The organism is Candidatus Methanarcanum hacksteinii, assembly GCF_964305265.1.
In the GTDB taxonomy this organism is placed as follows: domain Archaea; phylum Thermoplasmatota; class Thermoplasmata; order Methanomassiliicoccales; family Methanomethylophilaceae; genus Methanarcanum; species Methanarcanum hacksteinii.
In genome coordinates this window covers 1-57,671 of record NZ_CAYATA010000003.1, presented here as the reverse complement: position 1 = coordinate 57,671, position 57,671 = coordinate 1, and the positions used below count along the sequence as shown (strand labels likewise).

Below are 57,671 nucleotides of genomic sequence, written 5' to 3'. Positions count from 1 at the left end.
ACGTTTATCAATCGGTGACCTCCCCTTCACACTTTATATATCATCAATGCGAACAATGTGTTGATAAGATGGGTGCACCTGGAGACATCTACGAAAGAGAACTGAAATTCCTCCTTTCCGGCGATAGCAAGATAATAAACAAGATGGTCAAAACATGCGATGAAACGGAAGAATCCGGATATCGTAGGATGGAGGACCAACCATTCGTTGTCATAAGAGCTGCAGGTTCACTTGGAGTCGATCTCGTAGCATTGAGATGGGATTTCTCATTCCCCATCGAGGTCAAGAGCTCATCCGACAGAACGATGCATTTCAGCAGGAACCAGAGACTCACCGAACAAGCGACCAATATGATGGAGAATTGCATGAAATCCCATGTCATACCTATCTATGCGATGCGTCTGAAGAACTATCGTGGCGATCCTTGGAGGCTGTTCGCATTGCCGATCGAAGAAGAATTGAGAGGCAGCATGGGATTGTTGCAGAGGAAAATCCCGAAGATCGATGTCAATTCCAATGGGAATTACATAATGAGATGGGATGACGGTATGAAACTCAGCGAATTCATGAGCTACGTCTCGATGAATATGTGAGGAGGTCGTCAGCACTCATAGGGCTCATCATCGAATCAGCCTTCAACATATCTTCATCCGACACATTCCTCACATCATGATTGATGGTGATAAATAATAATCATTCGCCGAGAACGTCATCCAGCAATGATTTTAACTTGTTCTGATTATTGTCCTGACATGAGTCAAAGAGAGATCGATGCAGCAAGTAAGTTCAATTGTTCCGTGAGAGAAAGAGCGATATTCGAATCTGGAATAAAACTAGCTACAATCTATCATCAATTCGTCGGCACGCCTGTCAATTCCGTTTCTGTGGAACCGCTTGAACTCGCGATCGAGGAATCGATCATCGCACAACCATACGTCTCGGATGCTGAAGTGTATATCGATCGCACCAGATTCGTATCTAATGGGGACAGATACAGCTACATCTCATTGACCGGCGATATGATCGATGCAAAGGTCACGATAAAGATCGATGACGTATTTGTTGTATCAGAAATGAGATACGACAATGAGCTGAAGTACCCATTGATGTTCGTATCAGAGATTGGTGAGGATTGAGGGGATATACCCTCAATCGGCTTAACACTCAAGACATTTCAGAGTGTTGTTGACGTAAGTTTTGATCTCCTCAGGAGACTTTCCCTCGGCGACCTGTTTGAGCACGCTGAGCATACCGTCTGCGTATGCTACCTCGCTGTTGCCCTTCTTCTTCATCTTCTCGACGATCTCTATTTCCTCAGCTATGTTCATCATTTGTTCACCAGAGTGACCTATGCGCATAGACTACATAACGTTATCCGGTGATTGTACGATTTACAATCGTGAATGCAATCTAGATTCGAAGGACTTCAGTTTTTGATAGGACGATTTAAGATGGATGTATTGAATTCTGTTTGAACTGCTGAATCGCCCCAAAAGAACGCAAAATGAAGATACCCTTTTAATACGCGTAACCCTATAGCCTCTCGCTATAACTGGGATGTATCATGATTTCAGACATCAAAATCGGAATTACAGGCCTACCAGGTGCTGGTAAGACCACTGCCTTACTCAGCGTCATCGATATGCTGAAAAGAGATGATCTGAAGATCGGTGGTATGCTTAACGAACCCATCATGGATGGGAGATATCGCGTAGGTTTCACCACTAAGAACTTCATGACCGGTGATACCGAGACCTTCGCACTCAACACCATCGAGAGCAAGATAATGGTCGGGAAGATCGGTGTCGACATCTCAAAATTGGAATCCGTAGGTGTCAGTGCAATCAAGCAAGCCTGCGAGGAATGCGACATCATTATCATCGACGAGGTCGGGAAGATCGAGGTCGAGAGTGAACTTTTCTGTCAGGTCGTGAAGGATGCTTTGGATGTTGACAAACCCATGATTCTCACACTCCACAAGAAATCAAGAAACCCACTTCTTCAGGACATCAGAAGAAGGGATGACGTCAGGATCCTTGAGGTCACACCCACCAACCGTGCACTCCTTCCGCATAAGATTGTACGTCTTATGAATGGGGAGAACATCTGATGAATTACGTTGAGATCCAAGAAGGCCCAACAAGATTGATTGTTCCCGAGGATCACTCCTCCGGAGGGCCTGGTAAGATCAATGGTTCCGTTTTCTTCAATGAACAGATGGCATTCAACAGGGACATCAGCGTGATGTTCCTACGTGCGTTCGATAAGGAATTGAAGGTATTGGATGCCATGACAGCGACCGGTTCGAGGGCTGTGAGGATAGCGAATGAGGCCCCGAAGACGAATGTCACTGCCAATGATATCAGCGCCTACGCCATACCTTTCATCGAGAAGAACATCGAGATCAATGGTGTCACCAACTGCACTCCATCCAATAGGAATCTGCATTCTATCCTTGCTGAGAACATATACGACTACATCGATATTGATCCCTTCGGCTCGCCTATGCCATTCCTGCATTCAGCGATACAGGGTGCTAGAAGACACGGCTATCTTGCGATCACAGCTACGGATGCGGCACCGCTTGCAGGTGCGCATCGTGCGAAATGCGAGAGAAGATACCAAGTACGCCCTCTGAGAGGGATCATGTGTCATGAAGCCGGATTGAGGATACTGATCGGTACGATGGCTAGGGAGATGGCCAAATTCGACAAGGGCCTTAGACCGATGCTCTCATTCTCTGCAGACCATTACTTCAGAACGTATCTGCAGGTGATGGATGGAGCCAATAACGCTGATGAGGCATTGAAGAATCTCATCTATATCGCATTCGATCCCGTAACATTGGAGAGATCGTACTCATACGAACCTGATAAGGAACATATCTATGGTCCATTCTGGGGCGGAAGATTGTTCGATAAGGAGCATCTTGCGAAGATGGATGCGCATGATACATGCGTAGAAAGGAAATGCAACAAATATCTCGATCTATGGAAAGAGGAGATAGATGATATCCCCTTACTCTACGATATGAGCGAGATATCCTCATTCCTCAAGGTCACCACACCTCGCATGGATACATTCATCGAGAGGATGAATGAGTATGGCAGGACGTCGAAAACACATATCTCTCCGACAGCTTTCAAAACCGAATTATCATTGAAGGAGATCTGCGACGTGTACACAGAGGTCTCGAAGGAGACGGTATGAACTTCGAGTTGATCATCTTCGATATGGACGGTACCATCTGCGATTCGTGGCCATCCATGCTCTATTGTTACAAAGAGACGTTGAAGAAATTCGGTAACGCCGATATGCCTGATGACGAGTTCTGGTCATATTTCGTAGGCTATCTCCCTGAGAATCTCAAACTGATGTTACATACGAATGACGAATCCACTATCAACGAGGCTGTGAGATACTTCAGACAGAAATATGAAGAAAAAGGACATGCGATGAGCGGTCCGTTCGAACCTGTTGTAGAGACCATAAAAACGTTACATGAACGCGGCTACAAGATCGGATTGGCAACGATGACCCTTGAGAGGTATGCAATCAACACCATGAAGGAGATCGGTATCGATCAATGCTTCGATGTCATGCACGGTTCATCCGAAACAGAGAGTCGCACAAAATCCGACATGATAGAGATGTGCATGAACGAGACCGGAACATCGCGTGAAAGAACATTGATGATCGGCGATGGATTCAATGATCTGGAGGCTGCTAAGAAATCCAAGGTGAGATTCCTTGCGGCAGCATACGGATTCGGCATAACGAAGGAGAATTGCATCGAATACGGATACAGATATGCGGATAAGCCTGAGAACCTCTTGAACGCCATTGAAAATTATCAATGAGCAACCCATTTATACCGCATTATCTTACGTTTTTAACATGCCGACGCTTGCTATTATCGGGGCCCAATGGGGCGATGAAGGCAAAGGGAAAATCACAGATTATCTTGCAGAGGATTCGGATGCAGTCGTCCGTTTCCAAGGCGGGAACAACGCAGGTCACACGATAGTCATCGGTGACAACGTCTTCAAATTGCACCTTCTTCCATCTGGAGTCCTTAGAGAAGGCAAATTGGCGATCATCGGCAACGGCGTCGTTGTCAACATGGATGACATGGCCGAGGAGATCAAACAGATCACTGATGCCGGCCTTTCCATCGATGGACTCAGGATATCCGACAGAGCACATCTCATTCAGAACTACCACAAGAAATTGGATGGTGCCGAGGAGATCTACAGAGGCAAGAATTCGGTCGGAACCACCAAAAAAGGTATCGGACCGACATATCAGGACAAGATCGCAAGATATGGATTCAGAGCGGGAGACATCCTTGAACCTGAACTCGTTAGGGAGAAAGCAGAGTTCATCCTGCCTATGAAGAAGGATCTTCTCAAGATGATGCATGCTGAGGAGTGTCAATGCACCGTTGAGAAGTTCGAAGATAAATTCAAGAGATGGGGCGAGACATTCGGCAAATACGTCTGCGATACATCCGTTCTCATAAACGATATGATCGACGAGGGAAAGAACATCCTCTTCGAAGGTGCACAGGGTGCGATGTTAGACATCGACCATGGTACGTATCCATACGTGACATCATCATCAACGGTCGGCGGAGGCATATGCTCCGGTTCCGGCGTAGCGCCGAACAGGATAGACAACGTTGTCGGTTGTCTGAAAGCATACACAACACGTGTAGGCGAAGGTCCGTTCGTCACCGAGTTGGAAGGCGAAGCCGAGGAAGAACTTCAGAAGAAGGGCGGAGAATTCGGTGTCACCACCGGAAGAGGAAGGAGATGCGGCTGGTTGGACCTCGTTGTCGCAGAACATGCCGCAAGACTCTGCGGATTCACGCACTGGGCGATAACGAAACTCGATGTCCTCAACGATTACGATAAGATCTATGTCTGCACAGGATATGATGTGGATGGAAAAGTACTCAAACACTTCCCTGCATCATTGTCGAAACTCGAGAAGGCGAAACCCATCTACAAGGAGTTCGATGGATGGGATTCATGGGATGATTCTGAGAAGATCATCAAGGACGGATATGATGCATTGCCCAAGAACATGAGGACTTACATCGAATTCATCGAGGAATACACCAAAATCCCCGCATCGATCATCTCAATCGGTCCTAAGAGATCAGAAACGATCGATAGATTCGGTAAATGGTTCTGAATCTCAAAGGGAAGTCATCTTCCCTTTATATTTTACCTATCGACATGATAGGTTGTATGCAGGATATGCGTAATTAATAGTCCTGCATACACACTAATCATGGGAGCGAAAGGAAAAGGATGTTCCTGTAACGTTCAGAAATCCAAGACAGCTGCCAGAGATGACATGCCTATCGAGGAAGAAGATCGTTCGAAACATTGGACTCAGCATCTTCAGATCTGAATAAGGTCTGTCAAACTTCAAACTGTGAGGTGGGCTTTGGCCCATCCCGCAGCTATCAAGGCAATTGTGCCTTGAGATATGCTTTTCTATCTCTGTCAAGAGGTATCGTTGCATCGATCCCGACCTTGCATGTGATGCTATCGTCGGCACTTGGATCGAGTGATGAACCCTTCGAATTCGGTATCGTGATGAGCCTTGTCGCTTGGAATCTCGTAGCGACAGCCCATTCAACTTCCTTATCATCGAAGATATCGACATCATCATCGACAACGATCACATTCTTCATCGATTTGTGACCATCCAATGCTGCTAAGGCTGCTACCCTTCCGTCGTCCTCATTGACTTTCTTGATCGAAACGACACCGTTCAACCAACAGCAACCGCCTTCTGTCAGACGGACCGCTTTCACGCCAGGAACCTTCTCTCTCACGGAGATGTACATCATCGGCTCCCTTGGGAGTCCCATGAACAGATAATGCTCATTACCGCCTGGTAACAGGAAGTGGAAGTAAGGGTCCTTGTTGGCCCATATCTTCTCGACCTTGATCACAGGCTGCATCCTGATATAATCGTATGTGCCCGTGATATCGACGAACGGACCTTCCTCGGTCTCATCGAATGTTATCCTTGCCTCGAACACATAATCGCACTCCGAAGGTACGATCAATCCGTTATCTGTCCTTCCGACCTGCAACGGCTTTCCTGTGCTCATCTTGCATAATGATGATGCTATGGTCATCTCGTCCGTCTCATAGGCTGTGGATGTAGCAGCCGCAAGGAGCATCTCAGGCCTTGCTCCGATACAGATGGAGATCTTCAGCTCCTCTCCCTTCTCCTTGGCCTCATTGTACATCCTGTAGAGATGTCTAGGAACGAGCCTCACGGCAATCCTGTCGCGATCCATTATCATCATCCTGTGGAAGGAAACATTCCTCTTGCCGTTGTATTCTGATACGATTATCCCTGACGATATGTAACGTCCACCGTCCTCAGGGAAGTACTTGCATATCGGCAATGCCATAAGATCGACAGGTAACGATTGGTATCTGAACTCGGGTTCATCGGTGAATTCCGTATCGCAGGGATTGTCCGATGCGTGTATGAGGGATGTGACGATCTCATCCTGTCCGATATTCAATGCCTCAGCGACCTTCTGCCTTGTGGAGAATAGATTGCCTACAGCCTTCCCGCCATTGACATTCTCGAAAATGATGGTCCTGTCCTGATCCTCCAACATCAATTTGGTTGATTGAGTTGAATCTGCATCGATCTTATCCTTGACCCTGAATTCCGTACCTTTCAGATACTTTCCTACGGACATGATTACATGATAGCGAAGACCGTATTTTACATTTTATGGGATTCACTCGTTCGTCCTGGACCTTATCGACGCTGAGAGCAATACCGCACAGAATGCCAATATGGATGCGACTATCATCGTGAACCTGAATCCTTCCATGAATATGTCCGATGGAAGATCGGATATGGATATACCTGAACTGTTCGAACCTATGTTGAAGAACGCAGAGAACATCGCAGTCCCCAATGCAGAACCGAAGTAAACGAAGAATGACAGCAATGATGATGCTGAACCCTTCTTCTCCGACGGTACATTCTCCACAAGACGCGTACCCACAGAACTTCCCGAGAATCCCCATACGCTACCGAGGAGTATCAATCCGAATATCAAGGAGATGAGGCCGGTCGATGAATCGAGGAACGTGAATATGATGCATGTCAACATCATCAACGAACATCCGATTATGGCGAATGTCCTCGTACCGCGGCTTGAACATGCTTTGGCTACAGGAAGACATAACACCAATGTTACTAGTGCCTGTGTGAGCATGATCAATCCGCATTCCATCGTATCATAGCCCATCTCTATACTGAGCATGAATGGGATGAGATACAGACATCCCATGTATGATGCGTTCAGTATCATGAACGCCAATATCGCCCTGTCGAATCTCGATATCTTGAACAATCTGAGATCGAGAACGGGATCCTCCTTCTTCAGATCATATGTGACGAATATCGCGAATATGATCACGAATGCTACAAGAGCCGAGATGTTCGTTACACCGATACCGTGGGATGGAATGGATTCCACTGCGTACAATCCGCATATCAATGAGAGGAACAGTAACAATGAACCGAGATAATCGAATCTCATGTCATCCATCTTATCATCTGACGGAACGTATCTGTGTGCGAACACGGCGCATATCACGCCTATGGGGACGTTGATGATGAATATCCAATGCCATGACAGCGCATTCGTCAATATGCCGCCCAATGTCGGACCGAATGCTGCCCCTACCGATGATCCCAAGACAGAAAGCGTCATCGCAAAGATCATCATCTTCGGCGGGAAGAACTTCACAGCGAGCATGATTCCTGTAGAAGCGAGCATCGCTGAGCCGATACCCTGTATCGCCCTCGAGATCAAGAGGAATGTGGAATTGTATGACAATGCACACAGCAATGATCCCAATGCGAATATGATGAATCCGCCAACAAGCACCTTTTTTATCGCACCTTTATCAGCTATCTTACCGAAGACGAGTATCAATCCCGCCATCATCATGAAATACACCGTAACGACCCATGATGAATCGCTTGTGCTCATTGCGAATGATTTACCTATCTCTGGCAATGCGACAGTGACTATGGTGCCATCCAACCCGTCGAGGAAGAATGCCATGGCCATAACTACGTAGAGTACGAGCTGATCCTTCCTATCAGTCACCATATTCGTCATACGACAATCACCATCGATACGATCGATATTCAACGGTGTGCGAACACTGCTGTGTATGATTTTGGATCCTTGTTCTCGATCCTTGCGAATCCGATCCTCTCGAACTGTACCATGTCGTTCTTCTCAGATAACACGGCATTCTCGACGAGACCGTTCAGGACGGTTCCGTCAGGCATCAATATCTTCGCCTCGGTGGAATCGTTGCCTACCCACTGCACAGCCTTGAATCCCTTCTTGAGAATGGATACATCCGTTCCTGCGTATTTCGCAGGTGATGAGTAATCAATATTGCAGAGATCCTTGAGCCTGATCTTTCCGGCCTCTTCGAACAGCTCCGAATCCTCCTTGGATAGATAAATGGTCCTGTCCTTGATGTCGTACTCCCTGAATCCCCTATCAGCATGATCGGGGTGGAGAGGCGCTTTACCTACGATCTCATCGCATCCATCTATCTCGAACTTGACAGGGTCTGCGACGAAGAAGTATCTGTTCGCGTCAGGATCGATGATATCGCGGTTCATCGCGAAGAGATTGTCCCAAGAGAACTGTATGTCGATCGGCTTAATGCCGCTCTCGACCCAATATCTCCTGATCGCCTCAGGCCTTATGCCCCTTCTCTCCAATGCTCTAACAGTACCTGTTCTCACATCATCCCAACCGGAGTATTCACCGTTCCTGATGGACTCCTTGATGAGCGATGTCTTGAGTATGGTATCGGGGATGTTGACGAGTCCGTAGTGATAGTATGTCGGCTTCTTCCATCCGAAATAATTGAAGATGTATTCCTGTCTGAACGTATTGTTGAGATGGTCCTTGCCTCTGATGACATGCGTCATACCGAGGAGATAATCATCGATGGCGACGGAGAGATTCATCATGGGGTATGCCCTGTACTTATCCTTCGTCAATGGGTGAGGGTGATCCACCAACCTCAATGCTACGAAATCCCTGACAGCTGGATTGGGGTGATCGATGGCTGTCTTTACGACAGTGATCGCTTCGCCTTCCTTGTAGCCGCCGTTCATGAACCTATCGAATCTTTCCAATTGTTCCTCTACAGGGAGGTCCCTGCATGGACAGGCGATCTTCTTCTCCTTCTTCTGTCTCCAATCCTCTGCGTCACAAGTACAGACGTATGCATGGCCCATCTCGATGAGTTTCCTGGTGTAATCGTAATAGATCTCGAACCTCTCTGATTGAATGATCTTCTCGTGTATCTTCACACCTAACCATTCCAAGTCCTCGGGTATCATATCGTATGCATCAGGATCGATCTTCTCAGGATTAGTGTCCTCGAACCTGCAGATCAGTTTACCACCGTATCTCTTGACATATTCGTCATTGAGTATCGAAACGCGTGTGTGACCGATATGCAGAGGTCCTGACGGGCCTGGAGCGATCCTCATGACAACCTTACCATCAATATTCTCCAGATCGGGAAGTTCGTACTTCCTCTCCTTCTTCTCCTTGACGAGAAGTGATGGATCGAGTTCCTCCAATGCTCTCTTCTGATCCTCCAATGCCATAGCATTCACGTCAGATACGACAGAATTGACGATCTCGTTCAATTCCGGTACTTTGGCCCTCCACCCCTGACATTCGCCTAGTACCTTACCGACTATGGATTTAGGGTTAGCCTTACCCTTGAAGAATACAGCATTCTGAAGCGCATATTTCCTGATGAGGATCTCGATGTCGTTCGACATGTGAATCCCGAACGCTTGCATATATAATAGACTCACTACTTGCGCACGTGCGATATGATATTGATTTACCGTTGGCTTATTGCGTACGGACATTGTTTATTTGTTCGTATATCGCAACAATGATACGTTCTACGTATGGGTTAACGGATCGTGAGGAAAGTTGTCCATGGACAGGATGCATCATGCGGTTATGAATCCTATATTGAACAACTGATTGACCAACGTACCCACCAATACGGCGATGGTAACGGATGACAGACAGACAGCGAGAGTGTTCTTCCATCCCAACTCATCTCTCATGACAGCTATGGTCGCGATACAAGGCATGTAAATGCTCATTATGATACCATATACGACGAATTGCGAAGGATCCATCTCCGTTATCGCACCGACGATGACCAGCATACCGTATGACATCTCCTTCCTGACCACACCTACGATGAAACAGATTATCGTCACTGCAGGAAGGCCCAACATGTCCACCGTCAACCATGACATCGGTTCCACGAATACGTCCAACAGGTTGTAATAGATGCATAATTCCACGATTATGCTTCCGATTATGAGCAAAGGTACTGCTATCGCGAAGAAATCCTTAGAACGCATCCACATCTTGTTGATGACGTTCATCACCCTCGGGACCTGCAATTCAGGCAATTCTATGGCAAGGTTGGATGGTTCCAATTTCAACGTCTTGTTCAACACAATCCCAATCGATACCATCAATACGGTAAGGATCGCAAGAATGACCAGAACCCATTCGATGCCTGCGAATTTTCCGGTAACCCCAGTCATTATCGCGATCTGTGCAGAGCATGGTACCGCCATACAGATCATCGAACAAAGGATGATGCGTTCCCTCTTCGACCTGATCATACGTGTAGCGAGTATCGCAGGCACATTGCATCCGAAACCCACCATGATGGGGATGAAAGCATTCCCGTGAAGACCGAAATGATGCATCAATCTGTCAAGGAGCACTACGGCCCTGGGAAGATATCCTGTGTCCTCCAATATCCCCAATATTATGTAGAACACCATGATGTAAGGTATCACCAATCCCAAGATCGCTTGGATACTGCTGTCGATACCGGACATCAATGCCTTTCCGATGTCTCCTGCGATGTTGCCACCGAGATCTATCAATGCGGTACCTACGAATGTCGTGTAGAGATGATCGATCCATTCAGCGATTATCCCTCCCAGGCCGATCAATGTTATGAATGTCAATACCAGAATACCGATGAGTATCGGGATACCTGTGGAAGGTTCAATGGTTATGTCCGATATCTTCTCTGAACGCGTCAGATTCTTCGTCGAACGATGGACAGTCTCCATGACGATGACGTGTGCATCTCCGTATCTGTCCCTGGCGATATGCACGCCTATATGATCCCCATGTATCTTCGTGAACTCACGGTCGATATCACCGATGATAAAGGGATCGGAATCATCATCGATGCCTTCGAGGATCTTTATCGCCTTCCCTCTGTTGACATGATGTGTCTCCATCACCTTATCGATAGCCTCTACGATGTGATCGTCATACATCACACGATAATCGGATACCTTCGCCTTCCCGGAGGATATCGCGTCCAAAAGATCGCTCATCCCGTCCCCGTTCCTTGATGAAACGGGAATGACGGGAACGCCGAAGATCTTCTCCAACTTCTCTACATCTATCGTCATCCTCTTCATCGACAGATCGTACTTGTTGAGGGCGATTATCGTAGGAAGACCGAGTTCCAAGACCTCCATGGACAATACAAGACTCGGCTCCAGATCCGTTGAATCCGCAACGACGACGATAACATCATTGTCGGCATCCCTCAGCATCTTGATGACGACATCCTCATCACTTGAAGTTGTGGAAAGACTATAAGTTCCTGGAAGATCATGGAAATGTAACTCGTTACCACCGTAGGTCACAGTAGCCTCGTCGAATTCCACTGTGGTACCAGGGTAATTCGATGATATCACACCTACACCGGTCAACCTGGAGAACAAGGTGGATTTACCCACATTAGGCTGGCCGATGAGTGCTATTTGGAATTTCATAAGATCAGTTCTAATTCATGAATATCGATGAACATAGCTCCTTATCGAGAGCGATAACACTGTCACCGATCAAAATGATACGAGCGCCATCCACAGACACCTTGCTGTCCAATTTGATAGCCCTTCCAGGTACGAAACCCATCGAGATGAGTTTCCTAACGACTGCGACATCCTTATTGGACACGTGGGAGATGGTTCCCCAGTCTCCAGGTTCAGCATCAACGAGGCAGATCGCTGGTTTCTTCACACCCATCTTCTCGTCACAAGGTTCAGGACACGTGTCGCAGTCCCCATCGACCTTGTGTCCGATCATATGACATATCTTGATGGCTGCATCCTCGCTCATCGAATGTTCGAATGCGCATGCATTGTCATGTGCGGATTGATGATCGACATCGAGGACGTCCGTGAGGAACCTCTCCATGATGTGGTGTTTCCTTCTGAGGTTCTTCGCAACGGTTATGCCCTCAGCGGTCAAGGAGACGCCCCTATATCTCTCATAATTGACAAGACCCTCTTTGCTGAGAATCTTCAACATCTCCGTAACACTAGCGGGTGCTACACCCATATAATTCGCTATCTCCGTGGTCTTGACGACACGGACGCCATCTGTGAGGCGCAGGATGTTGATCAGATAATCCTCACGGTTATCGGTACTCATCAAGTGGCCATTATGTAAAGGGAATATTTAACTATGCCTAAAAATAGGCAGGACATGCCTGCCTGGCTTACTCATTATTGTTCTTCTCGAGTTCTTTCGCAGCCCTTCTGGCCTCCCTCTCCTTGGCCTTGATCCTAGCTGCCTCTTCCTTTGCGAGTCTCATCTCTTCCTCTCTTGCAGCTGTCTCCTCATTGATCTTCTGACGCTCCGCCTCGCCTGCGACCTTACGATCCTCGATCTGTTTCTCGAGTTCCTTGATCCTCACGACACGAGTCTCGATATCTATGAATGCGCCCTTGACATCATCCTCAGGGACGTATGTGCCGTCGTTAGCGTATTTATTCCAATAGTATTGACCGATAGCCATCAGTTGCTCATCTATGGCCTTCTGTTCAGATGTTTTATCATTCTTCATCTGATTTATCTCGCTCTTCTCGTCCCTATTGCTCTTGCGATTATCAAGAACATTGTTCAATTTGTTCATAAATCCCATTCTATCACTGTTGAAATGATTGCTATTAAGGGATATAAATGTGAATGTGCAACCATGGATGTCGATGCAAGGTATGTGGCATAATATATCTGAACGATAGATATCATCCATCGATTCTACCAAATATCAATCAATGTACCATAAAATAAGTAATAAGCCAAGTTTCTTTTTAATATCCTCGAATACAGGTACGAAAGGTGTCATGATGAGCATTGAGAAAGCAATGGAGGATATCAGGAACGGTAAGATCGTTCTCGTTTACGATTTCGATGACAGGGAGAAGGAGACGGACATGACGATCGCGTCAGAATTCATCACACACGAGATCCTGAGGACCTTCAGAAAAGATGCAGGCGGACTCGTATGCACGACAACGCCATTCGATGTCGCCAAGAGAGTCGGACTCCCATTCATGTCCGATGTATATTGGGATGATGAGAAATATCCTGTGCTCAGGATGATGTCTCCCAACGATATCCCTTATGACAACACCAAATCATCGTTCGGTGTGACAATCAACCACCGCAACACATACACTGGTATCACTGACAATGACAGGGCACTCACCATCAAGGAGTATGTGAAGACCATATTCCAGGACAAATCCCCAGAGGGGATACGCGAGGACCTCGGTAAGAACTTCAGAGCACCAGGACACGTACATCTCCTCAACACATCCGAAGTACCATTGGTCAACAGGAAGGGACATACGGAATTGACCAACGCATTGATGGTCATGGCAGGAGTCAAACCTTCAGCGACGATATGCGAGATGATGGGTGACGACGGTAACTCCGAGAAGAAGGAGAACACCATGAGATATGCTAAGGAACACGACCTCACATTCATCACAGGCGATGAGATCATCAAAGCCTGGAATGAATTCAAGAACAGGGAGTGAGCATGGTCCGCGTGATGGCCTCCGGAGTATTCGACATACTGCACACAGGTCACATATCATATCTTGAGCAAGCGAAGGCGCTAGGTGATGAACTGTACGTCGTTGTCGCGAGCGACAACACCGTCAGGAAGAACAAACATGAACCGATAACCCCTGAAAGGATGAGGGTCAGGATCGTCTCTGCTCTGAAACCCGTTGACGTCGCTATGATCGGCAACGATAGCGGCGACATGTTCGCGATATTGGATGAGATCAGACCTGACGTCATCGTATTGGGATTCGATCAGAAGTTCGATGAGAACACTCTATCGGAAGAATTGAAGAAGAGAGGCTTCGACATAGCTGTGAAACGTGCGGACCAATCAGGCGAGGACTTGGAAGCTACAAGGGCCATCATCAAGAAGATACGCGAGAGGATTGATCTGAAATGAAGACGATAGGTATCGCAGATACGACATTCGCAAGATACGACATGGCCGCATCGGCCATCGATGAATTGAAGAGGACAGGCACCGGATTCAAGATAATCAGACGTACAGTACCTGGATTCAAGGACCTCCCTGTCGCATGCAAGAAACTCATCGAAGAGGATGGATGCGACATCTGCATGGCATTGGCGATGCCTGGTCCGATGGCGAAGGACAAGACATGCGCACACGAGGCATCCACAGGATTGATCCTCTGTCAATTGATGACGACGACACACATCATCGAGGTGTTCGTCCACGAGGATGAGGCGAAGGATGCCAAAGAATTGGAATTTTTGGCTGACAGCAGGGCAAGGGAGCATGCCGTCAATGTTTACGATCTACTGTTCCGTCCAGAATCATTGACGAAACGTGCGGGAACAGGTTTGAGACAAGGTTTTGCTGATGCAGGGCCTGTAAGACAGAAGAAGTGATTTGTTATGGCAACGAGAAAATATAAGATTGGAATGGTAGCGGCTGAGTTCAACTACGAGATCACATCCCTCATGGCAGCAAGGGCTGAAGCAGAGGCGGAGTTCCTCGGTGTTGACATCGTGAAGAAGATCATGGTGCCCGGAGTTTTCGAGGTCCCTCTTGCAGTGAAGAACCTTGTCGACGATCCCGAGATCGATGCGGTCATCACCATCGGTGCGGTCATCGAGGGCGAGACCGAACATGATGAAGTGGTCATGGGACAGGCATCGAGGAAGATCATGGATCTCTCCTTGGAATCCGGAAAGCCTGTGGCCTTTGGACTCACCGGCCCTGGAATGACAGAGCTCCAGGCCATGGATAGGATCGAGAAGGGTGCACAGGTCGTCGATGCAGCTGTCAAGATGCTGCAGAGACTCGGACTGTGAGATCGAATGGTCGCACGTGAGTGCGACCATCCCATCCACCATTCATTTTTCTATCAATTCTCAGAATCCTACGTTCTTGTTATGGTCGGCGATCGTATCGGCCATCACCTTCAGATTGTTCAGGGACAATCCTCTGTTCACTGAACAGGAGCACATCATGATGTATGGTTCATCCTTCATGATATCGATGAACCTGTTGGTGTCACGTACGATCCTCTTGTCGGGACCTAGTAACAATGTCGAATAGGCATCGACGCCCCCCAATACAGAACATCTTCCTCTGAACTTATCCGCTATAGCGCTAGCATCATTCCCTTCCGAGAATTGGAAACCATCGATACCAGTCGCTATGGACGATTCCAATGCATCCGAACGATCGTCCGTGGAAAACACACCATGCGGATGGAATATCGTTGGAAGGCCCTCTTTATGAGCATATTTGGTAAGCTCTTCGATCCCAGGGATCGAACGTTCCATGAAATCATCGCCGATCATATCAGGATTGTCCGATGCCGATGCGAAGAAGATACAATCCGCCACATCCTCTGCCATCCCGAGCATCTCATACCTTATCGCATCGATCGAGAATCTCAATATCCTGTCTGCAAGTTCAGGATTCAGAGCGAGATCCATCATCAACGTCTCAAGACCCCTTGCGAATCCCGCCATGGTCATCGGACCGGGAACGTTTATCGCTATAGCAGAATCAGGACGCTTATCATGTACGATCTCGCATGACCTGCGCATCCCTTTGTACAGATATCCATCGAGTATCTGCGACGGCTCATACCTGTCTATATTATCATAATCCTCGAAACAATAGCCCGAAACGTATGGTATCCCATTCTCGGAGAACTTCGTTAGTCCACCGAACGCCTCCAGACCGTACGTGAATATGCATCCGACATTACAATCACTATTCAGAAGATCCTGTAGCGCCAATACGCATTTTGCAGACAGTTCAGCATCGTATCCATCATCATGGAAGACCTCATCTGTCCTCGCAGGCACTGTATCCATCCCAAGGGTCAGATCCCTTGGAAAGAACGGTACGTATTCGGTCTGCTCTTGTCTGAGAGTGGATAGGAACAATTCTTTGGACGTCATCATCTCATCTTACAAACCATATGGCACGATATGCCTGAAATCGTCTATCGTACCGATCTCGAAACCTTTCTCGATCATCAGCATCTTGATAATCGAGTCCGATGGAGATTCCGATACGAGATTTCCTTCCCGTTGATTCCAAAGCGACCTCCTTGGCAACCTTCGCAAGATAAAGGGATTCATCGGATTTCGAGTCAAGGAAAGTATGTTGAGCAGATCATCCTTGTCCTGCCTCTCATTCCTCAGAGCTTTCTCCTTCATCCTGTCGATCGATCCTGTAATCGCTTCGTCCATGAGGTTTGATTGAGTTTATAATATATTAATGAAGAGTGCAATCAAATACTTGCGACCAGATATCTGGATAGCAGAATGACAGTGTGATCGGAGGGAATTTGAATGATATCATCTATACTGGAGTGAATTCGTTCACTACGATATTCCTTGGGAACGAGGAACGGATAAGAGATGATGTAAAATCGTTCGCGGATGCATTCAAAGGGATGCCATATATCATGTCATGTTCATGTTCGGTCGAGAGTTTCCTTCCGATGAACAAGATGAAGGTCATGGTCGACTGCACAAGAAAATGTGGATTGTAAGGATGATGTCGTTGTCCGGCACATGTAAAATTTGAAAGAAGGGAAATCAGATGTCTGAGATGAAGAGCAGAATCATACTTGTAGCAGGCATCCCAGGATCGGGAAAGACCACTGTAGTAAGAGAATCTACCAAAGGACACGATTTCGATTTCATCGCCAATAATGATGATTCTGCATCTATGATAGAAGAGGCAGGATGTGCATTCACCGATGTGTTCCCTTTCAAATCACCATGTGCTAGAGTCAGACAATTCCAATTCCGTGTATCCAATGTATTACAACAAGATCATCCTGATTTTTTGATCTCGGAACCTCCAGGGAATTGTCTTGAGATATCATCACCGATGATGAATCCATTCTATCTTATGAAGGATAAAGGGATAGAATTAGCTCCACTCATCACCGTGATCAAAGCGACCGATCTTTTGGAGAAAGGAACATCGAATAAGAGCACTGAGAGTTTCAGATACTACAACATGATCAATGAATCCGACGCAATAGTCCTTACATTCTCGGACATGATCGATGAAAAAACTAGAGATGATCTCGAGGGATTGATCCAATCGATCAATGAGGATGCCAAGGTGATCTTCTTCTCAGAGGGTAAAGAGGGAGCGGATGAAGTGTCGGAGCTGATATTCGGCGATAGTGAGTATTATAGGCCGTTGGTCTACTGAGATAGGTGATCATTCCAAAAGGCAATTATGATGCTACGGACAATCGTTTGAGTGATTGTCATTTCATTTATTGTTAACATCAATGTTTTACAACTTTGACAAACACCAAATGAGTAAATGATGCGCATCCGCCTTAATATAATATATTAAGAATATTGAATAATATAATCCTCTAATCCTGGGGGAAGTACACATATGGGTGATGCGATGTTGAAGAGAATAAGGATAACAGGATATCGTTCAATACGTGATGCATCCATTGATTTAGATAACATCAACATACTGATTGGCCCTAATGGTGGAGGGAAGTCTAATTTTCTATCCGCGCTTGAATTGATTCAAAAGATTATATCTCAGGATCTTCAGACTACGATCTCGAGATATGGTGTAATATCATTGCTTTACAATGGGCCGAAAGAAACAAAAAATATCTCGATCGAAACTTCATTTGAGAACGATATCTATGGATTCTCTTTGGAGTTGACAGAAGATGAACGTATGATATTCTCAAACGAATATCTCTGTCAAACATCTGAAGACACGAGATCTTCCATTGGTAAAGGATATTTCGAATCCAAATTGATAGAACGTACCCCGGATAAGGTTACTGATCACATCATTTCAGCAAAGACGTGGCGTGTTTATCACTTCGATGATACGTCAAGAACATCATTGATGAGAAAATCATGTAGCGTACATGATAATTTGTATCTTATGCCTGATGCGAGAAACATCGCACCATTCCTACTTCGCTTAAAAGAGGAATATCTGATAGATTACAATAACATCGTATCTTCGATTCGTATCGTCGCACCATTCTTTGATGACTTTATCCTCATACCGAACACCGACACAGAAGAGGTTATGCTGAAGTGGAAAAGGATCGACCATAATGATATCATGTGGCCCAATCAGTTGTCTGATGGCACCCTCAGATTCGTCTGTTTGACTACATTGTTACTTCAACCGAAAAGGCTCAGACCGACGATGATCATCTTGGACGAACCGGAATTGGGATTATCACCACAAGCGATAATCTGTCTTGCTGAAATGATTAAATCTGTTGGAAAGACCGATCAACTGATCATCTCGACGCAATCAACGGATCTCATTGATGAATTCACAGCTAAAGATGTTATGGTAGTGAAAGATGATGGTTCGGGAACAACATTCTCTCGTTTGGACCTTGAAAGATTGAGTCATTGGCTTGACGATGGTTACACATTCAGTATGCTTTGGAGAAAGAACCTGTTGACCAGCGATTATTGATGCCTGGGCCTCATTTACGCCGAAGATCCTTCTAAGTGATGTAGGCAGTATGTCCATACTTCAAAGCATGGATAGAGAGCATCATCTGTTTCTGCAAAGAATGAATTCGAATCAACACGAACTTCATCACATAGCGATTATGAAATCAGTCAAATCTAGTTTTGCACATCTTGCGAATGTGATCGGACAGATCCCTATCGATGCAGTACACAAAACAACCTTTCATTCCGCGAGACATCAGAACCCTGTATGTGTTCTTGATTATCTTATCCGCCAAAGCCTTCTGCTCCTCAGGCGTACGCCCTTTCTTCAATCCCTTCAGTGATGAATCTGTTTTAGCACGTTCACTTGCATCAGTGATTATCATGTGGGTGGAAGGATTGTATCTGAGATCCGGACCAATGATCACACCGACATAATCGAATTCAAGGCCTTGGCATGTGTGTATGCATCCCGCCTCGCGTATCGATTCGGGATCTATGGCCCATGTGGTCGTATTTCCCAAATTCCAACTCATCTCGAATCCATATTCTGGAATCGTTATGTCGTGTACATCCGTATCATTCTTCGAAGAACTGATCCAATTCCAACAATAACCCGCGACCATCCTCGATTTGTTATTGATCGAATTGAGAGACTCTATATCTGCCCTCATTTCGTTGGGATCATCATACACGCGGAAATCGTACTCGAAAGAAGAATCGGGTTCGAACGATGCCGTTTCCCTTATCTGAAGGAGGTTGTCCACCCACTCCAGGTATCCATCGGAACCAGAACATCTGAATTGAGAATCCAATTCCATGACCGAAACGGTAGAATTGAATCTTCTAGCATACTTCCTTATCTCGCTCTCTGTCCCGATATCTTTGATCGTTACTCTCTGATCCTCGTCGATGAAGAACACGGACAATCTGGAAGAGCGGATGAGTTCCATCACTTGATTCTCACCCAATGATGCGTAAAGTCCACTCTTCTCATTCAACCTATGCGCCTCATCCACAAGTAGGACGTCGAATGTGTTCTCAGGTGCATCGATGAAACTTCCGGATCCTTTGAATAATGCGTCGATACGACTTCTCTTCATAGAACCTTTCAATTTACAGTTGTAGATGCTACGTGGCGCAGAATTCTTGGATACGTATGCTGCCGATGAGCCTTCTGCGATGATCTCGGCTAGAAGGTTGATGGCGAGTACCGTCTTACCAGTTCCTGGACCGCCTCTTATGATTATCGTCTTTTTCCTGTCACTCTTTGATAATTGTCTCATCGAATGAAGGATCTCTTCGTACACCACCTTCTGTGTATCGATCATTACGAACTCCCGATTCCCTAGCATCATCGAGGAGAGTACATCCTGGAGTGATTTGGAAGGTCTGAGCTTCCCGCGATCTATCATTAAGATCGTTTCGCCCTTGTCGCCTTTCTTCAGTATGTTCTCCAGGAACTGCTTTAATTTCTTACCATCCTTCTTGGAGAACACTGGGGCCCTTTGGATGTAATATTCATATATGGAATCGAAAAGTGGTTCTGGAGTGCGCTCGATGTAATTATGTAAACAAGCACATGGTTGCAATTTGACATCCAAGTCCTGTACATCCGCGTTAAAATCACCGATCGCTGTGGCATAGGACCATGCTTGATAGGACGGATGAGTCGTCTCATGCTCACCACCATTAATGTATGTTCTTACTACACCATCCTTCCCTGGAACGGAATCCGCATGCTCCCATTGTTTCAATTCGACGATGACTGCAGAATTGTGACCCTCAGCGTTATATCCCGACATAATGAAATCCACACGTTTCGATGTGTACGGGATGTTATATTCGATCGCGATACCTGTATCACTGGGAACTGTCGAATTCTCCAATACCATCCCCATGTATGTCAATGAATTCGACCATGAACGGACCTCCGATTGTGGCGCATGTCTGCCGAACCGTTCTTCCATTGCGGAACCGATCTTCTCTTCCAAAATACCGTTACACAGATCGTCGATGAATCCGTCCTTGGTTCCGCTATAGATTATCATATATGTTGAAGACCAACATCTCTTGAAATATACCTTTCTGTTGAATGGCGGATCGATGACAAAGCGACCATGCGACAATGCATGCAGATATGCCTTTACGATAATCGATTGGAGATCATAGATAGATGAGCATCTCGCCATTCGCCGTAAACTGAACACTATAGTCCTTCTTCTCAGTGAATGGGATGAAGTTAGCAAGGGTCGGAAGCATTATCGTTCCGTTGTTACAGGTAGCAGACCCCATGATATCAGCCTTGAATGTCATGAATCTGCAATCCCTGGAAAGGAAGACTCTGTAACGCGCACTATTGAATGAAGGAGATTGGAATTCGGTGGCCGATATGCGGGTTATGATCGGCGACTGATCTATTTTCACCTCAACGGCATCTTCTTTCTTCAACGATTCAATCTCTCCCATGAGCTGTTTCTTCTCGGAATCAAGGGAATCCCTCTCCTCTTCCAAGGATTTGATCTGCTCTTCCTTCTCCTTCAGTTTGGATTCCTTCTCTTTTAGAATCCTATTCAATCTTGCGATCTCATCTTCCTTTTCCTTGATCACATCACTGTTATCATTCTTCTCGATCGCTTTCTTAAGATCCTTGATCTCATCTGTGGCATCAGCATACTTTTTACCGAGTTCGGTCGCTTTTCTTTCTGCTTCTTCCTTCTTTCCCTTCTCGACATCCAACGCTTTCTTGACCTTCGCTAGTTCAGATTTGATCCCTTTGTTCGTTTCAGAAAGATCTTTGTACTTTTTTTCCAGTTTTTCGTACTTCGTCTCTTGTTTCTTCATCTTCTCGTTATGTTCAGATAAAGGGATCATTTCCTCATTGGAACCTGTGGTCTCGAACTGCTCTTTCTTGACAGGTACTTTCTTGGGCATAGGTGCGCCTTTAGGGATCGCTGTCTTCTTCTTGACCTTGACCTCTCCCTCATCGTTCTTCGACATCATTTCGGCGAACTCATCAGAAGAGAACGATTTGACCATATCCTGTAAAGAAGTGCCTCTCATCATGATAACACGATAGAATCCAAGTGCATGGATAAATAAATGTCATCAAAAATCGATTCTATCGACAATCAGATAAATAACCGAACAAGTCATAGTCTACGGCGATAACATGACATTGTTCACCGAAAACAGTTACAGCAGAGTGATGGTCTTCATCGATTACCGTAACATCTATGAGAGCGTGAAATTCCTCGGTGACGATGTCAGATTGGACCTGTATAGATTGACGCAGATCCTTGTCGGTTCAAGGGATCTTGTCGGTGCCTATGTGTTCGATGCGAGGAAACGCATTCCGGACAAGGGCGATACCACCTTAGCTACACACGATAGACTGAGGGATCAAGGATTCCGCGTCATCGCTCGCGAATCGATAGTTTTCCGCACTGAGGGACAAATAGAGCAGAAAGAGGTGGATGTCTCCTTGGCTTGCGAGATGCTCGAACATGCGTTATTGAATCACTATGATGTTGCCATAGTCGTAAGCGGCGACAGAGATTTCGTTCCTGCCATCCAAAGGGTACAAGCAGCAGGCAAGAGGGTCGAAGTGGCTGCGATCGAGAGCGTTTATAACGATGAATGCAAGAGAGCAGCGGATGTATACTATCTGATCGATAAGATGCCGATCATGTCGATGTCCTCTCCGAATGATGACATGGGGGTGGACTATTGACTGATGAGAAGATGGACATGAACGATTTCCGCAGAGAGATGATCGATAGAGGACTTGATGACGAGGAAGCTCTCGAATCATTGGAGAATGATAGGAAGAAGATCCATATGCTGACCTTCGGCCTTGATAACAAGAAGACCAACGTGATATCGCATGTCAATGGGAAGGTGACCTTCGTCGATTCAAGATTCCCTGGGAAAGTCGAAGTAGGGGATGTTTGGATCTGTTCCGTCTCACCAGGGAACAACATCACCGTGAATTATGCTATGCCCATCTACAAGGTCACGGCATCCTTCCTGATCAGCCTTGACTCCAATCTAAGAGAGAAGATGATCGATTCGCTTTGGGATCGTAACAAAGGGATGTTCGAAAGCGATTTCGCTCAAAGATACAAGAATGAGATCCATGACCTCGCCATAGAGGAAGCAAGATCTGAACTCGATGGGATCATAAATGAGTTGAAAGGTAGGAACTCCATATTAGAGGAAGAGTTGGAGCGGGAACGCATATTGAACAAATCGTTGTCCGCATCACATGATTCCACGCAGAATATGATCGAGTTGGGTTCGGAGATCAATAACAACGTATGCATAGAACTCGGTTCGGCACCATTATGTGCGGATGCTGAAGCACCGGCCATCAGAATGCCCACAATTCCGAAGATACCGAACACATACAGGGCAGGTTCACCCGGAATGCCTGAGATAAGGGTCGTAGGTGCGAAAGAATCCGTTCCTCATATGGTCTTCAATGTTGAAAGAATAGGTGAAGAGACCCTGTTCAGTGAATCATTCACCGACCACAAATATTTCGTACACATATCTCCGGATGCAAAGATATTGACGATCAGACCGAACGAATTCGGTTCGGCACTATGCATCAATAGAAGGATCAGACTCAAAGGTTTGAACAATCTGTCCCCATTCACTGAGAAGAAGGAACTAACTGCCGAATACAGCGAGAAGTATGAGGGATTGTTGGTCTATCTCTGATATGATGCCTCTCGATCGGGGAGGATCGTTTTATCATATCAACTGAGCTTGATCTCTGCCAATGCAAGGAACTTCTTGTCAGATTGGATGCTCTGAGTCAAGAACTGACCATCCTTGAACAATGCATATGTCGTGACCGGAGCAGGTACATTCTGCGCAGCATCTTTGTCGGTGATATGGATCACTTTGAACGGGATGTTATGTTCCTTCGCAATCTCCTGTACCTTCGGCACCCAATAGCAAGTGAAAGGACACTGATCCGTATAATAGAGAACGAAACCCCTCTCATTTACATGAGGGTGTTTGGCGCAATCCTTGAACTTTGGAGGCGTAACGCCTTCCTTGATTGGCAGATACATGAGATTGATACCACAATCAGATACATCCGCGACCTGAAATCCCTTGTACGTCAGGAACTTGGGATCGGCTAAGAACTCCCTCTTCCTTCCTTCGGCACATAGGATACAGATACCTTTTTTATCTTGTGCTTTAGCATCCTCGATACACTTGAAAAGCAACATCGATGAATGGCCGTGTCCCTTCAGAGAACCTGCGACCCACAGACAATCGATATAGATCCAGCCATCCGCATCGATAGGTATCCACGCATTCTCTGCCGGAATATATTCGATGAAACATTTACCGCGTTCCTCACTGCGATAGAAGACCAATCCTTCATCGAAACGTTGCTTCAACCACTCTTTTTTCGCAAGGCTCTGCTTGCCGGACATAGCACAGCAGATATGCTCCTTATCGATGTTATCCTTCGTGATATTGATGTATCCCATGAATTGTGGCCTCCTTGATGAAAAAATGACATCGAGATTGATATAACATTCCATTCAGCACCACACTTGTGCGAAGTCATTTATATCGAATGATGTCAATCCACCAACATGGATCCGAGCGCGATAATAACCCTATCGATATCCTTGTTCTTGATATTGGATCCATTCGCTAGCGTTCCGATGTTCATCAACATCACGAACGGCCTTGATAACCGTACAATCAAGATCTATGCTGACAAAGCGATAGTCGTCGCTGCCATCCTGCTGTTCATGTTCATCCTCATCGGCGACAAACTGATGGATATATTCGGCGTCACCATGGATAGTTTCCGTGTCGCCGGAGGTATCATATTCCTCATGATGGCCGTGGAATTGGTATTCGGCCTCAAACTATCGAAGATAGATGATCAAAAAGGAGCTAAATGGGCCATCATAGCATCACCTATCCTCACCGGACCTGGTGTGATCACGACTGCCATCCTCATCTCATCCAAATACGGTATCGCTACCGTGATGGTCGCAAGTACTATCGCACTCGTGACCACATGGGTGATCCTTAGGGAATCCGACCTGATAATGAGGCTCGTCGGCGAACAGGCCCTCAGCATCCTGACCAAGATAATCGGTCTGTTCATCGCTGCGATGGGTGTCGAGAGCATATTCTCGGGAAGTCTTGGTTGGTTCGATTCGCACATGGCAGCTGAGGCCATCATGCAGATGTTGATGTTGGTATGATAAGAGAGATCGTGCCTGATTTAACATCAGGCACGAATCCCTATCAACAGAAAGAATCCTTGTATCTTCCGATAGTATACTTGATGATATCCTGCACCTTATCAGAACCGATGATCTCGTCGACGGCTGTTGTCTTCCCCTCGAGTGTCTTGTATACTTCGAAGAAGTGCTTCATCTCATCGAACATGTGACTCGGAAGTTCGCTGATATCGGTGTATGAGTTGTACATCGGATCGTCGAATGGAATGGCGATGATCTTCTCATCGTTCGCTCCGTTATCGATCATCTTTATCGCTCCGATGGGATAACATCTCACCAACGTCATAGGGAGTATAGGTTCGGAACAGAGGACCAACGCATCCAATGGATCCCCGTCATCAGCATATGTCCTCGGGATGAAACCGTAACTCGCAGGATAGTGCGTTGAAGTGTAAAGGATCCTGTCCAACTTCAGAAGTCCGGTCTCTTTATCCAATTCGTATTTGTTCTTACTGCCTTTGGAGATCTCCACAACGACCATGAAATCGTCGGGTGATATCCTCTTCGGGTTGATATCATGCCATATGTTCCCCATAGGATCGCCTGTTATGCATCAACGATATTGACCTCATGTATAATCATTATCTCTCTACGTGTGGAAGGGATGTGCATATTGTGAACATCATGGTTAAAAGACATGATGCGCATCCACACCTCAGATACTGAGGCGGTCCGCATGAACCATAAGGCCACGATCATAATATTGGATCTGATCGCGATATCGATATCGGCGATTCCGCTCCCGAAAGGATTCGAACAGAATCCGATCTATGTAGCATTGTTCGCATTCATCGTGTTATTGGCATTGTTCAGCACATTGGTCATCACGGACAAGATGCCTTTCTCGAAAGAGAGATATGAAGGGAACGGGAAGATGCACTATTCCGTGTACTATATGGTGTGCAGTCTGATCTCATCAGTAGCATTGGTATCACTGACGATCGCCGACAGATTGAGTGATCTCTACCCGTTCATGATACTTCTGATAATATTCATGTTCATAGGCGATTACTTCGTCAAGGTCAGAGGGTAGGAGGGACATTGGATGGACGATATCGAGAATCGTTTGATGGAGAAGGTGGATTCGATCGCTGATGATCTAAGATCCTTAGCGATAAGGATCCATGACAATCCCGAATTAAGCCTTGAGGAGTATGAGGCGTGTCGCCTCCATACAGAGATGTTGATCGAACATGGGTTCGATGTTGAGATAGGCGTTGCAGGATACGACACATCGTTCATTGCATCACACAAGAGTGAGAAGGATGGGCCTGTCGTCGCATTCCTTGCGGAATACGATGCATTACCTGGTCTCGGACATGGATGCGGACATAATCTCGTGGGAACGATCGCTACAGGTTCCGCGATTTCTGTAATGGATGTGATCGACAGGTTCGGAGGAGAGGTGCGTGTCTACGGTACGCCTGCGGAGGAGACTGTAGGTTCCAAGGTCGATTTCATCAGAGAAGGATTGTTCGATGATTGCGATATCATCATGATGGCCCATCCGAGCTATCATAACGCTGATGGCATGAACACCATAGCCATGATGAACATGAAGGTCGAATTCTTCGGTAAAGCGGCTCATGCCGCTGCAGTACCAGAAGAAGGTATCAATGCGTTGGATGCCATGATCTCCCTGTACAATATGATCAATGCGTATCGCCAACAGACACGTCCTGATGTGAGGATACATGGCATCATCACGAACGGCGGTGATGCCCCTAACATAATACCCGCTTACACATCCGCAGTGTTCTACATCCGTGCTAACGATAGAGAACATTGCAACGAAGTTTATGAGAGGATGAAAGGGATCGTTGCTGCCGCCGCCATGGGCACAGGTTGCAAACATAAGATCTCCCAAGTGGAGAACTTCCTTGACGATACCATGACGAACTATGCACTTGCAGACATCATAACCAACAGATTGGAATCATTCGGTGTCGATGTAAAAAGGACCAAGGGAGAACACCTCTCCGTGTCTTCCGATCTTGGTAATGTAAGCCATATAAAACCATCCGTACAGATGCTGTTCTCCATAGGAACGCCGGATTCCGGGAACATGACGGAAGCTCATTCTATAGGGTTCGCACGCGACTCGTGTTCCGATTTCGCATTGGATTCTATGCTCACTTACATCAGAGCATTCGCATTGGCGACATACGATATCCTCAGAGAACCAAAACTATTAACAGAAATAAAAGAAGAGTTCAAAAGGAACTCTTCATCATGATTCTAAGGGCGATGGTGGCAGAAAGCCACCATCCGATCATGCCTTATGCCTGATCATGAACCTCTCGAGCTTATCGTAAGCGTTGGCAAGGACCTCTATCCTAGGCAATGTGATCGTACGGAAGTGTCCTTGACCAAACTCAGGATCGAATCCTGAACCGTGTACGACGACAACTCCTTCCTCATTCATGAGGTCGAGAACGAATTGCTTATCATTCTCCCATATGCCGTTGAGCTCCACTTTGGGGAACATGTAGAACGCACCCTGCGGTTCCCTTACCGAGATTCCAGGGATCTCATTCAATCTCTCATACGAGAAACGTGCCCTGTCTCTCAGTCTCCTGTTCATATCGACGATATAATCCTGAGGTCCCTGAAGGGATGCCTGCGCAGCCCATTGACATGGTACGTTAGGACAGATACGTGCGCGACATTGTTTCATCAATCCTTCCCAAACATCATCGAGCATACCGGATTCGTCCATGAAGTATCCGTATCCGACCCTCCATCCTGGCATCAGGTTGACTTTTGAGAAACCGTTCAGGATTATCCTCGTTACATCAGATGGCAGCCTTGACATGGAGAAGAATGGTTTGTCCGTTATCTTATCGTATATCTCATCGGATATTATCGGCAACTCCATCTCTGCTGCGAGATCGCCTATCTCACGCAGGACCTTCTCATCGAACACCGCACCCGTAGGGTTGTTTGGGTTGATCACAACGATCGCTTTCGTCCTGTCCGTGATGCGTTTGCGCATCATGTCCACATCAGGTATCCAATCCTCGTCCTCGATCAACCTGTACGATACGATCTTACCGCCATAGAAATCCACGTACTGATGATACGACGGATAACCTGGTCCGGAAACCAATACCTCATCCCCTTCCTCGACTAGCGCACCCATCAGGAGATTGATACCTTCTCCGACGCCCGAGGTGACGAATACCTTATCCGGAGTTATCCTCGTACCGTGCTTCTCGAACTCACGATCGACGATCGCTTGTCTGAACTCAGGGTTCCCTTGCGAATCACCATATCCGTTATCGGTGTGATCCACAGCCTTTCTGAGAGCATTCTTGAAATAAGCAGGGGTCTCGAAATCCCATTTGTTAGGATCCCCGATGTTGAGCATACAGAGCTCCCTACCCTGTTCAGCGAGCTTGGCAGCTGGTACAGCGATCTCTCTGATCGCATAGTTCATCCCCAACGCACGTCTGGAAGCCTGTATCTTTCTTACCATACTTATCAAGGGACCGAATTCCCTGGGATTGATATAAAAGTTCGCGCACTTCTTAGGGGCGCGAAGACAATCCTTTTAGGTGTGCTGTATATAACGAGGGACGATGGCAGCGATTAGACTAGGAAAGAACCACCTGAGATGGTGTGACGAATGTAATCTACCGATATTGGAGAATGAGAAATGCCCCAAATGCGGGAACACTACGCATGAGGTGGAGATAACTCCTCCTGGAGAGGTCAGACCCGCATTCGAACACGACATCAAGATGATCAGGGATCTCGTCGACAGACAGTTCGGCGAAGGTTCTGGTTTGGAATTGCTCCCTGAAGGACATGTCGTATTGCTGAACAAAGCGCCATCATTGGACAGGATGGATGAGATCATCATCGACGGAAGGACGATAGCATCCATCAGATACGACCTAGGCAAGAAATGGGTGTTCATCAACCGTATGCAAAGTGCGATGAGGATCTCGAAGGTCATAACAAAAGGGTATGTTGTCATCGATCCCGCTGCTATCAAGTTCGTGCAGGAATCCAAGAACCTTATGGCCCCTGGAGTCATCGATGCGTCACCTGACGTGAAGGATGGTGACGAGGTCATCATAATTACGAAAGAAAGGGTTGCCATCGCGACCGGTACCGCAAGGATGTCCGCTGAGGAGATGATATCCTCGGACCACGGCATGGCCGTTAGGACCAAATGGTACAAACCGGAGGAAAGTGCGGTCATCGACAAGGAGAACTCGTGGGATGATGCCGTAAAGACGAATGAGAACGTCATCTTCAGGAGAAGGGATGAAGCAATAGCCTTCATCAAGAAGACGATCGCTCAGTACGACAAACCCGCCATCGTATCATTCTCTGGCGGCAAGGATTCACTTACCACACTGTTACTAACATTGGATGCAGGATTGAAATTGCCTGTTCTCTTCGTTAACACGGGATTGGAGTTCAACGAGACCGTGGAACACGTTCATGATATCTGCAAGAGACATAATCTGCAATTGATCGAGGAGGATGCTCCGACGGATGCTTTCTTCGGTAATCTCGTTCAATTCGGACCTCCTGCCAAGGATTATAGGTGGTGCTGCAAAACCAATAAATTAGGCCCTACTGTCGCTGCGATAAACAAGAACTTCCCGAAGGGATGTCTCTCGTTCATCGGCCAAAGGAAATACGAGTCTGAGGCAAGACACAACAAACCAAGAGTATGGGTCAATCCATGGACACCAGGTCAGACAGGTGCATCGCCCATCCAGAGTTGGAACTCCATCCACGTATGGTTCTACATATTCTACAAGAAGGAGCCTTTCAACGTATGGTACACTAGAGGATTGGACAGGATAGGATGTTTCCTCTGTCCCGCATCGGATCTAGCCGAATTCGATATAGTCGCCGGCAATTCCGACAGATATCCGCAATGGGATGCGTATCTCAATGAATACATGGAATCCCGCGGCCTTCCCAAGGAATGGAAGGATTATGGCCTATGGAGATGGAAGAAGGCTCCCCAGTCCATCAAGGAAGAGGTGCAGAGGGTCACAGGAAAGGATGTCTCCGAACTCACGAAACAGACCAAATCACCTGAGAAAGGGCCGATATCCATGAAAGTGCAGGAAGGATATTCCCCATGCGTCATCGGATACAGTATCGAGGCTGCGCTGTCAAGGCCGATAGACCTTGACAGATTGGCTGGTTTCATGCAGGCATTGGGCAGAACGGTTGAGAAGGACCCTGACGGTCAATGGGCATCCGTCGATTACATCACAATCTACAGAGAAGGTGCGATAATCTCCAAGGCATCCGTCGAACAGGATGCACGTACCGAGATCGAAAGATTGTTCGAACTTGTGATAAGATCCGAACAATGCGTAGGATGCGGATTGTGCGCAGCGAGATGCGAACAGCACGCACTCTACATGAAGGATGGAAGGGTGGAGATCAATCCCGACGAATGTATTTGGTGCAAGGAATGTTTCGGACCTTGTCCTGCATTGAACTTCAGGAACACGGATGACGATATGTGATCATTCGTTACCGACAGCTTTCCTCATCGCGTCGTAATCAGGCTCCATGCCGAACCAGAGTTTGAATGATTCGGCACCCTGACCAACTAGAACATCGGAACCGCTGATTATCTTGCATCCCAATGTCCTTGCCACCTGTATGAGCCTAGTCTTCCTGTTGTAGACCATGTCCAGAACGCATTGGTCCCCGTTCATCGTATTGAGATCAAACGGATAGATCGAATCCATGATCATACCGATGGGTGTGCAATTGATTATGATGTCATATCCTGACACATCGGGATCGGAAGTGGGTTCGACAAGGAGATCGTCACATAATTCCAACAACGTGACCTCATTCCTTGCAAGAACGTGAACATCACATCCCATGGATTTCATCGCATAGGCGGATGCCCTCGCAGCACCTCCCGAACCGATGACCAATGCACGTTTGTTGCCAAGATCGTAACCAGACATAGCAAATGCTCTCATGATCCCTGTACAATCGGTGTTGTATCCTTTCAATTTACCATCATCGTTAACGATGGTGTTCACTGCACCGATCTTGATCGATTCTTCAGAACACTCATCGAGCATCGACATGATCTCTGTCTTGTATGGGATGGTGATGTTCAATCCCCTTATCTGATATTGGACCATGACCTCTCCGATTCTATCAGATGTCTTCGAATCGAATGTAAGTGGTATCGCGTTAAGTTTCGCCTTCTTTATGGCAGCGTTCTGTATCGCTGTGAATTTGTTGTGCTGTATGTTGCATCCGGCGATCCCGACGATCGTGCAATCGTCGCCCAGATCATCCAATACATCTGCTTCCAACTGACCCTCTGCCGTAGGTGCTCCGATATAACCGAATGTGAACTCGTTGCCGAGGATGTTGCTTCTCAACCTCGTTACGGTACCCATATCTCCCATGCCGATCAACACATGTCTCTTGCCAATGATCTGCGATGCCTCATACAATTTACTGAGATCCTTGAACGATCTCACAGTGAATGCGCCCTTAGCGATATCCTGTACCTTCGAGAACATGTTGACGATGTCACACACATCAGGCGTTCTCTTGAAATCATGATACGATCTTATGCTCCTGAAACCATGCACGATATCTGTACCGTTATCGACATAACCATTGAATCCAGAAGGTATGAGCGATGCATCTCTCCCGCATAATGTTATGATGGTGTCTGAATCGACGTTATCAGGCACTTTGTCGAACACATCCATGCGCACTTCCTCATAATCATAACGGAATGAGAGCTCGTGCGGCCTACCATATGTCGAGCATATGCGCATCAGATCGACCTCAGATGTTGAGAAACATGATTCTTCGGTCCGATATACTGTCCGGAGGGGAGATCGTTCCTATCTTCCATGGGATGGTACCTAATCATCTGAGAGAATGCCATCATATTAAATTGTTCACACACGGGATGATGGTCGGGGTTGTCGCTCCCATGATGTTATCGAGGAAACGATTGGAATACATTTGAATCTAAGATTCATGAAAGTGGCGGTTGGTCATGGCCCCAGAGAGGTGATTGGTACAACGAAAACTCCGTCGTCACGACGATATGCGATATCTCCAGTGCCGCAGATGATGCAGAGGAACTCCGGTAGTTTCTTAGCTTCGTTGCGTACCATCATATCACGCATGGAAAGAAGGGCCTCAGCAGCTGCATCCTCTTGGTTCGATCCGAGTTTTATCTCGAACGCGCCCCATCCTCTTCCTGGTATCTCCAAAACCGCATCAACCTCTCTGTCCTTGTAGTCGCGATAATGAAACAGACTGCCTCCATGATATTGGGCATATATCCGGAGATCCCTCTCACATAATGCCTCGAACATGGATCCTAACGTATTCGGATCCTCCATCAAGGATGTTGTGTTCAGACCTAAAGCAGCCACTGATAAGGAGGGGTCAGCGAGATGCCTCTTGAGATTCTTCCCGACCCTAAGGGAGGATCTGAATTGTGGGCTGAAGGCAAACTGATCCTCTGTGAGGAACAGCCTGTTGAGAACGTTCAGATAATCCTCTACTGTAGGGATCGAAAGAGGATCTCCGTCGAATTCACCGGTGTCCTTCGCTATTGTGGATTGATTCGCGAGTGTGCTCTCGTTGCGAGCCAATGAGCGTATCGTCCTCATGAGGCCTTGCACATTCCTTTTCCTGCCATCGATCTTCTGGGCATCGATGGAACAAGCGTTGAGGAGATACCTATGGAGTTCCGTTGACACGGCATCAGGATCTGCCTCGAGCATCCCCGGCCACCCTCCGCGGACTATCATCGCAGAGAGTTCCTTCAGTGAATGTTCCTTCGCCCTCTTCGTACTGATCTCTCCGCGGAACAATCCATCCAACGAGACCTTCCCATCAGACTCCTTTGACTCGAAGAGTGACATCGTATGCATCCTTATAGGCAAGATACGCTCCGAACCCGAGTGAGATATGCTGGACTTATCCACTGAGGAGGAGCCGCAGAGTATATACTTCCCCTTCCCGCCGTCACTATCTATCGAATAGCGTACGGCATCCCATATCTTCGGGACATCCTGCCATTCATCGATAAGATGGGGCTGTTCCCCCTCCAGGGCCAACATGGGATCTATCTCTGCATATTTCCTATTCGAGAAATTACCAGTCGGATCTACCAACGAGAACTCACTCTTGCACAGATGTCTGGCACACCACGTCTTCCCGCATGCTTTCGGACCCTCGAGACTGACTGCACCCATGACTTTCATAAATCTTTCGATTTCCGTCTCTACCAATCTCGGGAGGTATCCCGCAGCCTTGTTCATAAAAATCACATTGTTTTCGCTAGCATTTAAAGTTTGGTTAATTTATTAAAATAAATTCGGTTAATTTACTAAAATGAGTTTGATTAATTTACTAAAATTATATTCAATCCCGCATTACATGCCCATATACCCAGATCGATTTACATAAATTGTACAGTGACATTCGGCTTACACTCATTATTCGAAGCCACAACTACATATTGAGATGGGATGAAAGATCTGATGAACATGACTCAAAAAACAGGCCTATCCATCCACGTCCGAAACTCAATCCGAAGGCAACTTATCATCCGATTGATGTTGATGCGCAGGCTTGTTTATCATCACGATCCCTATGAAAACGAACACCATTCCTACAAGATTGAAGACATCGAGCATCTCTCCATAGAAGATGTATCCAACTATGGCGCACATGACGACCTCGAGGAACAATACGATGGATGATGTCGTTGCCGTCAGATCCTTCAGACAGAGTGCATGCATATAGTACGGGATCAATGTGAATACGATACCTAAGAGGAGTACATTCGCTACCACATCGATGCTTGAGAAAGAAATCTCGAACATCGTCACGGGATTGGAGAATGGGAACGTACACACAGAACATACGAGGAAGATGTAGAACAATATCGCACTGGAAGCGCATCCTCTCTCCGTAGCATCCTTCACTCCCACAGTGTACACAGCGAACGTCAATCCTGATATCAGACCGACCAAAATACCGAGGGGATCCGTCGCATCGACGCCGTTGAAGACACCCGATACCAATATGCAACCGACGAACGCTATCACGAGTGATGATTTCTGTATCCCTGTCAACCTCTCCTTGAACAAGAAATATGAGATTATCGCCACAAAATATGGTTCTGTATTCTCCAATACCGCTGCTAAGGATAGATCGACCATCAATTGCGTTTGGAAATAACACGTGTCCGCAGCTATCTTCACGATACCGATCATCATCAGTAACTTCAGATCGCTCTTGTTCAGTTTGAACAGACTCCTATCCTTCACCAGGATCATGATGCCTATGAGAACGGTACAGATTATGGATCTGAGCTCGAACATCTGCAGTGAACTCAGACCTGCCGCAGATAGTTCTCTGATGCATAATCCGAGGAACCCCCAGATTATGGATGCGGCAGCAATCAATGAGATGGATACGTATTTCCTGATGTCGTCCATTTAATAACCTGTCATCCAGCGATAGAACCTAGTAAGACGGTTCTTGGGTACAGGTTTCTCATCCTTGACCATCATCCTGATGAAATAACCTGTATCCCCGTAGATCGTGAACATGTCACAATCCGTGCTATCGCCGTTATACGTCAGTTGTCTCACAGGGAATGTCAGTTCCTGTATATGTGTGCCATCATCGTTGGCGATGAATGTACCGTATATGGTACCGTCATCATGCCTCCTCATGACAAGTTTTGCCTTATGGCCGTTGGTATTGAACATCGCTGTCTTCACACCGGATATCCCTGGATGATCTGAACTCTCCCAACCAATCGTTCCATCGATCAATGAAAGGAATTCCCTCCTATCCATATACGCATCCTTGTCGACAAACAGCGTATCATCCAACACATTGACGTTGTATCCCAAACGTATCTTCAAGGAATGATACCTCACATCAGGATGGGAGAGTATTATCATGTATAACGACAGGATGATGATATCTATCGTGTTCGGCAGATGCTTTACCATCGAATCCCACAGGTATGTGTAATCGAATGCTACATCGTACAATATCGGTAATATGAGTATCAATATCGTGAAAGAGGTCAACGCATAGAGGCGCATCTGATTGTATCTATTACCGATGTAGAGCAGAAGATTGAGGTATATCCCTAAGACTCCGATGGAACACTCGAGAATAGCGTAGGACATACTGATGATATCATCGTGATCGAATGAGTACAACCCCTCCTGCAACACGAAGAGACTGCACATCAGTCCGAATACGGAGATGTTCATGATAAGATTCTCATTCCTCTTGATGAACATGAATGCGGACAGTGCTATCATGATCGATATCAAGAATATCAGGACTATCTGAGAACTACCTAGGTGCCTGTTGAATGTCAGGATGTCGATGATACCTAGGGTTATCGTCAATGATAGTACGATTATGGATGCGATCCTGCTTGATCTCGATCTAGCTACCATTCTTCCACCTCATCCCTCACCCTCAGTCTGTATTCGGAGCCTTGTCCTCCGTACATGAACAATGTGTCGCATGTCTCGATCGGACCGTCGGCGGATATGTTGTCGATGGATGTCCTGTAAGCATTCAATATCGAACCGTCCTTCGAGCCGGTTATCGTGATGTACAATGAATCATGATCCGCCCACTTCTGTACCATTATCATGGATTCGTCGCCGAGGTAGTTGTACAAAGTGCATTTGAATTCGCATTCCACTGGTCCACCATCACTTACATCGGACCAATCCTTCCTGTCGATGAATGCATTGAGGAGTGTGCGTGCATCACACCTCGTTATGTAGGATGATGGTTCGCTCGCCTTGATGCATCTTATCAAACCCAACTTCCTCAAATAGACATGCGTGGGCATACTGTTCCTGACCTGTTCGCTGCTGACCATCACGAAGAGGATGACGTACATTATGCAGGCGATGCATTGGTCAGGGTATGTTGTGAATATCAATTCCCCGGGAACATCATACGAATCCGCATTATAGTAGATCTTGCCCATGGTCAAGGATAGCATCAGAAGGGAAGAGCACATCAATCCGATGCGTGATCTGGTCCTCCATCTGGCGAACGAATATCCTGTGTACAGCATGTTCACAGCGGTAGCTATCATTATGAGCGCGTACACGAACTGTATTCCACGTGGTTCAGCGAGATTTGGAAGATTGCTCATGAGCCTGTTGATCGCCATGGACATGGCGAATAAACCGATACCCCGACTGAAGTTGTTGGAGAAATCTATCAATATCATCGTGCCGAAGGCGATCTGCAGAACGATACCTATGGTAAAACAGATGCCGATACTGTCGTAGTACCCTTTGCTGTAATTCAATAGATGGATGTATGCGGATACGATCGCATACACGATGAGCATCATTGCGATGATCTTCACCATCTTCGACAATATGGCGGATGCCATGGAGTGGACGGTTTTTCTTATCGCACCGTTGATGTTCATCGTAGGCCCGTACATTACATCCGTTAATAAATTCATCCCGTTTGGGGATCATCCGACGAATAGGATTAATAATGCAGCTTTCGTATCACTTGATATGGATGCATACAACGGCATTGACTCGAGGATAATCGACATGGCCGTGATATTCATCATCATAAACGTGATCATGGTCGTGTGCGTTATGATGGGGTATGCCATCAATTTCCTTCACGGGAATGTCGATAATGCCGATATCGACAAACTCGTTTACGACATGGCCATCGATTTCTCCATACTATTCCTGATATACCCTATAGTCAACGGCAGTAAGAAGGCATACGTGCTTGCGGTCGTGCTCATCTGCATCAATCTGCTGATCTACATATCGGCTACGTTCAGGGATGTGCCTCATACATTCATCATCATATTGTCCGTTGCTGCACTCATCGTATTGTTGATGAATCCTATCAGAGGATGGTGCCTTGACAAGAAGGATGATGTCCCCGTCCAATGATTATTAATCATATCCCGCCATTAATCGGTAACATGGGCAGTTATTCTGGCAAGGAATTAGAGATAGAACTCAATGCGGTACAGCATACGCTATTCAATGACAAGAGGGCTGTCCTGATATTGTTCGAGGGGGTCGGCGGAAGTCAGATGTCCTTCCTGATCAACGGCTTCACATTCATCCTGGAGCCCAGAGGTATCGAATACCACAGCTTCACACCCGATAGGGTGCACAACTACCTAGGATACACACCAGCGAAAGGGAAGATCGCGATATTCGACAGGTCATGGTACAGCTACGTCATAGAGAATGAGATAACGAGTAAGGACAGAGGGAAGTATATCGAATCCCTTGAAAGATATCTCATCAACAGCGGGATCATCCTGGTCAAGATATTCCTCCACATGTCGGAGAAGAGGATGGATGAGGTGAAGGATTCGTATCCCGTTTCACCTTCGAAGGATTGTGGTTTCCTTGGTGATGAGGATCCTAGCTATCACAGATTCTCGTTGAAGGAAGATGATGTGTCATCATTGATCGATTCGACTGATTCGAAGGATATGCCGTGGGATGTCATCGATGTCGGTAAGTTCAACGACACTGTGAATGAGATCGGCAATGTTGTACTGAGAAGATTGAAGGACAGTATAGAGAACGATTACATCCCAACAAGCTCCAGGATCGTGGAGAGATATGATAATCCAAGGAACAGTGTCGATTTCTCACAAAGACTGTCCAAGAGCGAGTACAAGAACAAGTTGAAGAGATATCAGAGCAGATTGGCTGCACTCCAATGCAAGTTAGCATTGTCGAATAGATCATTGGTCCTGCTGTTCGAAGGATGGGATGCCGCCGGAAAGGGAGGGTCCATAAAACGTGTTACGAAAGCATTGAACCCTCGCGGATATGCTACCTATCCCACATCCGCACCCAATGATGAGGAGAGATCCAACACCTATCTCTGGAGATTCGCAAGGAGATTACCGCAAAAGGGACATATCTCGATATTCGACAGGAGTTGGTACGGAAGGATGATGGTGGAGCCCATCGAAGGATTGTGCTCAGAGAAGGAATACTCCCGTTCCGCCGATGAGATCAATATGTTCGAAAGGAACATGACCGACAATGGGCGCATCGTGATCAAATTCTGGATGGATATAACGAAGGATGTCCAATTGGAACGCTTCGATGACCGTCAGAACAACCCTATGAAACAATGGAAGATCACCGATGAGGATTGGCGCAACAGGGAGAAATGGGATGAATATGAATCGTTCATCAACACCATGATCGAATCCACCAACACACCCAACGCTCCATGGTACGCCATAGAGAGCGTTGACAAGTATTATGGGCGCATAAAAGTGCTGAAGATAATATGCGATACGTTGGAGAAGGAGCTTTGAATCAGAGCACCTTCATCTCCCTGCCGAAGAGTCTCTTGAAATCTGCGGCGGATTCCTCCAACTTCCAACGCTCCATGCTCACATCCTGATCGGATATCAATGTGAACAATATCGTGTTGCCCTTCACAGCCTCCACCGTGAAATCGGTCTCGAGCTGCATCCTATGACGGTCCATCGCATCAGCCATCCTTAGGATCAATATACATTGTCTGAGTTTGAGCGATGTCTTATCATCCAACTTGCGGAATGGGGAATCATCAGAAGATGGCATCTTCTTGTGATGATATCTCACGAATGTCGCCATCATCTGTATCTCGCCCATGTCGAATCCTATCAGGTTCGAGTTCATTATTATGTCATATGACATCACATGGTGTTTCTCATAACCGAATACCTCGCCGATGTCATGCAATTGTGATGCGTACTCCAGCATCTGTATCATATGCTCGTTGAGATCGGTGACGAACATATCGTTCAACCTGTCCGCGATCTTGCGTGCACCCTTCCTGACGGTCATCGCGTGTTCCAAATCGTAACGGCATTTGTATCCGAGTTCCGCTATCGCAGATTCCCTCACATCTATGTCACGAAGACCGTGATTAACACGATAATCGACCATCATTCCCTCTTTCAGACCGAAATGGGATATCTCGATGGTGTCGATACCCAATCCTTTCATCAACTCCTCGGCGATCGCACCGCCTGCGACGATTATATCGGTACGATTCTCGCTCAATCTCGGGACGGATGAACGCTCATCGATGCTCATATTCTTGAGCGATTCCATCATAGGTGTGAGACATTCAAGGGATAACGTATCCTTCTTACCGCGCGGGGAGCACATCTCTGATAATGTGACGAATGTCCCCGATGATCCGATCACCCTGTCGAATCCTATCTCCTTTATGCGCCTCATCGTACGGTATGCGCATAATTCCACCTCGCGTTGATAGGATGAATAACCTTCCTGTCCCAAGGGCCCCTTGCAATCGAACGGGAATCCGTATGCGAATCTGACCGCTCCAAGAGGGAGACTGTCCAAGAACAGCACTTCATTCCCTATGGATATGGAGAATTCGGTGCTTCCGCCCCCTATGTCGATCAATAACGTCTTCTCCCTGGGGCCGTTCTCACCGAGTACGCCCAACCTTATCAGACGTGCCTCCTCATCCCCTGGGATCACCCTCACTTCGAGACCGTCGGTCTGTATCGCTGCCAACAGTTCCTCTCTGTTCTCGGCTTCCCTTGTGGCACATGTAGCATATGCGAACACCTCTTCCGCACCATGTTTCTTCGCATATGCGGTGAATTTCTTCACGATTATACCGCACTTAGCGATCGCATCCTTGTCGATCATGCCCTTGGAGTAGAGACTACGCCCGACGCGGAGCACCTCCCTGTCCCTGGCGATCTCGGTCCCAAGTGTACCGTCATAGAACTTTATGACCAACAGATGGATCGAATTCGTACCTATGTCTATGAACCCCACTACTTTGGGCTCAGTCATGCCATATCCCTCTGTTCTCGATGAACCATTCCTGGGAACGCAACGGTTTCCTACCGTCCTTCAGCACATGCACATATGTCCCGTCCGGAAGGAGAAGCCTTGCTTTCACATTATCGGCGAAATGGATCAGGAGTATCTTGTCCCTTATTCTCCTCATGAGGTCCTTATCAAGAACGGGATACAGTACCTCCACCCTTGCCTTCAGATTCCTCGGCATGAGATCAGATGAACCCATGAACATGTCCGGATTTCCATTATTCTCGAAATAATATATCCTGGAGTGCTCAAGGAATCTATCCACGATACTCGTGACCCTTATGTTCTCGGATACGCCTTTGATACCTGGACGGAGACAACATAATCCTCTTATGTTGAGATCTACCTTCACTCCAGCGATCGATGCTTTGTAGAGTGATGCTATTATATCCGCATCGATGAGACCGTTGGATTTCATCATTATGTGTCCGTTCCCATGTTCCTTATGGACCTGTATCTCCCTGTCGATCTTCTCGATCAACGTGTCCTTGAGATTTAGCGGAGCTACCAACAGATGCTTGAACTCCCTCTTGCCGAAATAACCTGTAAGAGCGTTGAACAATTCACCGACATCCTCTCCTATCTCGTCATTCGCTGTGAAGAACGAGATATCGCTGTATTGCTTAGCAGTGCTCACGTTGTAGTTACCTGAACTCATGTGCGTGTATCTGACCAATCTGTCATCCTCGAGTCTGACGACCTGCAACAACTTGGAATGCACCTTGAGATCGACAGGACCGTATACGACATTGACACCGATCTCTTCCAGATCCTTCGCCCATTTTATGTTACGGTTCTCATCGAACTTCGCACGTAATTCCAAAAGAACGCTGACATTCTTGTGATTGTTGATCGCTTTCTCCAACGCTCTGTATATGGATGGATCCTTACCCACCCTGTACAGACAGATCTTGATGCTTTGTACATCAGGGTCCCTGGCGGACTGTTCGATGAATCTCACGACCGTGTTGAATGTCTCATACGGATGGAAGACGATACGATCCTCCTTCTTTATCGCTGAGAATAGGTCGTAATCATCCTGCATATCGGGATGTGTGTACGGAGTCATCGGTCTTTCCTTGAGACTCGGATAATCGAGATCGGCTATCTGCCAAAGACTTGAGAGGCACATCGTCTCCTTCGTGGTCAATACCTGCATGGAACTGAGCTTGAGATTCTGTATGAAGAACGATCTCACATCCTTGGGGCAGCGTGAATCGAAGACAGCGGCTACGGGGAATCCCATCTGTCTGTCCTCTATGCTCTCCTCGACAGCGGACATAAGATCGCATGCCTCATCGATGGTCACCTTGACATCCGCATTCCTGATCAGCGTCAATGTATTCGCGGATATTATCTTCATACCTGGGAACAAACACTCTGAAGAATCCAGGATGATATCCTCTATCAGAACGAAATCAGCGCCATGTTCTGAAGGAACGGATACGAATCTATCCAACAGAGGGATGGGGACCTTTATCCTGGCGTAGACAGGACCATTGTTCCCCTTCAATTTATACGCAAGATTCAATGAATTGTTGGAGATGAACGGGAACGGGTGCGATACATCCAACGCCATCGGCGTCAGGAGCGTGTGGACCCTCTTCTTGTAATAATCTCTGACCCAATCCTTCTGTCTGTCTGTAAGTTCATTGATGGACCTTATGTTGATATCATTCTTGGCGAGATTCTTCTTCAATCTCCTCCAACAGATCTCATAGCCGCGATACAATGATGTGATCTTCTCATAAATCATGCCGAGTATCACTGGTCTCTCAATGTAATCGGGATCGTTCTGGACCGCACTCGGAGTCTGTACGAGGATACCAGGCATACGGATCATCATGAATTCCTCGAGATTGTTGTAACATATCGCCAAGAACTTCGCTCTGTCGAGCAATGGCGTCTTGTTGTTCATAGCCTCGTCGAGACATCTCTGATTGAACTCCAACCACGATAATTCCCTGTTGATGTAGTATCTCTTGTCGTATAGGTCCACGGTCATGATAATCTCCACTTGCGTATCGTTGAATTGAGATATATTATCTATCTATATTAGGGGAGGAACGACACCAATCCAGACATATCTCGTGCACATATCTGATCGCACCCTGTCGGATGCCTCCGATGGACATATGTACACTTTTTCCATCATTCATTGATATTTGTCCATCGAATAAGATAATTTTTGATGATTTGTCGTTAATTATATTGTATAGATATTGATTAAAACGGTAATTTTCATATATGACTAGACATTTGTCTAATCATATCTTTCAAAGATAGAAGGATGTAGGAGAAATCGAGATGAGAGCGACTGTGAAGTATGGTCTTACCATGGCGACCGTCCTATTGGCGATGGTCATCATGATCCCATACAGTTCAGCAGACGATTTAGTGACGACAGATGATTCAGGCAATATCGCATGGGTACTGATATGCAGCGCTTTGGTGTTCATCATGACACCTGGTGTAGCATTGTTCTATGGCGGTATGTTGCGCAGACAGAGTATGACATCCGTCCTTGCGCAGACAGGACTGATCATGGGGATAATGGCGACATCATGGATACTCGTAGGATACTCACTCGCATTCAGCGGTGATCTCAGCGGTATCGTTGGTAACCTTGACAAATTCCTCCTCAACGGTGTGAGTTATGACACCATCTCCGAAGGGAGCACGATCCCCGATATGGAGTTCATGGTATTCCAGATGATGTTCGCACTTATCACAGCAGGTATCGTACTTGGTGCATGTATCGAGAGGATAAGATTCAACGCGATCGCCATATTCATGGCATTGTGGTCTGTACTCGTCTATGCACCCATGGCACACTGGGTCTGGGGAGGTGGATTCTTCGATCAGACATTCACCGTCCTTGATTTCGCAGGAGGTACCGTGGTCCACATATGTGCTGCAACGACAGGTCTCGCACTCGCGGCCTTCGTTGGAAGGAGAAGCGAACGCACGATGAAGAGAGCACACAGCATGCCCATGGTATTCATCGGATTCACATTGCTCTGGTTCGGATGGTTGGGATTCAACGGAGGTTCCGGATTGGCAGCGGATGGTGTCGCGGTCAACGCGTTCGTAGTTACAGTCATCGCACCTGCTGCTGCTATGCTCTCATGGGCATTAGCCCAGTACATACACGTGGGCCGTGTTAACTCCCTCGGTCTGATGTCCGGTGCATTGGCAGGATTGGTCACGATCACACCCGCAGCGGGATATGTAGGTCCAGGATATGCATTGCTCATGGGACTCGTAGGCGGAGTCGTATGTTACTTCGGAGTGATCTTCATGCGCAACAAGTCCGGTATCGATGATGCCCTCGATGTATTCGGAGTGCACGGTATCGGTGCGATATGGGGTGCGATCGCTACAGGTATCTTCGCGATGCCTGAATTCGTATCCGAAGGATATGAAGGATTGATCTACGGAAGCACGGATCTGTTCCTCGGACAGCTCGCAGCAGTCGCCATAACGCTCGTGTTCTGTTTCGTGATGTCCTATGCCATCATTTGGGTTGTATCCAAATTCATGAGGGTACGTCTCGATGAGGATGAGGAGATTATCGGAGCGGACATCGTAGAGCACGGTGAACCGTCTTACAACATGTGAGGTGAATGAGATGAAGATGATAATGGCAGTGATTCGCCCGGAGAAGGTACAGCCTGTGAAGGATGCACTGAAGGAGATAGGCATCAACGGTATGACCATAACATCGGTCAGGGGTCGCGGACAACAGTCAGGGTTGAAATTCACCAACAGGGTCGGCACCATCATCGTAGATGAGATCGAGAAGACAAAGCTCGAGATCATCATCGATGACAAGGATGAGGAGAAGGTGATCGATGCGATCAAGAAAGCAGCCGTCACAGGGCACATGGGTGACGGAAGGATATTCGTCATACCTATCGAGAGGTCGATACGTATAAGGGACGAATGAACGAAAGAACCAACAGGAGGGGGCGTTCCCTCCCCCTCTTTTCTACGAATTACATTCAGATTCTCATCCGATTTTATTCGATTGGGATCATTTGATATTATTTGTATCACAATTTTGGATCATCCATGTGCTTGTTGGTCCCATGGATGATGGCCACGGTGGTCTTTGTTCTCCATAATTGATCAAAATGATTGCGTATAGACGCCTGCGTATTTTTTTTAAATAATACGTCATCTGAGAAATACCCATTTTATCTTCTACTTATCTTCCACCAACGAGTAGAAGATAAACGAGAAACTTGAAAATCGAAGATATGAGGCCTACGCCTCATATCAAAATAATAAAGATAGAAAAAAGAATGAAAGCAAAAGGACAATCATCAACTGATCTTGATGAGATTCTTCCTCTGCATGTAACTGCATCTCTCACAAGGTATCGTCAAAGTGCATTTATCGCCGGCTGCGATACCTTTCAACGCTTCGATCAGTCCCCTGTCCAATGGCCTCAGACCACTGCGCTTGTTGAAACTGAGCGTTTCCCTCTCGGAGATGCTGAGCTCTGATGGAATTATCCCTTTATCGATGAGTGATTTTATGCAATGTTCCGCCTCATCAGTGGAGCATGAATCGCATCTGAGCCCAACTTCCGACAGAGGGCCGTACAATTCAGCTATCGGATCGACGACGTATATTTTCCTGTCCTTCCCAAGACAGATGTAGATGCCATGCGGATTCTCAGGGGCGATGTACTCCATCCTCGTTCCGCGGACCTTCTCCTCACCTACGACAGTCCAAAAATCCCTGAGATGATTCATCAGCTGATAGACAAGTTGCTGATATTTTATGTCGAGAGAATCTGCGAGTTCCTGCTTGGTCATGGAGCGTCCGTTGTATGCTTCCTTGAAAAGTTTGGCCAAAATCCTTTGCCTCATCTCATGCGTAGCTATAGCAGTGTACGTATCTGGATCCATGTAGAGGATCTCCATCCTGCAGTTCTCACCCATGATTCCCCTAATGCTTTCGTGACTTAAATATTTGAGTATAAGATTTTCCACATCAAAATACGATAAATCATACATCGATCATCCATCCTTGCAGTGATGAACGATCATATGGTGGACAACGCACTTATCAGCAATCAGTTAAGAATAAGTATACTCTAAAGATACACAGTACGTGCTAAGTTAGTACTATCGAATTGAGAAGGGAACGATAGAATGAGCATCTCTAGTGACGTCATCAAGGCCAAAGAAGCGGCCACGACATTGGCCGCATTGAACACTGATGTGAAGAACAATGCATTGAGAGCGATGGCTGATGCCCTTGACAAGAATCGTGATGCCATACTATCCTCCAATTCGATGGATGTCTCTGATGCAGAGACAATGGAATCCGATGGCAAACTTTCCAATGCCATGGTAAAGAGATTGAAGATAGATGACGTGAAGATCTCCGGCATGATCGCAGGGATCGATAATGTCATTGGCCTTCCAGATCCTGTTGGAAGAACGATCTCCACAAAGGAATTGGATGATGATCTGACATTATATCAGATCTCATGCCCGATCGGTATGATCGGTACGATATTCGAATCACGCCCTGATGTCGTTCCGCAGATAATGTCATTATGCCTCAAATCAGGCAATGCCGTCATATTCAAAGGCGGTAGCGAGGCATCGAGAACGAATAAGACATTATTCGATATCCTAACGAAAGCAGCATACTCCGCAGGCATCCCCGAAGGAGTATTCGTATTGATGGAAAGAAGAGAGGATGTCAATGCGATTCTGAGCATGGACCAATATATCGACCTGCTCATCCCAAGAGGTTCCAATTCGTTCGTACAATACATCAAGGAGAATACGAAGATCCCTGTCCTAGGCCATGCATCAGGGATATGTCACATATTCATCGATGAATCCGCCGATATCGACATGGCGGTGAAGGTTGCATTGGATTCCAAGATCCAATACCCTGCCGTATGCAATGCAGTAGAGACATTATTGGTGGACTCAAAGATAGCTCCGATCTTCCTCCCTTTGATGGATAAGGAATACCACGACAACAACGTCGAGATCAGGGCCGATGAGCGTGCTATCGGATACATGGAACACGCTAAGATTGCAGAAGAATCTGATTGGGATACGGAATACGGAGATCTCGTGATATCGATAGCTGTCGTGGATGACATGGATGAGGCGATAACTTTCATCAACGAACATGGTTCACATCATACCGATGCTATCATCTCAAATGATAAAGACAGAATCTCAAGATTCATCAGATATGTGGATTCAGCTGACGTATTCGTCAACGCATCGACAAGATTCGCGGACGGATACAGATTCGGCAAAGGTGCTGAAGTAGGCATAAGCACGAACAAGATACACTCCAGAGGGCCTGTCGGCATGGAGGGCTTGATGATATACAAATACGTCCTCATAGGGAACGGACAAGTAGTGAAGGATTACGTTGGAAAGGATTCGAGACCATTCACACACAAGGACATCGACAAGGAGCTGGAGCTATGAGTCGCAAGGATATCCTCAAGGATGTCGAAACTGTAGTGATAAAGGTAGGCACATCATCGATCACTGGTGGCGGCAACAGCGTATTCGAAGGATTCATGGATTCAGTTGCCGAACAGGTGAAGAAACTCAAGGATATGGGGAAAAGAGTGCTGATCGTCTCATCAGGTGCTATAGGCGTAGGACTTGCGGCGATGGAAGCAAAACCTAAACCCAAGGAGGTTCCCATAAGACAAGCTGCCGCATCTGTCGGTCAGGGCATATTGATGCAGAAATGGAACGAGAGTTTCCAAAAACAAGGATTGATCGTCTCACAGATCCTGCTCACCTATGATTTCTACTCTGACCGTGAGAAGTATCTCAACCTGAGGAATGCGATCCAAACACTGTTGCAATATGATGTTGTACCGATCATCAACGAGAACGATGTCGTTTGCATCAGAGAGATAGATGCTGTATTCGGAGATAATGATACATTATCCGCATACGTCTGCAGCAAGATGGATGCCGATCTCCTGATCATCCTCTCAGACGTGAATGGATTGTATGATAGGAATCCGAAGATACATCCTGATGCCAAGATAGTCCACACCGTCACCGACGTTTCATCAGTGGAACATATGGCTGGTGACCCTACCTCAAGGGTTGGTACCGGTGGCATGAGGACGAAACTGAAGGCTGCAGAGATCTGCAGCGAAGCTGGATGCAACATGATAATCGCATCGAGTTCGGAACCTGATGCGATAGTGAAAGCTGTCTCTGGTGATGAGATAGGTACGATATTCCTCGCTGGTGAGAAGGAAAGGAAGAAATCACGTTGGATCAGAGAGGCTCATGCGAAAGGTGCACTCATCGTGGACAAAGGCGCAGCAGAGAAACTCATGAAAGGTAACGTAAGTCTCCTTGCCGTCGGTGTGAGGGACGTCATCGGCAGATTCGAAAGGGGAGATGTTGTGAATATCGAATATTCTGGTAAGGTCATCGCCAAAGGCATCCCTGATTACGATTCGGAAGAAGTGTTCAGGATACGCGGTATACACTCCGATAGGATCGAAGCTGTGTTGGGGCACAAATCATACGATGATGTCATCAGGAGCGAGAACATCGCTCTGATGTGATCATCCTCTGTAGAAGGGACATCTTCCTTTCACGCATTCATCATTCCTATCAGAATATTCACAGACGATATCGGATGATGTCTCGAGTACGATCCCTAACTTCTCTTTGACATAATCGGTCGTCTCCCGTATGGCGATGAACGAGTTCCTCTTGCAACATCTGGGCCCGTCGATGGATGCTATCTTAGCGAGACACTTAGAGACGAGCATGTTCGTATCACTCCACGAACCTGAGCTATGGGGCGTAGTGCCAGTCACAATTGAATAGAATATTCCGCATGATGCTGCGGCACCGCATGTGCCGCAAAGACCACAAATGCCGCCAGGGAACCATGATCCTCTCTTCTGCGCATCCCTCAATGCGGAATCGATATCGATCTCTCCGCCACAATTCCTATATGCAGCAATGAGTGCAGAAGCAACCATTATATGATGTTCCAGATCATGCATTCTGATGTTATTGTCCCTCATCATCTCGGACAGGATGACGATGGGATCCTTGGATCTGCTTTCATTGCAATGGTCCATGATCATCCTGTTCGCAGCCTTCTTCCTGCATGCATCGCAGACATGATGTCCGTTCTCACAGACCTCCCTGTCCATCGATTCCTTCCCACATCTCACGCATACTCTGTTCTCCAACAACGAAAGAGTGACCTTCCCACCGCATTCGGGACAATGCACATCGAGATCGTTCCTTATGGACTGCATGATATCAACAACATTTTGGCGGCGAACATTTGTTCAACATGAGTTCGAAGAATCCTGTCAGGATCGCTACCTGTTTTGGATCGAGATTGTAATCCATCCTGTCCCCATCCTCGCATGCTATAAGCAATCCAGCATCCTCAAGGATAGCAGCTTGTTCTCTAATGATCTCCACATCAAGACCGATCATCTCAGATAGTTTTCTGTCATCTCTATCACAATCGGCCAAAATCTCGAAAATCTTCAAACGTCTCTCATCAGCAAGAGCCGAAATCATCTTCACAGTATCCTTCGAGGGCATACGACTAGAATGATGAAGGAATATTTCCATTCTTTGAATCGATTACCCACATGAGCATGAACCGCCTCTTTCTGAAAATAATAGACATGACCATTACAAGGCAGGGACATCTTCGGATGGATATGTCATCACATATGTATGGCGCCCTTGACAGCAATAGAGCCTGAGGATGTGATCCATCCTTATCGATGTTAATCGTTAATCGATTATAATCGATTACAATCGATTAACGATATCAACGAAGGATACAAAAATCCATTACGTTCAGTGTAAAAAGTATCGAGAACAGAAGCATATACGTATGTGATGGGACAGTATCCTCCCCAGTGACTGAAGAAAGATTCCAACAGATGATTGCTAATGTCAGATCAGAGGCATACGAGAGTCATGTTTCCTTCGAACAGAATCTTACGTTCACATACCTCAGATCGAAGTTCGAGGAAAAGTCAATACCGCTGACAGAAGAGAACATGGAAATGCTGCATATCAGTGAAAAGGGCAAATACACCAAATTAGGGTTCATCCTATCAGATCAATATGATCAAACTCTGAAGATTGCAGTGTTCGATAACGAATATAAATCTTCATTCATAGACCGCGCAGAATTTGGAGGGTCGATACTGAAACAGATGGATGATACACTCTTATTCATTTCCAGATACAATAGGAACTCTTCGATCATAACCGGGATGTATAGAGTCGACAAAAAGGACTACTCGGAAATAACTCTCAGAGAAGCTTTGGCGAATGCATTCGTGCACCGCGATTATGCCATGGACGATTCGATATTGGTATCAATATACCCTACAAAGATAACTATAGTGTCCCCAGGTGGTCTCAAAAGGCCCTATTCATTGGAAGAACTGGAAAGTGGCGTATCATCGCTGAGGAACAAAAATCTCGCCGCTGTGATGTACAGACTCAAGATAATCGAAGCATACGGCACAGGGATACCGCGCATATTCGGAGCATACACAAACCTCCCTGTAAAACCGACGATCAGCACAGGCGGCTCATCATTCACCATAACACTACCAGCCGAGAGAGATGAAGATACAACACCGTTGATGAGATTCCTGAAGGATAGGACAGAATTCACGCGTGCGGAATTGGAGGAGAATCTTAACCTGAATAAATCCGAAGCCATTGCTAAGATCAATATGTTGTTGGAAGATGGTTCGATAATAAAGATCGGAAACGGAAGATCGGTGAGATACAGGTTGAAGATATCTCTTTGAATCCATTATCATTGACATATTCGAAGATGTTGACACGTAATTGGACGAAGTGATCGCATACAGATCACACAGTTCTTTCCTTGAAATCATTCAAAATCTGCGAGTGGTGGGCCCGTCCAGATTTGAACTGGAGTTACTTACACCCCAAGCAAGAAGGATACCAAGCTACCCCACGGGCCCACATATAAACAGTTTCTTGGACACACCTAATGCGCAGTGGTATTTGTACTTTACACAAAGCGACTTCATAGAATTGCAACATCTGGACACGGTAATCTATGCATCGAATCCATCAATACGACAATACAAACAGAAATAACATCGATCCTTCATTCCTGTATGCTATTGAGTTCGTATTTGACAGAGAACATGTCGAAGATACGAACAACGGAGAGTGAAAGATGGAGCCGATGAGATTATCGATGGTCTGCATGAGGTCGATCGTAGGGGATATCGACAACAATTCCAAGAGAATGATTGAACTGATCGATCAACTATCCTCTGAAGGTTCCGACCTCATCTGTTTTCCAGAACTCTCTCTGACAGGATATTCCTCACAATCGAGTGCGAGATACGCCATGTCCTTGGATGATCCTGCGATAGAGAGGATCGTCAAGACCACTGAAGACAAGGAAATCATCGTCTGTTTCGGTTTCGTTGAGAAAGGGCCCTACATCACTCAGCTCATCGCAGAGAACGGAAAGATATGCGGAACATATCGGAAGACACATCTCGGTGAGAGGGAACAGGGTGCGTTCCTTCTCGGCTCATCATTCCCTGTCATCAGAACATCCAAAGCGAACATCGGCATACAGATTTGTTGGGAATCACATTTCCCGCAGATTACCGCGAAATATGCAATCGAAGGTGCCGATCTCGTCCTAATGCCCCACGCATCAGGCCTCTCTGGAGAACGCAGAAGGAACACATGGAACAAGATCCTCCCTGCAAGGGCGTACGACAACACATTGTTCGTAGCATCCTGTAATATGACAGGGGATAACGGCAAAGGCACCGTCTTCGGAGGAGGTTCATGTATCATCGATGAACGTGGCAACATACTTGCCGAGGATTATTCAGGCGAATGCGTAGTATCCGCCAAACTCGATCCGAAGAACATGGATCGCGTAAGATCATCAGGATATGAGACCATGCGCGACCTATGTTTCATCGATAAGGTTCGTTGGGAACTATTCAGATGATCGTCAATGATCTTGAGAACCTATCTCTTTGATCCTGACGATGATGTCATCGATCTGCGATGGCTTTAAATTAGGATTCAGAAGCGTGAACTTCAGCATGACCTTTCCATCCTTGACAGTCTGACCAATGACGATACCTTCCTTGAGCAACTGACGTCTGATCCTCTTATTGACATCATCGCCTTTGTCGTATGCAAAGACGACAGACGACATCTCCGGCTCCACAGGTGCTATGAAATCATCATCCTTCGATATCCTTCCATAGAAATAGGATGCGTTCTCAACAGCGGTATCGATGATCCTTCCGAATCCATCCCTTCCGCGCGTCTTGAACGCCATGAATACCTTCAATGCATCGAAACGACGAGTGGTCTGCATCGATTTACCGACGAGATTGATGTATCCATCCTCCTCGTCCTCCTCGCGGTTCAGATAATCCGCATGCAACTCGAAACACTCCAACAATTCCGCATGTTTGACGATGATCGCTGAACAGGAGATCGGAAGAAGGAACATCTTGTGGAAATCCACAGTAAGGGAATCGCAGAGTGATATGTCCGCTACCCTATCACGATACTTATCGCTCATGATCAATCCAGAGCCATATGCGGCATCGGCGTGAAGATGCATACCATATCTGTCGCAGAGTTCCCTCATGCCACGGGCATCATCTATCGAACCGAAATCGGTCGTACCGAACGTAGCTACGGCACAGAACGGATAGAGTCCATTGTCCGTATCCTCTTTCAGCATCCTTTCGAATTCCTTCAGATCGATCCTGCATTTGGAATCGACAGGTATCTTCCTGACGGCAGCATAGCCCATGCCGAGGATGTGGCTTGCCTTATCCATCGAGAAATGGGATATCTCCGATGTATATACACGAAGTTTGGAGTATTCTGGCGGAAGGCCGTTCATCTTCACATCCCATCCGAATCTCTCCATACAATACCGATCGCGGGCAGCTACGATGGCAGAGATGTTGGATTGAGAGCCGCCGGATGTGAAGCACCCATCGGATGTCTCCACAGGGAATCCGTACAGTTCAGCCAATCCGTGTATCATGCTCTCCTCGACCTCTGTGGCCGCAGGACCTTGATCCCAACTGTCCATGCTATCGTTGAAGCATGATATCACCAGTTCAGAACAGATCGTCTCGGTCAATACAGGCGAATGCAGATGCGGCATGTACTTCGTGGACCATGTGCGAAGAAGATGCGGCAGTATCTTTTCTTTGGTCTCCTCGAGGACCTTGTCGAACCCCATACCGTGTTCAGGAAGGAATCCGAGGGAACAGATGCTCTCCCTAAGCTCATACGGATCGATACCGGAGAATGCACTATCGTCAGAGAATGAATCGAATACCGCTTTCAGGGTATCATCGATCATCTCTGTGAATCTTTTACGAACGTTCACATCCTCGGATAACAGAAGGGGATCATTTGCAGACATTCCCTTCGACCTCTTTGACTGCGTTCTCGAAGATTGTGAGCGCGCGGTCGATCTCGTCGTCCGTGATGGTGAGAGGGCATAGACATCTCATGACGGAACCGTTACGTCCGCCCTTCTCCATGATCAGACCGTTGTTGAAACATGTACGTTGGACCATGGTGGCGACCTCTCCGCTTGGTTCAGGGACACCCATCAGGTCCTTCGGACCGTTGGGGTCGATGAACTCCACTCCGATCATGAGACCTTTTCCGCGGACATCACCTATTATCGACATCTCTCCTTTGAGCTTCATGAGACGTGACATCATCATATCGCCCTTGCGGGTAACATCTTCTAGGAACCCTGGTTCCTTCAGTTTGTTCATGACGACATTACCAGCCACGAAAGCCAATTGATTCCCGCGGAAGGTACCTGCGTGCGCACCTGGACCCCATAGGTCGAGTTCTTTGTCATAGACGATGAGTGATAATGGTTGACCTCCGCCGATGGCTTTGGAGATCAGTATGACATCAGGCACGATGCCTGCATGTTCGAAAGCGAACACCTTGCCTGTACGTCCGATACCGCATTGGATCTCATCGCATATCATCGGGATACCGAGTTCCTTTGTTATCCTGCGTACAGCCTGAAGGAATTCAACAGGTGCGGGTATCACACCGCCTTCGCCCTGGATGGCCTCCAATATGACCGCAGCGGGTTTCGTGACACCGCTCTCAGGATCCTTCAACAGACGCTCCAGGTATGCTATGCAGGCCTTCGTGCCCGCTTCCCCTCCGATGCCCATTGGACAGCGGTATGAATACGGATATGGCATGAATTGGACACCAGGCATCACGTTGCTTACCTTGTTCTTCGCGGTGCAGTTGCCTGTGAGCGCCATGGAACCATGGCCCATTCCATGGTATCCTCCGGAGAATGAGATCACAGTACCTCTTCCAGTGGCCGTCTTGCATAGTTTTATCGCGGCCTCCGTCGCATCCGTTCCGGATGGTGAACAGAACTGTACCTTCGCCTTCTTGGCGAGTTCCTCGGGTATTATCGTCAACAGATTCTCCACGAACCTGTCCTTGGCCGGCGTAGCGATATCCAACATGTGCAACGGCGCACCGGAATCGATGAGCTCGATCATCGCACTATTTATCTCATCATTATTATGACCGAGAGCAAGTGATCCCGCACCATTCAAGAAATCGATATAACGGTTGTTCTCTACATCTTCAATAACCGCACCCTTAGCCTTCGCAACCGCAAGAGGGAATTTGCGGGGATAGCTTCTAGCAGAGGACTCGTAGTCACCCTGACGACCGACGAAGTACTGGTTCGTACCCATGAATTTTGTGATTTACCCATTATATAAAATCGTATGGACCTGGGCGAACAAAGATAGTGGTGATTTTTGCCCAATCTGACACGAATATTGCCACATATGGCAATGATGTGATAAATAACAGGTTTTTGAAACTGATCAGAAGAAACACTTAAACTCACATGAATCATTACAGTTGCCCACATTTGCGATTGCAAGAATGCTCATGATTACACGTCAGCGAGATGTAATGGTATCGGATTAGTTAATCAGATGAAGCGATGGAACATCATGGTTTCTTTCACCATCTATCAAACTACAGAGTCTGTTCCACGATTCACTTTCGCCCATATCGATTTTAAAATCTTCTGCATCACAATTCCCAATAAATTCAGCTTTCATTGTCATTACGTCAAGGACAAGAACAAAACTATTGCTCGCCCACTCGAATTCAAGGTTGTTGTTGGGCGCAGGGTAAATGTACATCGGTTCCGAAGAACGATAGTTCTCTTCGATGATTCTCTCCAAAAATCTTATCGAAGAAGCATAATCATTCATCTTAGACTCGTCCTTTATCGTTTTGGAAGCAATTTCAATGATGTGTTCCAAGCGACTCTTGACATCCGATATACACAATTATTTAAAATCGACCTTCTTTGAATTGTCTTCATTGACCAAGTCTTTGTCATCTGAGTGAATCTTCATTTCAGTTCTGTCCTTCACTACACTATATTGAAACTCCAATATAGCATTCTGTCTAATTCTTCCAGAATCTTTTACACCAAGCCCCATGGCCTTTACAGGATTGTGTCTCTCATGCCCTGATTTAGTTATCTGTAAAGAATGTGTCCAAAGTAACAGATATTTACATCATTACGTCCCAAACTGAGATTATTCAAAAAGGAATGAAAAAGCACAGTCCGCCCCTGGGACGGGGCGAACTGCTTATTGAAATCGTTTAATGCTTCCTTACGTACAACATTATGGCGACAGCGATTGCAGCAACAACTGCGACAGCAATTCCAACGAATATCGCGGCATTAGACAATCCCGACTTAGACGGGTCCTCATCGACAACCATGTACAACGAACAGTGGGTGGAGTCGAATACGATCTCTCCTTTTATCGGATCATATATACCTCCCATCCTCACCTTATTACCATCGTCATCAATGTAATACGCCACACCTATCTTACCGTCAGCTGGGGTGTACCTTATGGAGATTGTGATCAATCCGCCGAGTGATTTCCCTAAGTCCTTATCGCCGGCCACAATCCTCACATCTACAACGACTGCGCCGTCAGGGATGTTCTCCTTCTGAACATCGTTGATGTGCTCATCCTTAGCTTCGGATATGGAAATAGTGATCTCTTCTTCCACTGATATGTTGGACAACACAGTGTCTGATGCAGCGATTGATCCCTTCTCAGATACGATCCTGAGGCTGGAATTCGCATCGGACGCCGCTTTAATGGCATCCTTAGGCACTGTGAGAGATGCATCAGGAGCTGAGGATTCGATCTGGATGACCTTGGAGTGATCTTTAATATCATCTTTGATCTCATCAGTTACCTTTCCTTGGATGGTGATGGCCTGTTCGATCTGTTCCTTGGTGACAGCGTGATTTCCGTCATTTGAATCAGTCTTTACAGTTGTGATGATATCAGCTTTGTCAGCCCCATTGGGAATCTCGACGACTGATTTCACGTTCCCATCCTTGGATTCGACCTCGACCTTCTTCTCCTTGGATTCATTGCCGTCAGCTGCCTTGGTCTCCGTCGAGATCGATTTTATGGTACTGTCGGCATCCTCCTTGGTGTTCTCGATCGTCTTAGTAGATGTTGTCTTTCCAGCAGGATCTATAGTGGTCTCGGACTTAACTGCCTCAGTCTCCTTCTGACCATCAGAAGATACAATCATCTTAGTTGATTCTTCAGTGACTGTGATCTTCTCAGAATCTTTTTCTGTTATCTTACTAGACGATTCGGTGACATTGTTACCACTGTTATCAACATAGGTGTTCCCGTGGACATATTGTTCTGTCTTAGAGTAGATCTCATTTCCAGAAGCATCCTTGATCGCCTCTATTTTTTCAGTCGTCTTACCATCTGCATTCTTTGATTCAGATTTTTCAGTAGTACCCTTTATGTTTCCAGAGCTATCCTTCTCGGTGGTAATGGTCTTCTCAACATCCAAAAGATTTCCATTGGAATCTTCTTCCTTAGTGAAATTAGTAATGGATTCTGTGGATCCTGTAACATTGCCACCCTTGTCCCTTACAGTCTCGATAGTAGTTGTCTGACTGACGTTACCATCCTTATCCTTCTTGGTAGTGACCTCAGTAATGATCGTTCCATCAGAATTGGGATCCTTTTCTATTGTTGTCGTTGTGGTGGAGCCATCTTCATTGATGTTCGTATCCTCACTAATCACGACCCTGTTTATCACCAATTTACCAGCTTCGTATTCGAATACATAGTTGGGGCCAGCATTTCCTCCAGAAGGTGTCAAACTGTAAGTACCTACAGCAGTCTCTGTCGATACAACTGTTGGTGCCTGATAACCCTGGATGGTATCAGGTGAGTCACCTGCGACGAATCCTGAAACAATGACTTTGAATGATGGCGCATCGCCCTGATCGATCGACTCACCTTCATATGTAGCCTTTAGAACCTTTGGTGATACTGTCCAAGTGATATCCTTATCAGAATATGTGTAATCAGACCATGCATACCCGCTCTTCAATCTCAATTTCGAGTGGTACGTACCCGCATCCTTCGTTGCTTCATCACCAGATATTATCTCGAATCCATTGCTGACCATGTGTGTAGTACCATCGTATACGAATGCGTTATCAGGCGCGATTCCATATACGCGATTTCCATCGACATCGGTCACACCGTAGATAAGCTCGAAACTACCTCCATCTGTATAATAACCCAAAGTCTTGCTATTGTATGCCCCATTGTGATATTGTATCCAATATTTCCAATTACCATCGGGATAGCGGTAATCTCCAAGTCCGAATATATGGTCAACCCAATACATCAACTGCTGTCCAGCATATATTCCGTCTCCACCCATCGAACCGCTGTAGAAATGAGCAGGAATGCCATTATCGGACAATGCAGTCTCCAGAGCCTCTCCAGCATTCTTTCCCTTTGCAGAGATTGTTATTCCATTTATCAAATCGCTAGCGGTAAAGCTACTTCCTGAAATCTTATCTGCATCGAATTCCATCGATATTGTGAAAGTGTAGTCCTTGATCTCATCTTGACCTGATGCGGGTTCGTCAGAAACAGTAACTCTCAATTTTTGAGATATGAATGTTGCATTCCTCAGATAGATGGTTATCTCAACACTCCCTGGTGAAAGACCGTGGATAATAAATTCCCCATTCTGGTTCAGCGAAGATTTGTCGATTCTAACTACACTGCTATCCCCCGATGATATGACGACATCATCCCAACTTCCCGACGAAAGGTAAAGGGACACTGTTACGTCCTTGCCTGTATAAATTTCCAATGAAGTTGCACCAGCAGAAAGTTGTATCATTTCCCATTTCGGGTACAGAGCGATCTTGTCCGTCAATGATATGACCGTGCCGGGCTTGACGACATCGCCAGTGAGATCCTTGGATGTGTACCAGCCCATGAAAGCATACCCCTCTGCCAACTTGGAAGCGACCATCGCCTCG

General features: G+C 46.5%; 56 protein-coding genes and 1 tRNA gene. 28 read left to right on the top strand and 29 right to left on the bottom strand.

Going from position 1 to position 57,671, the window contains the following annotated elements; genetic code table 11:
* Positions 1-68 precede the first annotated feature (68 nt).
* Positions 69-593 (top strand): PDDEXK family nuclease, encoded by a 525-nt coding sequence (locus tag ACI2NF_RS05075; protein WP_400146577.1) that lies wholly within the window; start codon positions 69-71, stop codon positions 591-593.
* 159 nt (positions 594-752) lie between these two features.
* Positions 753-1,136: a dihydroneopterin aldolase family protein gene (locus tag ACI2NF_RS05070; protein ID WP_400146579.1), complete on the top strand. Its 384-nt coding sequence runs from the start codon at positions 753-755 to the stop codon at positions 1,134-1,136.
* Between the two features lie 21 nt (positions 1,137-1,157).
* Here ACI2NF_RS05070 and ACI2NF_RS05065 read toward each other — a convergent pair whose 3' ends face one another.
* Positions 1,158-1,331, bottom strand: coding sequence for a hypothetical protein (locus ACI2NF_RS05065; RefSeq protein WP_400146581.1), 174 nt, complete (start codon positions 1,329-1,331; stop codon positions 1,158-1,160).
* A gap of 233 nt (positions 1,332-1,564) precedes the next feature.
* On the opposite strand from ACI2NF_RS05065, the gene ACI2NF_RS05060 reads away from it, so the two are divergent.
* The 5 genes from ACI2NF_RS05060 (at position 1,565) to ACI2NF_RS05040 (ending at position 5,421) form a co-directional block, all read left to right on the top strand.
* Complete coding sequence (locus ACI2NF_RS05060) at positions 1,565-2,110, top strand: NTPase (protein WP_400146583.1); 546 nt, start codon at positions 1,565-1,567, stop codon at positions 2,108-2,110.
* On the top strand, positions 2,110-3,210 hold the full coding sequence (locus tag ACI2NF_RS05055) for a methyltransferase (protein WP_400196300.1): 1,101 nt from the start codon (positions 2,110-2,112) through the stop codon (positions 3,208-3,210). The genes ACI2NF_RS05060 and ACI2NF_RS05055 overlap by 1 nt, the downstream gene beginning before the upstream one ends.
* Positions 3,207-3,860, top strand: a complete 654-nt coding sequence (locus tag ACI2NF_RS05050; protein WP_400204691.1) for an HAD family hydrolase — start codon at positions 3,207-3,209, stop codon at positions 3,858-3,860. Before ACI2NF_RS05055 ends, ACI2NF_RS05050 begins: the two co-directional genes overlap by 4 nt.
* 37 nt (positions 3,861-3,897) lie before the next feature.
* Positions 3,898-5,199: an adenylosuccinate synthase gene (locus ACI2NF_RS05045; protein ID WP_400151646.1), complete on the top strand. Its 1,302-nt coding sequence runs from the start codon at positions 3,898-3,900 to the stop codon at positions 5,197-5,199.
* Between the two features lie 99 nt (positions 5,200-5,298).
* Positions 5,299-5,421 carry a hypothetical protein gene (locus ACI2NF_RS05040; RefSeq protein WP_400146591.1) on the top strand — a complete coding sequence of 41 codons (123 nt, stop codon included), beginning with the start codon at positions 5,299-5,301 and terminating at the stop codon, positions 5,419-5,421.
* 55 nt (positions 5,422-5,476) lie between these two features.
* On the opposite strand, the gene ACI2NF_RS05035 is transcribed toward ACI2NF_RS05040, so the two are convergent.
* The 6 genes from ACI2NF_RS05035 to ACI2NF_RS05010 form a co-directional block, all read right to left on the bottom strand.
* On the bottom strand, positions 5,477-6,742 hold the full coding sequence (locus ACI2NF_RS05035; protein ID WP_400211172.1) for a UbiD family decarboxylase: 1,266 nt from the start codon (positions 6,740-6,742) through the stop codon (positions 5,477-5,479).
* Positions 6,743-6,784: 42 nt separating this feature from the next.
* Positions 6,785-8,185: an MFS transporter gene (locus tag ACI2NF_RS05030; protein WP_400149638.1), complete on the bottom strand. Its 1,401-nt coding sequence runs from the start codon at positions 8,183-8,185 to the stop codon at positions 6,785-6,787.
* A 29-nt stretch (positions 8,186-8,214) separates the two neighbouring features.
* Complete coding sequence (locus ACI2NF_RS05025; RefSeq protein ID WP_400202005.1) at positions 8,215-9,879, bottom strand: glutamate--tRNA ligase; 1,665 nt, start codon at positions 9,877-9,879, stop codon at positions 8,215-8,217.
* 192 nt (positions 9,880-10,071) lie between these two features.
* Positions 10,072-11,949 (bottom strand): ferrous iron transport protein B, encoded by a 1,878-nt coding sequence (gene feoB / locus ACI2NF_RS05020; protein WP_400146597.1) that lies wholly within the window; start codon positions 11,947-11,949, stop codon positions 10,072-10,074.
* Positions 11,950-11,959: 10 nt separating this feature from the next.
* Positions 11,960-12,610: a metal-dependent transcriptional regulator gene (locus ACI2NF_RS05015; RefSeq protein ID WP_400149640.1), complete on the bottom strand. Its 651-nt coding sequence runs from the start codon at positions 12,608-12,610 to the stop codon at positions 11,960-11,962.
* Between the two features lie 67 nt (positions 12,611-12,677).
* The gene (locus tag ACI2NF_RS05010; RefSeq protein WP_400149642.1) at positions 12,678-13,103 is read right to left on the bottom strand and encodes a hypothetical protein; all 426 of its coding nucleotides are present in this window, start codon (positions 13,101-13,103) and stop codon (positions 12,678-12,680) included.
* 205 nt (positions 13,104-13,308) lie between these two features.
* Between ACI2NF_RS05010 and ribB the strand changes: the two genes are divergently transcribed.
* The 4 genes from ribB to ribH are packed head-to-tail and all read left to right on the top strand — an operon-like array spanning position 13,309 to position 15,331.
* Positions 13,309-14,004 (top strand): 3,4-dihydroxy-2-butanone-4-phosphate synthase, encoded by a 696-nt coding sequence (ribB, locus tag ACI2NF_RS05005; RefSeq protein WP_400149644.1) that lies wholly within the window; start codon positions 13,309-13,311, stop codon positions 14,002-14,004.
* A gap of 2 nt (positions 14,005-14,006) precedes the next feature.
* Entirely contained in the window at positions 14,007-14,435 is a 429-nt protein-coding gene (locus tag ACI2NF_RS05000; protein ID WP_177971419.1) for an adenylyltransferase/cytidyltransferase family protein, read from the top strand.
* Entirely contained in the window at positions 14,432-14,905 is a 474-nt protein-coding gene (gene ribC, locus ACI2NF_RS04995; RefSeq protein WP_177971420.1) for a riboflavin synthase, read from the top strand. Before ACI2NF_RS05000 ends, ribC begins: the two co-directional genes overlap by 4 nt.
* 6 nt (positions 14,906-14,911) lie before the next feature.
* On the top strand, positions 14,912-15,331 hold the full coding sequence (gene ribH / locus ACI2NF_RS04990) for a 6,7-dimethyl-8-ribityllumazine synthase (protein WP_400149646.1): 420 nt from the start codon (positions 14,912-14,914) through the stop codon (positions 15,329-15,331).
* Positions 15,332-15,391: 60 nt separating this feature from the next.
* Here ribH and ACI2NF_RS04985 read toward each other — a convergent pair whose 3' ends face one another.
* Entirely contained in the window at positions 15,392-16,438 is a 1,047-nt protein-coding gene (locus ACI2NF_RS04985; RefSeq protein WP_400211171.1) for a uroporphyrinogen decarboxylase family protein, read from the bottom strand.
* A gap of 9 nt (positions 16,439-16,447) precedes the next feature.
* On the bottom strand, positions 16,448-16,732 hold the full coding sequence (locus tag ACI2NF_RS04980; RefSeq protein WP_400149650.1) for a hypothetical protein: 285 nt from the start codon (positions 16,730-16,732) through the stop codon (positions 16,448-16,450).
* A gap of 98 nt (positions 16,733-16,830) precedes the next feature.
* Between ACI2NF_RS04980 and ACI2NF_RS04975 the strand changes: the two genes are divergently transcribed.
* The 3 genes from ACI2NF_RS04975 to ACI2NF_RS04965 all read left to right on the top strand — a co-directional run bounded on the left by ACI2NF_RS04975 (position 16,831) and on the right by ACI2NF_RS04965 (position 18,983).
* Positions 16,831-17,037 (top strand): hypothetical protein, encoded by a 207-nt coding sequence (locus ACI2NF_RS04975; protein ID WP_400149652.1) that lies wholly within the window; start codon positions 16,831-16,833, stop codon positions 17,035-17,037.
* A gap of 50 nt (positions 17,038-17,087) precedes the next feature.
* Entirely contained in the window at positions 17,088-17,714 is a 627-nt protein-coding gene (locus ACI2NF_RS04970; RefSeq protein ID WP_400149653.1) for a GTP-binding protein, read from the top strand.
* 195 nt (positions 17,715-17,909) lie between these two features.
* Positions 17,910-18,983: an AAA family ATPase gene (locus ACI2NF_RS04965; protein WP_400211170.1), complete on the top strand. Its 1,074-nt coding sequence runs from the start codon at positions 17,910-17,912 to the stop codon at positions 18,981-18,983.
* 145 nt (positions 18,984-19,128) lie between these two features.
* On the opposite strand, the gene ACI2NF_RS04960 is transcribed toward ACI2NF_RS04965, so the two are convergent.
* Together ACI2NF_RS04960 and ACI2NF_RS04955 are read right to left on the bottom strand one after the other, a co-directional pair.
* Positions 19,129-21,015 (bottom strand): DNA/RNA helicase domain-containing protein, encoded by a 1,887-nt coding sequence (locus ACI2NF_RS04960; protein WP_400149401.1) that lies wholly within the window; start codon positions 21,013-21,015, stop codon positions 19,129-19,131.
* A gap of 115 nt (positions 21,016-21,130) precedes the next feature.
* A complete protein-coding gene (locus ACI2NF_RS04955; protein WP_400211168.1) occupies positions 21,131-22,030 on the bottom strand; it encodes a hypothetical protein in 900 nt (299 codons plus the stop codon).
* Between the two features lie 106 nt (positions 22,031-22,136).
* Between ACI2NF_RS04955 and ACI2NF_RS04950 the strand changes: the two genes are divergently transcribed.
* Positions 22,137-22,697 (top strand): LabA-like NYN domain-containing protein, encoded by a 561-nt coding sequence (locus tag ACI2NF_RS04950; RefSeq protein WP_400146501.1) that lies wholly within the window; start codon positions 22,137-22,139, stop codon positions 22,695-22,697.
* Complete coding sequence (locus ACI2NF_RS04945) at positions 22,694-23,689, top strand: hypothetical protein (protein ID WP_400211167.1); 996 nt, start codon at positions 22,694-22,696, stop codon at positions 23,687-23,689. Before ACI2NF_RS04950 ends, ACI2NF_RS04945 begins: the two co-directional genes overlap by 4 nt.
* Positions 23,690-23,727: 38 nt before the next feature.
* Here the strand turns inward: ACI2NF_RS04945 and ACI2NF_RS04940 are convergent, their stop codons facing one another.
* Positions 23,728-24,477: a YoaP domain-containing protein gene (locus ACI2NF_RS04940; RefSeq protein ID WP_400149409.1), complete on the bottom strand. Its 750-nt coding sequence runs from the start codon at positions 24,475-24,477 to the stop codon at positions 23,728-23,730.
* Positions 24,478-24,585: 108 nt separating this feature from the next.
* Here ACI2NF_RS04940 and ACI2NF_RS04935 point away from each other — a divergent pair, with 108 nt between their 5' ends.
* Entirely contained in the window at positions 24,586-25,212 is a 627-nt protein-coding gene (locus tag ACI2NF_RS04935; protein WP_400146496.1) for a MarC family protein, read from the top strand.
* Positions 25,213-25,255: 43 nt separating this feature from the next.
* Here the strand turns inward: ACI2NF_RS04935 and ACI2NF_RS04930 are convergent, their stop codons facing one another.
* Positions 25,256-25,786: an inorganic diphosphatase gene (locus ACI2NF_RS04930; protein WP_400146494.1), complete on the bottom strand. Its 531-nt coding sequence runs from the start codon at positions 25,784-25,786 to the stop codon at positions 25,256-25,258.
* Positions 25,787-25,927: 141 nt separating this feature from the next.
* Between ACI2NF_RS04930 and ACI2NF_RS04925 the strand changes: the two genes are divergently transcribed.
* Both ACI2NF_RS04925 and ACI2NF_RS04920 read left to right on the top strand, forming a co-directional pair.
* Positions 25,928-26,284 carry a hypothetical protein gene (locus ACI2NF_RS04925; RefSeq protein ID WP_400146492.1) on the top strand — a complete coding sequence of 119 codons (357 nt, stop codon included), beginning with the start codon at positions 25,928-25,930 and terminating at the stop codon, positions 26,282-26,284.
* A 12-nt stretch (positions 26,285-26,296) separates the two neighbouring features.
* Complete coding sequence (locus ACI2NF_RS04920; protein WP_400149411.1) at positions 26,297-27,487, top strand: M20 family metallopeptidase; 1,191 nt, start codon at positions 26,297-26,299, stop codon at positions 27,485-27,487.
* A 36-nt stretch (positions 27,488-27,523) separates the two neighbouring features.
* Here the strand turns inward: ACI2NF_RS04920 and ACI2NF_RS04915 are convergent, their stop codons facing one another.
* On the bottom strand, positions 27,524-28,729 hold the full coding sequence (locus ACI2NF_RS04915; RefSeq protein WP_400149413.1) for an aminotransferase class I/II-fold pyridoxal phosphate-dependent enzyme: 1,206 nt from the start codon (positions 28,727-28,729) through the stop codon (positions 27,524-27,526).
* Positions 28,730-28,832: 103 nt separating this feature from the next.
* Between ACI2NF_RS04915 and ACI2NF_RS04910 the strand changes: the two genes are divergently transcribed.
* Positions 28,833-30,758 carry a phosphoadenosine phosphosulfate reductase domain-containing protein gene (locus tag ACI2NF_RS04910; RefSeq protein WP_400146488.1) on the top strand — a complete coding sequence of 642 codons (1,926 nt, stop codon included), beginning with the start codon at positions 28,833-28,835 and terminating at the stop codon, positions 30,756-30,758.
* Here ACI2NF_RS04910 and ACI2NF_RS04905 read toward each other — a convergent pair whose 3' ends face one another.
* The 5 genes from ACI2NF_RS04905 to ACI2NF_RS04885 form a co-directional block, all read right to left on the bottom strand.
* On the bottom strand, positions 30,759-32,051 hold the full coding sequence (locus tag ACI2NF_RS04905; protein WP_400149417.1) for a type I 3-dehydroquinate dehydratase: 1,293 nt from the start codon (positions 32,049-32,051) through the stop codon (positions 30,759-30,761).
* A gap of 225 nt (positions 32,052-32,276) precedes the next feature.
* Entirely contained in the window at positions 32,277-33,557 is a 1,281-nt protein-coding gene (locus ACI2NF_RS04900) for an ATP-binding protein (RefSeq protein ID WP_400211166.1), read from the bottom strand.
* Positions 33,558-33,824: 267 nt separating this feature from the next.
* Positions 33,825-34,742, bottom strand: coding sequence for a DMT family transporter (locus tag ACI2NF_RS04895; RefSeq protein ID WP_400211165.1), 918 nt, complete (start codon positions 34,740-34,742; stop codon positions 33,825-33,827).
* Complete coding sequence (locus ACI2NF_RS04890) at positions 34,743-35,729, bottom strand: hypothetical protein (protein ID WP_400146481.1); 987 nt, start codon at positions 35,727-35,729, stop codon at positions 34,743-34,745. It lies immediately after the preceding gene.
* Complete coding sequence (locus ACI2NF_RS04885; protein WP_400211164.1) at positions 35,723-36,748, bottom strand: hypothetical protein; 1,026 nt, start codon at positions 36,746-36,748, stop codon at positions 35,723-35,725. Before ACI2NF_RS04885 ends, ACI2NF_RS04890 begins: the two co-directional genes overlap by 7 nt.
* A gap of 79 nt (positions 36,749-36,827) precedes the next feature.
* Here ACI2NF_RS04885 and ACI2NF_RS04880 point away from each other — a divergent pair, with 79 nt between their 5' ends.
* Positions 36,828-37,226 carry a hypothetical protein gene (locus tag ACI2NF_RS04880; protein WP_400196798.1) on the top strand — a complete coding sequence of 133 codons (399 nt, stop codon included), beginning with the start codon at positions 36,828-36,830 and terminating at the stop codon, positions 37,224-37,226.
* A gap of 32 nt (positions 37,227-37,258) precedes the next feature.
* Positions 37,259-38,629: a phosphate--AMP phosphotransferase gene (locus tag ACI2NF_RS04875; protein ID WP_400211163.1), complete on the top strand. Its 1,371-nt coding sequence runs from the start codon at positions 37,259-37,261 to the stop codon at positions 38,627-38,629.
* Between the two features lies 1 nt (position 38,630).
* Here the strand turns inward: ACI2NF_RS04875 and ACI2NF_RS04870 are convergent, their stop codons facing one another.
* Both ACI2NF_RS04870 and ppk1 read right to left on the bottom strand, forming a co-directional pair.
* A complete protein-coding gene (locus ACI2NF_RS04870) occupies positions 38,631-40,136 on the bottom strand; it encodes a Ppx/GppA phosphatase family protein (protein WP_400146474.1) in 1,506 nt (501 codons plus the stop codon).
* On the bottom strand, positions 40,129-42,189 hold the full coding sequence (gene ppk1, locus ACI2NF_RS04865; protein ID WP_400211162.1) for a polyphosphate kinase 1: 2,061 nt from the start codon (positions 42,187-42,189) through the stop codon (positions 40,129-40,131). The genes ACI2NF_RS04870 and ppk1 overlap by 8 nt, the downstream gene beginning before the upstream one ends.
* 290 nt (positions 42,190-42,479) lie before the next feature.
* On the opposite strand from ppk1, the gene ACI2NF_RS04860 reads away from it, so the two are divergent.
* Together ACI2NF_RS04860 and ACI2NF_RS04855 are read left to right on the top strand one after the other, a co-directional pair.
* On the top strand, positions 42,480-43,793 hold the full coding sequence (locus tag ACI2NF_RS04860; RefSeq protein WP_400211161.1) for an ammonium transporter: 1,314 nt from the start codon (positions 42,480-42,482) through the stop codon (positions 43,791-43,793).
* Between the two features lie 10 nt (positions 43,794-43,803).
* Positions 43,804-44,121 carry a P-II family nitrogen regulator gene (locus tag ACI2NF_RS04855; RefSeq protein ID WP_400149880.1) on the top strand — a complete coding sequence of 106 codons (318 nt, stop codon included), beginning with the start codon at positions 43,804-43,806 and terminating at the stop codon, positions 44,119-44,121.
* Between the two features lie 379 nt (positions 44,122-44,500).
* Here the strand turns inward: ACI2NF_RS04855 and ACI2NF_RS04850 are convergent, their stop codons facing one another.
* Complete coding sequence (locus ACI2NF_RS04850) at positions 44,501-45,124, bottom strand: hypothetical protein (protein ID WP_400149882.1); 624 nt, start codon at positions 45,122-45,124, stop codon at positions 44,501-44,503.
* A 213-nt stretch (positions 45,125-45,337) separates the two neighbouring features.
* Here ACI2NF_RS04850 and ACI2NF_RS04845 point away from each other — a divergent pair, with 213 nt between their 5' ends.
* Positions 45,338-46,651, top strand: coding sequence for a glutamate-5-semialdehyde dehydrogenase (locus tag ACI2NF_RS04845; RefSeq protein WP_400211160.1), 1,314 nt, complete (start codon positions 45,338-45,340; stop codon positions 46,649-46,651).
* Positions 46,648-47,766 (top strand): glutamate 5-kinase, encoded by a 1,119-nt coding sequence (gene proB / locus ACI2NF_RS04840; RefSeq protein ID WP_400149886.1) that lies wholly within the window; start codon positions 46,648-46,650, stop codon positions 47,764-47,766. Before ACI2NF_RS04845 ends, proB begins: the two co-directional genes overlap by 4 nt.
* On the opposite strand, the gene ACI2NF_RS04835 is transcribed toward proB, so the two are convergent.
* On the bottom strand, positions 47,767-48,477 hold the full coding sequence (locus ACI2NF_RS04835) for a DUF5714 domain-containing protein (protein WP_400146065.1): 711 nt from the start codon (positions 48,475-48,477) through the stop codon (positions 47,767-47,769).
* Positions 48,478-48,481: 4 nt separating this feature from the next.
* Positions 48,482-48,775: a winged helix-turn-helix domain-containing protein gene (locus ACI2NF_RS04830; RefSeq protein WP_400209816.1), complete on the bottom strand. Its 294-nt coding sequence runs from the start codon at positions 48,773-48,775 to the stop codon at positions 48,482-48,484.
* A 326-nt stretch (positions 48,776-49,101) separates the two neighbouring features.
* Between ACI2NF_RS04830 and ACI2NF_RS04825 the strand changes: the two genes are divergently transcribed.
* On the top strand, positions 49,102-50,013 hold the full coding sequence (locus ACI2NF_RS04825; RefSeq protein ID WP_400211159.1) for an ATP-binding protein: 912 nt from the start codon (positions 49,102-49,104) through the stop codon (positions 50,011-50,013).
* A gap of 104 nt (positions 50,014-50,117) precedes the next feature.
* On the opposite strand, the gene ACI2NF_RS04820 is transcribed toward ACI2NF_RS04825, so the two are convergent.
* Positions 50,118-50,193: transfer RNA gene (locus tag ACI2NF_RS04820), tRNA-Pro, on the bottom strand.
* 221 nt (positions 50,194-50,414) lie between these two features.
* On the opposite strand from ACI2NF_RS04820, the gene ACI2NF_RS04815 reads away from it, so the two are divergent.
* Entirely contained in the window at positions 50,415-51,215 is an 801-nt protein-coding gene (locus tag ACI2NF_RS04815; RefSeq protein WP_400211158.1) for a nitrilase-related carbon-nitrogen hydrolase, read from the top strand.
* A gap of 3 nt (positions 51,216-51,218) precedes the next feature.
* Here the strand turns inward: ACI2NF_RS04815 and ACI2NF_RS04810 are convergent, their stop codons facing one another.
* The 4 genes from ACI2NF_RS04810 to ACI2NF_RS04795 form a co-directional block, all read right to left on the bottom strand.
* Positions 51,219-52,667 carry a pyridoxal phosphate-dependent decarboxylase family protein gene (locus ACI2NF_RS04810; protein ID WP_400146057.1) on the bottom strand — a complete coding sequence of 483 codons (1,449 nt, stop codon included), beginning with the start codon at positions 52,665-52,667 and terminating at the stop codon, positions 51,219-51,221.
* Complete coding sequence (locus ACI2NF_RS04805) at positions 52,654-53,997, bottom strand: diaminobutyrate--2-oxoglutarate transaminase family protein (protein WP_400211157.1); 1,344 nt, start codon at positions 53,995-53,997, stop codon at positions 52,654-52,656. Before ACI2NF_RS04805 ends, ACI2NF_RS04810 begins: the two co-directional genes overlap by 14 nt.
* A 237-nt stretch (positions 53,998-54,234) precedes the next feature.
* Complete coding sequence (locus ACI2NF_RS04800) at positions 54,235-54,531, bottom strand: hypothetical protein (RefSeq protein ID WP_400211156.1); 297 nt, start codon at positions 54,529-54,531, stop codon at positions 54,235-54,237.
* A 400-nt stretch (positions 54,532-54,931) separates the two neighbouring features.
* The coding region (locus tag ACI2NF_RS04795; protein WP_400211155.1) for an MBG domain-containing protein at positions 54,932-57,671 on the bottom strand (2,740 nt) is incomplete at its 5' end.

What these genes read in the sequence shown, in the direction of transcription:
- ACI2NF_RS05030 (WP_400149638.1), bottom strand. Translation starts at nt 8,185, where the DNA reads ATGACGAATATGGTGACTGATAGGAAGGATCAGCTCGTACTCTACGTA.
- ACI2NF_RS04935 (WP_400146496.1), top strand. Translation starts at nt 24,586, where the DNA reads ATGGATCCGAGCGCGATAATAACCCTATCGATATCCTTGTTCTTGATA.
- ACI2NF_RS04925 (WP_400146492.1), top strand. Translation starts at nt 25,928, where the DNA reads ATGAACCATAAGGCCACGATCATAATATTGGATCTGATCGCGATATCG.
- ACI2NF_RS04915 (WP_400149413.1), bottom strand. Translation starts at nt 28,729, where the DNA reads ATGGTAAGAAAGATACAGGCTTCCAGACGTGCGTTGGGGATGAACTAT.
- ACI2NF_RS05010 (WP_400149642.1), bottom strand. Translation starts at nt 13,103, where the DNA reads ATGGGATTTATGAACAAATTGAACAATGTTCTTGATAATCGCAAGAGC.
- ACI2NF_RS04980 (WP_400149650.1), bottom strand. Translation starts at nt 16,732, where the DNA reads ATGGACGAAGCGATTACAGGATCGATCGACAGGATGAAGGAGAAAGCT.
- ACI2NF_RS04835 (WP_400146065.1), bottom strand. Translation starts at nt 48,477, where the DNA reads ATGCAGTCCATAAGGAACGATCTCGATGTGCATTGTCCCGAATGCGGT.
- ACI2NF_RS04880 (WP_400196798.1), top strand. Translation starts at nt 36,828, where the DNA reads ATGGATGCATACAACGGCATTGACTCGAGGATAATCGACATGGCCGTG.
- ACI2NF_RS04805 (WP_400211157.1), bottom strand. Translation starts at nt 53,997, where the DNA reads ATGGGTACGAACCAGTACTTCGTCGGTCGTCAGGGTGACTACGAGTCC.
- ACI2NF_RS05065 (WP_400146581.1), bottom strand. Translation starts at nt 1,331, where the DNA reads ATGATGAACATAGCTGAGGAAATAGAGATCGTCGAGAAGATGAAGAAG.
- ribC (WP_177971420.1), top strand. Translation starts at nt 14,432, where the DNA reads ATGAAGACGATAGGTATCGCAGATACGACATTCGCAAGATACGACATG.
- ACI2NF_RS04910 (WP_400146488.1), top strand. Translation starts at nt 28,833, where the DNA reads ATGGCAGCGATTAGACTAGGAAAGAACCACCTGAGATGGTGTGACGAA.
- ACI2NF_RS04930 (WP_400146494.1), bottom strand. Translation starts at nt 25,786, where the DNA reads ATGGGGAACATATGGCATGATATCAACCCGAAGAGGATATCACCCGAC.
- feoB (WP_400146597.1), bottom strand. Translation starts at nt 11,949, where the DNA reads ATGAAATTCCAAATAGCACTCATCGGCCAGCCTAATGTGGGTAAATCC.
- ACI2NF_RS05055 (WP_400196300.1), top strand. Translation starts at nt 2,110, where the DNA reads ATGAATTACGTTGAGATCCAAGAAGGCCCAACAAGATTGATTGTTCCC.
- ACI2NF_RS04920 (WP_400149411.1), top strand. Translation starts at nt 26,297, where the DNA reads ATGGACGATATCGAGAATCGTTTGATGGAGAAGGTGGATTCGATCGCT.
- ACI2NF_RS05070 (WP_400146579.1), top strand. Translation starts at nt 753, where the DNA reads ATGAGTCAAAGAGAGATCGATGCAGCAAGTAAGTTCAATTGTTCCGTG.
- ACI2NF_RS05040 (WP_400146591.1), top strand. Translation starts at nt 5,299, where the DNA reads ATGGGAGCGAAAGGAAAAGGATGTTCCTGTAACGTTCAGAAATCCAAG.
- ribH (WP_400149646.1), top strand. Translation starts at nt 14,912, where the DNA reads ATGGCAACGAGAAAATATAAGATTGGAATGGTAGCGGCTGAGTTCAAC.
- ACI2NF_RS04985 (WP_400211171.1), bottom strand. Translation starts at nt 16,438, where the DNA reads ATGACGTCCAAAGAATTGTTCCTATCCACTCTCAGACAAGAGCAGACC.
- ACI2NF_RS04905 (WP_400149417.1), bottom strand. Translation starts at nt 32,051, where the DNA reads ATGCGCATATGCTCGACATATGGTAGGCCGCACGAGCTCTCATTCCGT.
- ACI2NF_RS05075 (WP_400146577.1), top strand. Translation starts at nt 69, where the DNA reads ATGGGTGCACCTGGAGACATCTACGAAAGAGAACTGAAATTCCTCCTT.
- ACI2NF_RS04890 (WP_400146481.1), bottom strand. Translation starts at nt 35,729, where the DNA reads ATGGTAGCTAGATCGAGATCAAGCAGGATCGCATCCATAATCGTACTA.
- ACI2NF_RS04895 (WP_400211165.1), bottom strand. Translation starts at nt 34,742, where the DNA reads ATGGACGACATCAGGAAATACGTATCCATCTCATTGATTGCTGCCGCA.
- ACI2NF_RS04815 (WP_400211158.1), top strand. Translation starts at nt 50,415, where the DNA reads ATGGAGCCGATGAGATTATCGATGGTCTGCATGAGGTCGATCGTAGGG.
- ACI2NF_RS05060 (WP_400146583.1), top strand. Translation starts at nt 1,565, where the DNA reads ATGATTTCAGACATCAAAATCGGAATTACAGGCCTACCAGGTGCTGGT.
- ACI2NF_RS05050 (WP_400204691.1), top strand. Translation starts at nt 3,207, where the DNA reads ATGAACTTCGAGTTGATCATCTTCGATATGGACGGTACCATCTGCGAT.
- ACI2NF_RS04860 (WP_400211161.1), top strand. Translation starts at nt 42,480, where the DNA reads ATGAGAGCGACTGTGAAGTATGGTCTTACCATGGCGACCGTCCTATTG.
- ACI2NF_RS05015 (WP_400149640.1), bottom strand. Translation starts at nt 12,610, where the DNA reads ATGAGTACCGATAACCGTGAGGATTATCTGATCAACATCCTGCGCCTC.
- ACI2NF_RS04800 (WP_400211156.1), bottom strand. Translation starts at nt 54,531, where the DNA reads ATGAATGATTATGCTTCTTCGATAAGATTTTTGGAGAGAATCATCGAA.
- ACI2NF_RS04970 (WP_400149653.1), top strand. Translation starts at nt 17,088, where the DNA reads ATGTCTGAGATGAAGAGCAGAATCATACTTGTAGCAGGCATCCCAGGA.
- ACI2NF_RS05035 (WP_400211172.1), bottom strand. Translation starts at nt 6,742, where the DNA reads ATGTCCGTAGGAAAGTATCTGAAAGGTACGGAATTCAGGGTCAAGGAT.
- ACI2NF_RS04965 (WP_400211170.1), top strand. Translation starts at nt 17,910, where the DNA reads ATGGGTGATGCGATGTTGAAGAGAATAAGGATAACAGGATATCGTTCA.
- ACI2NF_RS04940 (WP_400149409.1), bottom strand. Translation starts at nt 24,477, where the DNA reads ATGGGATACATCAATATCACGAAGGATAACATCGATAAGGAGCATATC.
- ACI2NF_RS04950 (WP_400146501.1), top strand. Translation starts at nt 22,137, where the DNA reads ATGACATTGTTCACCGAAAACAGTTACAGCAGAGTGATGGTCTTCATC.
- ACI2NF_RS04870 (WP_400146474.1), bottom strand. Translation starts at nt 40,136, where the DNA reads ATGACTGAGCCCAAAGTAGTGGGGTTCATAGACATAGGTACGAATTCG.
- ACI2NF_RS04875 (WP_400211163.1), top strand. Translation starts at nt 37,259, where the DNA reads ATGGGCAGTTATTCTGGCAAGGAATTAGAGATAGAACTCAATGCGGTA.
- ACI2NF_RS04960 (WP_400149401.1), bottom strand. Translation starts at nt 21,015, where the DNA reads ATGATAATCTATAGCGGAACCAAGGACGGATTCATCGACGATCTGTGT.
- ACI2NF_RS04830 (WP_400209816.1), bottom strand. Translation starts at nt 48,775, where the DNA reads ATGCCCTCGAAGGATACTGTGAAGATGATTTCGGCTCTTGCTGATGAG.
- ACI2NF_RS04855 (WP_400149880.1), top strand. Translation starts at nt 43,804, where the DNA reads ATGAAGATGATAATGGCAGTGATTCGCCCGGAGAAGGTACAGCCTGTG.
- ACI2NF_RS04885 (WP_400211164.1), bottom strand. Translation starts at nt 36,748, where the DNA reads ATGTACGGGCCTACGATGAACATCAACGGTGCGATAAGAAAAACCGTC.
- ACI2NF_RS04955 (WP_400211168.1), bottom strand. Translation starts at nt 22,030, where the DNA reads ATGATGAGAGGCACTTCTTTACAGGATATGGTCAAATCGTTCTCTTCT.
- ACI2NF_RS04845 (WP_400211160.1), top strand. Translation starts at nt 45,338, where the DNA reads ATGAGCATCTCTAGTGACGTCATCAAGGCCAAAGAAGCGGCCACGACA.
- ACI2NF_RS04900 (WP_400211166.1), bottom strand. Translation starts at nt 33,557, where the DNA reads ATGAACAAGGCTGCGGGATACCTCCCGAGATTGGTAGAGACGGAAATC.
- ACI2NF_RS04850 (WP_400149882.1), bottom strand. Translation starts at nt 45,124, where the DNA reads ATGGGTGAGAACTGCAGGATGGAGATCCTCTACATGGATCCAGATACG.
- ribB (WP_400149644.1), top strand. Translation starts at nt 13,309, where the DNA reads ATGAGCATTGAGAAAGCAATGGAGGATATCAGGAACGGTAAGATCGTT.
- ACI2NF_RS04810 (WP_400146057.1), bottom strand. Translation starts at nt 52,667, where the DNA reads ATGTCTGCAAATGATCCCCTTCTGTTATCCGAGGATGTGAACGTTCGT.
- ACI2NF_RS05000 (WP_177971419.1), top strand. Translation starts at nt 14,007, where the DNA reads ATGGTCCGCGTGATGGCCTCCGGAGTATTCGACATACTGCACACAGGT.
- proB (WP_400149886.1), top strand. Translation starts at nt 46,648, where the DNA reads ATGAGTCGCAAGGATATCCTCAAGGATGTCGAAACTGTAGTGATAAAG.
- ACI2NF_RS05045 (WP_400151646.1), top strand. Translation starts at nt 3,898, where the DNA reads ATGCCGACGCTTGCTATTATCGGGGCCCAATGGGGCGATGAAGGCAAA.